Here is a 57671-nt window from a genome sequence, read left to right as displayed (position 1 = left end):
GGCAAAAACCTCGTCAGCGCGTAACCGGCTGCTGGATGCTGCGCGCGGCGCGGGCGATGATCGCCGCCACTTCCTTCGGATGCGACTCGTAGACCGAGTGGCTGGCGCCCGGGATCACGGTGGTCTGGCTCTTGGCACGCTCGTAGTACCAACGCTCCAGATCCGGATTGATGATCTGGTCGCTGCCGGCGACGATGCCCCAGCTCGGCTTGGTCTTCCACGCCGCCGCCGTCAGCGGCGTGCTGAACACCTGCGTCGCGGCCGGGACCTGCGAGCGCGCAACGAATTCGGCGCGCTCACGCGGCAAATCAGGTGCGAACAGCTTTGGGAATTGCACGGGATCGAGATAGGTGAACTTGTCGGGTGTCACCTTGATGACGCCTTCGGTCTTCCCGAGCACGCTCGGCGTCTTCTTGCCCAGCGCAGATTCGTCCTCGCCGACGTCGGGTGCGTGCGCGGCGACGTAGACGAGACCGACGACGTTCGGATGAACGCCGGCCTCGGTGATGATCGAGCCGCCGTAGCTGTGACCAACAAGGAGGGTCGGACCATCCTGGAGATCGAGAATGCGCTTCGCCGCAGTGACGTCGTCGGCGAACGACGTCTCGGGCTCCTGCACCATGGTGACGTGGAAGCCGTCCTTGATCAGGATCTCGTAGACCGGCTTCCAGCCGGAAGCATCCACCCAGGCGCCGTGCACCAGGACGATGTTCTTCGGGGGGTCTGCGCGCGCGGGGGCGGCGGTCGAGAGCAGCGAGAGAGCGGCGGCAAAGGCGAGGCCGGCGTTGAGGTGTTTCATGTCGGGATCACTCCGGGTTGGAATGACGCGACACTAGGTCCAGGGCCCGCCATGCGTATTTCCGCAAACAACTATCCTTGCGACTTCGCACGCCGGGACATTCGACCGGCGACGATCGCCACTCGCGCATCCGCTGGACGCGGCTTAGCTGAGAGACGCATCTCAAACCGAGGGCGCACATCATGCAACTGACATCGGTGACATGATCTCTCGCGAGCGTGAACGGCCGGCGTTCGGACACGAAAGACGATCGATACGCGCTCTGTCATTCACGACAACGTTGCTGACCTCACTCGAAATCCAAGCATAGGATCGAACAATGACATCCATCGCGAAGTGCCGGGTCGCCCTCTTGGTCCTGCTGTCCGCAACGATGCCGGCCCATGCCGGAACCTGCACGGATGACATCGCGCAAACCCAGGCCCAGCTCGATCTGGTCATCGAGAAGGACGCGGGCTCCCACGGCTGGAAGCCGGAGAGCCTCAGCGCGTTGCGCAGCCGTCAACCAACGCCGCGATCGCTTGCGGAAGCGGAAGGCGGTAACGGCGTCGATTTCACTGACGCGCTCGATTCACTCGATCGCGCGCGCACCGCCAATCGCACCGGCGACGTCGCTGCGTGCAGCCGGGAGATTGCACACGCGCGAACTGTCCTGAGATAGCGAAAGGCGACTTCGGGACCGTTGGCGAAGTGATGCGTCGTGCAGCCGGGGAGCAGGACGTGCGTTCTGGAAATACCTGCGCACGCGCACCTTTCTATTGTCGATCTCAGTCAGCCGGAGTCTCCTTCCATGCGAAAGCAGCATCTAGCAAACAACGGTGTGATGCTTGCGGCGGCCATCCTGTGGCTGGCCTCGGCTGCGGCCATCGCTCAAACAACTGTGCCGGGGATGCAGCCTCCCGCCGGCATGCTTGCGACGTCACCGCTTAACCCACAATCGACGCGACCTGTGGGCATTCCGTTGGGATCGACCGAGATCGCAACGCCGGGCATCTCTCCAATTAGTCCCGTGCAGAGCACGATGGGCTGCGCGGCATCAGCTAATTCCGCATCATCGGGAGCATTGTTCGACGGCGGCGGGCTCTCCGGCGACCCATCGACCAATTGCGCCGCCGGCACCGTAGCAGCCTCACCCCTGCCCTCGACATCGACGGTCGGCCGCGTCGGGATTCCGCTGGGAGCCACCGAGATCGGCGGCGCCGGAATCAGTCCGACCCTGCCGGTGCCCGGCCCCACCTCCACGATCGGCACGCCCCCGATCGACGGCTCCGGCAATCCCTGAGATCAAGAAGGACCATCGCCGTGAAACGGAACATCACCATTGCGCTCCTTGCGCTCGCCGCGATCCTGACCGGCTCAGGCCTCTGGTTCTTCGGCACCGACCGGAAGCCCGCGGTGGCAGCCGCACCCGTGCCCGCCGCCGTACCGGTGATCGCTATCACCATCACGGGCAAGGACGTTCCGATCTATCTGCGCGGCATCGGCACGGTGATCGCTTACAACACCGACGTCGTCCGCAGCCAGATTCAGGGACAGATCGTCAAGATCGCCTTCACCGAAGGACAGACCGTGAAGGCCGGCGACCTGCTCGCCCAGATCGATCCACGTCCTTACGAAGCACAGATCGAACAGCTGACGGCCAATCGCGACAGGGACCAGGCGCAACTTGCGAATGCCGAGGCCAATCTCTCCCGCTACAATCAACTCGGCGACAAGGGCTATGCAACTCCGCAACTGATCGAGACGCAGACGGCGCAAGTCGCGCAGCTCAAGGCCGCCGTGAAGGCGGACGAGGCGCAAATCGACGAGGCCAACGTCCAGCTCAGCTATACTCGCCTGACATCGGCCATTCCCGGCATCACCGGCGTTCGCCAGATCGATGTCGGCAACGTGATTCATCCGACCGACGCCAACGGTCTCGTCGTCGTCACCCAGATCGAGCCGATCTCTCTGCTGTTCACCCTGCCGCAGACGGACCTGCCCGTGATCCAGGAGCACGTCGCAAACGGCGCGCTGAAGGTCATCGCCTACAGCCAGGACAACAAGACGAAGCTCGACGAGGGCACGCTGCTGCTGGTCAACAACGAGATCGCGGGCACGACCGGCACCGTCCAGCTCAAGGCGGTGTTCCCGAACCATGAGCACCGGCTGTGGCCGGGCCAGCTGGTCAACGCGCGCCTGCTGATCGAGATTCAGAAGGGCGCGCTCACTGTCGCCGGCTCCGCCGTGCAGCAGGGGCCGAACGGCAGCTACGTCTATGTCGTGGCGAGCGACCAGACGGTCGCGTTGCGGCCGGTTCACGTCGCCCAGATCAGCGATGGCCAGGCTCTGATCGACAAGGGGCTGAAATCAGGCGACGTCGTCGTGACCGACGGCCAGTACCGGCTCACGGAAGGCAGCCGCGTTCACGAGCTGCACGGCAAGGCCGCGCGCGAAGCCGACCTGCAAAGCGCCGTGCAGGACGCGATCCCATGAACCTTTCCGCGCCTTTCATCCTGCGGCCGATCGCAACCGCCCTGCTGATGGCGGGCTTGCTGCTGTGCGGCCTCGCAGCCTATCCGCTGCTGCCGGTCGGCGCACTGCCGAACGTCAATTACCCGACCATCCAGATCTCGGCGCAGCTGCCCGGCGCCGACCCCGGCACGATCGCCTCGTCGCTCGCCACCCCGCTCGAGCAGCAGCTCAGCCAGATTCCCGGCGTCACCCAGCTCACCTCCTCCAGCGCGCTTGGCGTCGCCCAGCTCACGGTGCAATTCGAGCTGTCGCGCACGGTGGACAGCGCAGCAGTGGATGTGCTGGCTGCGATCAATGCCGCGAGCCCCTTCCTGCCGCCGAATATCCCCTACCCGCCGACGATCAGGAAGGTGAACCCGGCGGAGACGCCGATCATGCTGATCGCGCTGACGTCGGACTCGCTGCCGCTGACCACGGTCGATGCCTATGCGGAGAACATCCTGCTGCCGAAGATCTCGCAGGTCCCGGGCGTCGGCCTCGTCGGCATCGGAGGCCAGCAGAAGCCCGCGATCCGCGTTCGCGTCAATCCGCAGGCGCTTGCCGCCCGCGGCATCGGCCTCGAAGACGTTCGCAACGTGATCGCCGGCGCCAATGTCGACCTGCCCAAGGGTACCCTCAACAGCCCGCGCGTCACCTATACGCTGAACACCAACGATCAGCTGCTTAAGCCCTCCGCCTATGAAAACCTCATCATCGCCTATCGCAACGGCTCGCCGGTGCGGATGCGCGACATCGGCACGGCGGTCGACGGGCCCGAGAATGATCTGCTGGCCGGCTGGTTCGGCAAGGAGCCCGCCATTATCCTGGCAGTGCAGCGCGTTCCCGGCGCCAACGTCATCGAGACCGTGGACCGCATCAAGAAGCTGCTGCCACAACTGCAAGCCTCCGTTCCGCCGGCGATCAAGGTGACAATCGCCGCCGACCGCACTGCCACCATCCGCGCCGCGGTCTCCGACGTTCAATTCACACTGATGCTGACGGTCGCACTGGTGGTGATGGTCATATTCGTGTTCCTGCGGAATTTCTGGGCCACCGTCATCCCGGCGATCACGGTTCCGCTGTCGCTGGTCGGCACCTTCGGGGTGCTTTACGTGCTCGGCTACAGCCTGGACAACCTCTCGCTGATGGCGCTGTCGATCGCGGTGGGCTTCGTGGTCGACGATGCCGTCGTCGTCATCGAGAACATCGTGCGCCATCTCGAGCAGGGCATGACGCCGATGGAGGCCGCGCTCAAGGGTTCCAGCGAAATCGGCTTCACGATCGTCTCCATCACCCTGTCGCTGATCGCGGTGTTCATCCCGCTGTTCCTGATGGGGGGTTACGTCGGCAAGCTGTTCCAGGAATTCGCCGTCACGATCACCGCTTCGCTGCTGCTCTCGCTCATCATCTCGCTCACGCTGACACCGATGATGTGCGCGCGGCTCCTGAAGGACGACTCGCACAGGAAGCACGGCCGGCTCTATCTCGTCTTCGAACGCGGTTTCGATGGCCTGCTGGCGCTCTATGCGAGAGGCCTGCGTGTCGTGCTGCGCCATCGCTTCGTGACGCTGCTCGTGATGCTCTCGACCATCGCGCTGACCGGCTATCTCTATGTGATCATTCCCAAGGGTTTCTTCCCGCAGCAGGACACCGGGCAGATCGTCGGCATCACCGAAGCCGCGCAGGACATCTCCTTCCCCGCGATGTCCGAGCGCCAACAGGCGGTCGTCGACATCCTCTCGAAGGATCCGGCGGTGCAGTCGGTGGCGAGCTATATCGGTCCGGGCGGCCCGACCGCGACGCTCAACCAGGGACGCATCTTCATCGTCCTGAAGCCGAAGCCCGAGCGCAAGGCCAGCGCCGATCAGATCATCGAACGGCTGGGCCCCCCGCTCTCCCACATCCAGGGCATCAGACTTTACATGCAGTCCGCGCAGGACATCACCATCGGCGCACGCCTGTCGAAGACGCAATACCAGTACACGCTGACGGACGCCGATTCCAACGAGCTCACCAGCTGGTCGGAGATCTTCCTGGCAAAACTCCGCGCGCTCGACCTCATCACCGACGTCGCGAGCGACCAGGCCAATGCCGGCCCGAGGCTGAATGTCACAGTCAATCGCGAGGTCGCCTCGAGCTTCGGGATCCTGCCCACGACGATCGACAACACCCTCGACGACGCATTCGGCCAGCGCATCGTCTCCACGATGTTCACCTCGCTGAACCAGTACCATGTCGTGATGGAAGTCGATCCGCGTTTCCAGTATGGCCCCGAAGCGCTCAAGGACATCTACCTGAACTCAACCACCGGCCAGCAGGTCCCGCTCAGCACGCTCGTTCATAGCGTCATCGAACCCGCGCCGATCCTGATAAACCATCAGAGCCTGTTTCCCTCCGTCACGATCTCATTCAACCTGCGGCCCGGCGTCGCGTTGGGCGATGCCGTAGCGGCGATCCAGAACATCGAGAAGAGCACCGGCAAGCCCGCCTCGTTGTCGGCCTCGTTCCAGGGCAATGCGCAGGCGTTCCAGTCCTCCCTGTCAGGCACGCCATTGTTGATCGGGGCGGCGCTGATCGTGATCTACATCATCCTCGGCGTGCTCTATGAGAGCCTGATCCACCCGATCACGATCCTGTCGACGCTGCCGTCGGCCGGCATCGGCGCGCTGTTGCTGCTGCTGGCGGTTCACATGGATCTCAGCGTCATCGCCATCATCGGCATTATCCTGCTGATCGGCATCGTCAAGAAGAACGGCATCATGCTGGTCGATTTCGCTCTCGAGGTGGAGCGCCAGCACGGTCTCAGCCCGGAGGAGGCGATCTACCAGGCCTGCACGCTGCGCTTCCGCCCAATCCTGATGACGACCATGGCGGCGCTGCTCGGCGGCGTGCCGCTGATGATCGGCTCCGGCACCGGCGCGGAGCTGCGCCAGCCGCTCGGCTACACCATCGTCGGCGGCCTGATGCTGTCGCAGGTGCTGACGCTCTACACCACGCCCGTCGTCTATCTCTATCTCGATCGGCTCAGCAACTGGCTCACCGGTCGCAAGCCGCGGGCGACCACGACGCCCACGACATCCACGACCGAGGCAGATACGGGATTGAGCCATGAATCCGCTTGAGAAGGTCACCGCCGGCATGACAGCGGAGAAGCTGGTGACCGTCACGCCGGAGATGACGGTCCGCCATGTGGTGCCGGGAATGCCTGTAGTCTACGGCACCCCGATGATGATCCTGCATATGGAGATGGCCGCGGGATCGGCGGTTCAGCCGTTGCTGCCCGCGGGCCATGTCAGCGTCGGCATGATGGTCAATATCCGCCATCTGGCGGCAACCCCTGTCGGCCGCACGGTGCGCGCGATCGCGCGGGTCGTAGCAGTTGAGGCCAGGAGCGTGCTGTTCGAAGTCCAGGCCTGGGACGGCAACCGCAAGATCGGCGACGGCACCCACCGGCGCGGCGTTGTCGATGTCGCCGAATTCGAGCGGCGATTCGGCGTGACGACAGCCGCCGCAGAGATGGCCTAGGCGGCGGGCAACAAGCAACCCGATCGCGGCTTCGTGCGTTTTGACAAAGCGCCTGCGAAAACGCAAAAGACCGCTCTTCGGCGTCGCGGTAGACCCTACCGCATGATGCTCGAACGCCTGGATGGCTCTAATTCCGGACAGCCCCAGCGATGGTGGCGCCGTGTGCTCTCAGACTGGATCATGAAGGTCACGCGACGTGATGAAGGCGCGTCGCGGCAAAGCCAGGCCGCTTATCTCGCCGAAGCGCAGAAGCTCAGCCAGACCGGCAGCTTCGGCTGGAACGTCGTGACCGGCGAGCTGTTCTGGTCGGATGAAACGTTCCGGATTTTCGATCTCGCGCCGACAGCGCGCCCGTCACTCGGCTTCGTCCTGAGGCGCACCCATCCCGACGACGTCAATGGCGTACGCGAGGCCATCGACCAGGCGGTGAACGAGAGGAGCGACTTCTCCCACGAGAGCCGGCTGACGATGGACGACGGCGCGATCCGGACCATCCGTGTGGTCGCGCGCGGAATGACGAACGGCCGGGGCCAGTTCGAGTTCGTCGGCGCGGTCATGGACATCACCGCCCAGAAGAAGGCCCATACCGAGCTGGAGCGAAGCGAACAGCGTTACCGCCATTTGTTCAGCCGCATGCCGATCGCCTTCCGGCAGCTCGACGCCAGCAGGTTGGTCGTGCTGTTCCGAAAATTAAAAGCCGAGGGCGTCAAGGACCTCGGCCCCTATTTCGACAGCCATCCCGGGTTCCTGCGGACCTGCATGGACGCGCTCTCGTTTCAGGAAGCCAACGAACGGGCCATCCAGATGTTCGGAGGCGGCGTCGACGACTATGTCGGACGTTCCATGGCCGATACCTGGAAGGAACGTCCCGATACGTTCCGGCGGGCCATGGAATCCCGTTATCGCGGCGAGACGAATTTCGAAGAAGAGACGAGGATGGTCACGTGGGACGGCCGCGTCGTCGACGTTCTCTTTACGACAGCTCGGGTCGGCCCCATCAATGATCTCGAGATAAGCCTTGTCGGTACCATCGACATTTCGCAGCGTCTTCGCACCCAGCAGAAGCTCCAGCAGGTGCAGGCCGAGTTTGCGCATGCTACACGCGTCTCGATGCTCGGCGAATTGACCGCGTCGATCGCCCACGAGGTCAACCAGCCCCTGGCCGCCATCGCCACCAACGGCGCCGCCGGGCTGCGGTGGCTGAACAGGCCCCGCCCCGATATCATCGAGATCCGCAATGTGATCGAGAACATCGTCATGGATACCCAACGCGCCGCGAACATCGTGGCGCGCGTTCACGGAATGGCGTCCCGCAAGGTGCCGGAGCAGGCACCCCTGTCGTTCGACGAGATCATTCGCGAAGCGCTCCTGTTTCTGCGGCACGAGTTGGAATCCCGCAACGTAACGATCCTGCATCGCCCTGCCGCCACCGCACCGCAGGTGCTCGGTGACCGCACGCAGCTCCAGCAGGTGGTCGTCAATCTCGCCATCAACGCGGTGCAGGCAATGACGCAAGCCGGATATGACGATCGCAAGATCGTCATCAGCACGGCCACACGGGATGCGGCAACGTTGTGCTGCTCGGTCGAGGACAACGGTCCCGGGATCGCCGCCGAACATGTCGATAGGCTTTTTGACAGCTTTTTCACGACCAAGGACAGCGGCATGGGCATGGGACTGCCGATCTGCCGGTCGATCATCGAAGCGCATGGCGGCCGGATCGGCGCCGAAGGCCATTGCGCGAATGGCGGCGCCCGCTTCTGGTTCACGCTGCCGCTATTCCCCGGTAGCAGCCGAGCGCACCAGGCGGATCGGGACGCCCTTGTATGACGGCGTGAAGCTGAGGGGTCACGGGCATAGAGCGGCACCAGCGGATTGGTCTCCGGGTAGTACGCCGCACAACAGCCGGTGGGGAAGGAATAGGCCACGACACGAAAGTTGCGCACGATCCGCTCGGCACCATCGGTCGAGGCGGTTATCAGGTCGACGCGATCGCCGTCGGCAAGTCCCCGCCTCTTCAGCTCGTATTCGTTGAGGAACACCACGTCGCGCTGACCGAACACGCCGCGATAGCGGTCCGACAGCGAGTAGAGCGTGGTGTTGTACTGGTCGTGGCTGCGTATGGTGGTGAGCCACAGGGAACCCGGATCGCTCTCCGGCGGGTCCTCGCCGCAACCCGGAAAGACCAGGAAGTTCGCCTTGCCCGATGGCGTCGCCCAGATGCGTTCGCGTGCCGTCGATGTGAGATGGAAGCCGCCGGGGACGCGGATGCGGGCATTGTAGCCCTGGAAGATCGGCAACACCGCCTCGATCGCATCGCGGATCTGGTCGTAATCCGCAACGAAGCCGTCCCAGTCGACCACCGTGCGCTCGCCCAGCGTCGCCTTGGCGACGCCGGCGACGATCGCGATCTCGCTAAGGAGCTGCTCCGACGCCGGCTTGTTGCGGCCGCCGGACGCATGCACCATCGACATCGAATCCTCCACCGTGATCGACTGCGGCCCCGAGGCCTGCACATCGATCTCGGTGCGTCCGAGGCACGGCAGGATCAGCGCGGCGCGGCCATGGACGAGATGGCTGCGGTTGAGCTTGGTGGCGACATAGGCGGTCAGATCGAGCTTGCGCAGCGCGACCTGCGTCGCCTGCCAGTCCGGAATGGCCGCGGCAAAATTGCCGCCCATCGCGAAGAACGCCTTCACCTCGCCGCGGATCATCGCCTCTAGCGCGGTCACCACGTTGTGTCCCGGCGCGGCCGGAGGCTTGAAGCCGAAGCGCTGCTCCAGGCGTTCGAGGAAGTCTGCCTTAGGGATCTCGGTGATGCCCACGGTCCGATCACCCTGCACGTTGGAATGACCGCGAACCGGGCAGACGCCGGCGCCGTCGCGCCCCACATTGCCGCGCAGCAGCGCGAGGTTGGCGATCTGCTGGACGTTGTTCGCGCCGCGCCAGTGCTGGGTGATACCCATGCCGTAGACGAGGATGGCGCGCTCCGCCTTCATATAGGCGCCGGCCGCATATTCCATGTCCTCGCGCGTCAGGCCGGACTGACGTTCGATGTCCGGCCATTGCGTGCGCTTGAGATCGTCGATCAGCGCTTCAACGCCGGCGGTATGGCCGCGAATGAAATCCCAATCCAGGATCACCGGCTGCTCGGCGGCGCGGGCGGCGGCGTCGGCCTCCACCAGGCTCTTCATGATTCCCTTGAGGACGGCGACGTCGCCGCCGACCCGCACTTGAAGCAGTTTTGAGCTGATCGTCGTCGACGACAGCGTGATCATCTCGAGCGGGCTTTGCGGTGCCTGGAAACGCTCCAGCGCCCGCTCGCGGAACGGATTGAACGAGATAATGGAAGCGCCGCGGCGGGCCGCATTGCGCAGGCTGGTCATCATCCGCGGGCTGTTGGTGCCTGGATTCTGGCCGAAGATGAAGATGCAATCGGCCTTGTCGAAATCCTCCAGCAGCACGGTGCCTTTGCCGACGCCGAGCGAGTACGGCAGGCCGACGCTGGTCGCCTCGTGGCACATGTTGGAGCAGTCGGGGAAATTGTTGGTGCCGTATTCACGCACGAAAAGCTGGTAGAGGAAGGCGGCCTCGTTCGAGGTCCGCCCGGACGTGTAGAATTCCGCCATGTTCGGATCCGGCAACGCCCGAAGCTCGCGACCGATCATGTCGAACGCGTCGCTCCATTCTACCGGAAGATAGCGGTCGGATGTGGCATCATAGGCCATGGGATGGGTGAGCCGTCCCACCATTTCGAGATCATAGTCGTTCCAGCTCGCGAGCTCAGTGACAGTATGCTCGGCGAAGAATTCGGGCGTGCAGCGCTTCGATGTCGTCTCCCAGGCAATCGCCTTGCCGCCGTTCTCGCAAAATTCGAATGAGGAGGTGTGCTTCGGATCGGGCCAGGCACAGCCGGGGCAATCAAAGCCCTCCGGCTGATTCATCCGGCTGAGTGTCGCCGCGCCCTTCCGCGGCACGCGCTGCACCAGAAGCGCCTCGCCGAGCGCCTTGAGTGCGCCCCAACCGCCAGCGGGTTCACGGTAGGGACGAACCGACTTCGTGGTCATCTCGGTATCTCTCGGTATGGCGATTTTCCGAGCCAGTTAAGGATCGCGCGGACAGAGCCGTCTTTTCAAAACGAAGCCGAATTTCGCAATTGCACACGCACGGACCCAGGCGGCGGGCCAGTGCATTCCTGAAAAAGGAAGGCCGTTCCCGGAAGCTGTGCCGGCAACCACCAACTAGGATGGGCGTCCGGAGCCCTGTCGCTACGGTGGGCTTTCGACAATTTTCAGGAGCGATCCAAGATGTTTTCAAGACGAGATTTGCTGGCCATGTCCGCGGCAGGCGCCGCCATGGTCGGTTCCAGTGCGCAGGCCGCAACCTTCGGCAATCCGGACGAGCCGCCGCAAGGCGCCATCAACGCCAAAAGCCCGGGAAGCCTGACCGATCCAGGTCCGCAAAATCCGGAGCTCGCCAAGCAATTCCCTTCCGCGCAGACCCCGCCCGCGACGGATGTTGGCGGCCTGCCGATGGATTGGGCCTCGTTCAACAATGCGCCGAGGCGCATCCAGGATGGCGGTTGGGCCCGTCAAGTCACGGTCGAGGACTTCGCCATCTCCAAGGAGATCTCCGGCGTCAACATGCGGCTGTCCGCCGGCGGCATCCGCGAGCTGCATTGGCATCAGGCTGCCGAATGGGCGATCATGACCTACGGCAGTTGCCGCGTCACCGTGCTCGACACGCAGGGGCGCCCCTATGTCGGCGACCTCAAGGCCGGCGACCTCTGGTACTTCCCGGCGGGCGCGCCGCATTCGCTCCAAGGCCTGGGGCCCGACGGCTGCGAATTCGTGATCTGTTTCGACGACGGCCACGCCAATGAGTTCAACACGCTGCTGGTGACGGATTGGCTCGCCCATACGCCACCCGAGGTGCTGGCAAAGAATTTCGGCGTCCCGGCCGACGCGTTCGCCAAGATTCCGCTGCACAATCGCTGGATCTTCCAGGGCACGGTGCCCGGCGATCTCGCCGCCGATCGTGCCGCCGTCGCAGGGAAGGCCGAGGCACCGTCCTACCCGTTCATCCACTCGCTTGGCAGTTCGACCCCGGTCAAGGAGAGCTCCGCCGGCAGCATCCGCGTCGCCGACAGCAGCAACTTCAAGGTCGCCACCACCGTCGCCGCGGCACTGGTGACGATGCCGCCGGGAGCAGTCCGCGAGATGCATTGGCATCCGAACGCCGACGAGTGGCAGTACTACATCAAGGGCAAGGCGCGGATGACGGTGTTCGACACCGGCCCCAACGCGCTGACGACGGATTTTTCGGCCGGCGACATCGGCTATGTCCGGCGCAATCTCGGCCATTATGTCGAGAATGTCGGCGACACCGAATTGCAGTTCATCGGCGTGTTTCGCGCGCCCCGCTACGAGGAGGTGTCGCTCTCCAACTGGCTGACGCACACGCCGCCAAAGCTGGTGGCCCAACACTTCAACATCGACGAGAAGCTGATCGCGCAATGGCCGGCCAACAGCCCGGGCGTCATGCCCAAATCCTGAACTAAGATTCTTAACGAGAAAGGCGCCCGGCAACGGCGCCTTTCTCTTGCCTGCCTGAGGACCGTCAGTATCGATCGGTCGCGGAGACCGTCTTGCCGCGGAAGACGCGATAACCGACTGCGACATAGAGCAGCATCAGCGGGAACACAAAAAGGCCCGCACCCCAGAACATGAAGGCGAGACTCGCATGAGGCGCCGCGGCCTCGTCGATCGTGACGACGAACGGAATCATGTAGGGCCAGAACGATAAGGCGAGCGTGGCGAAGGCCGCCACGAAGATCAGCGCGACCATATGGAACGGCCAATAATCGTCATGGTCTAGGATGCTCTTGGCCAGAATAGCGGCCGCACCGGCGCCGATCGCGGGAAACACGAGCAGATAGGGCCGGTCGGTCCAGCGCTGCAGAATTGGAAGATGTTCGGCAAGCGCATACGCAAAGACGACGACCAGGAACACCAGGACGCCGATCGCCAGCGGCGGGATACGGCGTCGCGCGTCATCCCGAACGGGACCTTCGCTCTTCCGCACCAGCCAGCAGGCGCCGAGCAGCGCGTAGCCGAAGCAGAGCCCGATCCCGCACAGGGCGGAAAAAGCAGTCAGCCAGCCGAACGTTCCGCCGGTATAATCGCCGTTGGAGACCTGAAGTCCTTCGACGAGAGCGCCGACCATCGCGCCCTGCATGAAGCTGGCGGCAAACGAGCCCGCGACGAAGCTGACGTCCCAGACCCAGCGCGAACGGAGCGCCTTGCCGCGAAACTCAAAGGCTACGCCGCGCAAAATCAATCCGAGCAGCATCACGACGACAGGGATATAGAAGGCCGACATCACCATGGCGTAGACCACGGGAAACGAGCCCCACATGATCACGCCGGTGACGACCAGCCAGGTCTCATTGCCATCCCAGACCGGAGCGATCGTGCGCAGCATCGCGTCACGCTTCGTCTCTCCATCGGCGAGGCCGAACAGCATGCCGACGCCGAGATCGAACCCGTCGAGGAGGAGATAGATCAGAATGCTGATGGCAAGAAGGGCAACCCAGTACATCACCATGGCTATTCTCCCACCTCGAGATAGCTGCGCGCGGCCGGCATCTGATCGGCGAGCGACATCGGCCGATTGGGCACGGGAACGTGAAGCGGCTTGCCGCCGAGTCCCGCCGGGCCGGCGCGCAACAATCGATAGATGTAATAAGTCCCGAAGGAGAAGATGAAGGCGTAGACGGCGACGAACAGGATCAGCGAGGTCATCGCGGCCGACGCGGTCAGGAACGGCGTCACGGCGTCCGCAGTGCGCAACACGCCGTAAATCGTCCATGGCTGGCGGCCTACTTCCGCGGTGTACCAGCCGGTGAGGATGGCGATCCACGGCAGCGGGAAGCTGAGGAAGATGCCCCACAACAGCAGTCGGCTCCGATTGAGCCGATGCTTGAGGCCGAGATAAGTCCCGAACCAGGCCAGCCCTAGCATCACGAAGCCGCAACCGACCATGATGCGGAAGGCGAAGAAGGGAATCGCCACAGGCGGCCGGTCCTGCGGAGCAAAGCTGGTCAGGCCGACCTCCTTCGATGTCAGGCTCATGCTGCCGATGACGCTGCCGAGCACCGGAATCGATATCGCGTATCTGTTCGCCTCGGTGCTCGAATCCGGGATCGCGATCAGCACCTCCGAGGCCGGCTGCTCGTCATGCCAGCGCGCCTCGATCGCGGCGAACTTGGCCGGCTGATAATCGTGGACATAGTCGCCGACGAGATGTCCGATGAGGAGCTGGACCGGCAGCAGCACCGCCGCAAGTGCAAGACCCATCCGCAGCATCACATGGGCCTCTGCGCGATAGATCCGCCGCAGCAGATACCACGCGCCGGTCGCCGCCACGCAGAATGCGCCGGTCAGGTAGGACGCGAGCAGCATATGCGGAAACCGCACCCAGACCACGTGATTGAAGATGATCTGCGCCCAGTCATCCGGCACGAACTGGCCGTTCTGCATGACATAGCCGGTCGGCACCTGCATCCAGCTGTTGTTGATCATGATCCAGAACGCCGAAAGCGTAGTTCCGAGCGCCACCATGGCCGTGGAGAACAGGTAAAACCACGGCGGCACCCGGGGCCTGCCGAAAATGAGGATGCCGAAGAAGCCCGCCTCCAGCATGAAGGCGGTGAAGGTCTCGTAAGCGAGAAGCGGGCCCTGGATCGGTCCCGACATCCTCGATAGCACGCTCCAGTTCGTCCCGAACTGAAACGCCATCACCACGCCCGATACGACACCCATGCCGAAGGCCACGCCGAAGATTTTCAGCCAGAACTCGAACAGGGTCCGGTGGACCGATTTGCCACTGTACTGGTGCATCGCTTCGAGCACGGTAAGCCAGGCGGCAAGCCCGATCGTGAACGCCGGAAAGATGATGTGAAACGAGATGGTGAAGGCGAATTGCAGCCGCGACAGGAGGAGCGCCGTCGGATCCATCGGACAATCTCCCGTTAGCTCAGGCCCGCTTCGCGGCCATGGGCGCGCGTGCGGCAGGCTGCGGAATGTTGTCGACCTTGAGGACCTCCGCCGTCGCGGCGCGAATCTGGCGACTGAAATCCGCGTCATCGATCAGTGACACACCATAGGACGGGATGATCTGCTTCAGCTTCGGCAGCCAGGCGCTCGCCGTCAGCTCGCCGGCGAAGCACTTCTCGAGCACACTGATTGCGATGAACGCCGCGGTGGAGGCACCCGGCGAGGCACCGAGAAGGGCGACCAGCGAATGATCATCCGCGCCGACGAGCTCAGTCCCGAACTCGAGCAGACCGCCGCGCTTGACATCGGGCTTGATGATCTGGACGCGCTGACCGGCGACCTGCAATCTCCAGTCCTTCGGATCAGCCTTCGGGAAATATTCGTCGAGCGCCGCGAGCCGATGTCCCTCGGATTGCAGCACCTGCCCCACCAGATATTCGGTGAGATCGAAATTGTCGCGCGCCACCGAAAGCAGAGGCTTGACGTTGGCGGGACGAATGGACTCGAAGAGATCCAGCAGCGAGCCATGCTTGAGGAATTTGCTCGAGAAGCCTGCATAGGGGCCGAACAGTAACGAGTGCCGGCCGCCGATCACGCGCGTATCGAGATGCGGCACGGACATCGGCGGGGAGCCGACCGCGGCCTTGCCGTAGACCTTGGCGTGGTGACGCTTGTTGATCTCGGGATCGTCGCAGCGCAGCCAGATCCCGCTGACCGGAAAACCGCCATAACCGCGTCCTTGCGGGATGCCCGATTTCTCCAGCAGTGGCAGCGCGCCGCCGCCAGCACCGATGAAGACGAATTTTGCACGAACCGACCGCGTCTCGCCGCTCGCGGCGTCGCGCACCTCGATCCGCCACCGGCCGCCCTGCTCCCGGTCGAGACCGGTGACGCAGCTGTTGTAGTGGACGGCGCAGCCCGGCTGGTTGACGAGATGACTAACAAGCAGATGGGTCAACGCCCCGTAATCGACATCGGTGCCGGTGATGATCCGCGTTGCGGCAACCGGCTCGTCGCCGCTCCGGCCCTCCATCACCAGCGGCGCCCATTCGGCAATCTGCGCCGGGCTCTCGGTATGCTCCATGCCCTCATAGCAATGATGCGCCGACATCGCCTTGAACCGTTTCCGGAGAAACGCGACGTTCTCCGCGCCGTGCACGAAGCTCATATGCGGCACCGGATGGATGAAGGACCTGGGATCGGCGATCGCTCCCAGCCCGACCAGGTAGGACCAGAACTGCCGAGACAGATCGAACTCGACATTGACCTGGAGTGCCTTGGAGATGTCGATGCTGCCGTCGGGCCTTTGCGGCGTGTAGTTCATCTCGCAGTTTGCCGCATGGCCGGTACCGGCATTATTCCAGGCGTCGGAGCTTTCCTGCGCACAATCTCCGAGACTCTCGAGTATCTGGATCGACAGCGACGGCTCGAGCTCCCTGAGAAAGACGCCGAGGGTCGCGCTCATGATGCCGGCGCCAATGAGAACGACGTCCGTTTCGCGGTCGGAAGCTGCTAACATGGATTTTCCCTTCGTTGGGTGTTGCTGTTCTGGATGGCGCGATCAGGCCCGCACCGATTGCCGCGCCTTGGCGCGGTACGGCACCTCTGCTCCCGGCCGCAGGATCACGTAGGCGCGGCGCCAGGACGAATCGTCGGTCAATTTCCAGCTGTGCCCCGAGCCGGCGGTGTCCTCGGCCAGCAGGACGTTACCGGGGTGAATCAGGAAGTGGTGGCCGTCACGCGTCTGGAAATCGAGCGTTCCGCTCAGCGTGATCACGAGTTGCCGGATCGGCGCAGTGTGCCAGGCGAAAGCACCGCCCGATTCCGTCTCCTGGAAGGAGACACTGACGGCATCGATCTTGCCAGTCAGGAAATCGCCACGCTGGCCCGGCTCCAGCTCGATGAAGCCTTCCTCGAAATGCGAGTTGTTATCCTCGCCGGTCCATAGACGCACACAACGAATCATCGTGTCTCTCCTTGCAGTGTGGTTGCGCTGCCTGTGCGGCGTTGTTCGAACCGGAACGGCACCTCGGCGTCCGGCTCGAGAACCGTGTAGAGGCGCCGCCACGGCGCTTCATCCGTCATGGTCCAGTTGTGGCCCGCCCCGCTCGTATCCTCCGTGAACAGGACGTCGCCCGGGCGCAGCGTGAAGCTTCCATCCGCGGTCTCGAACCGCAGGGTGCCACTCAAGAACATGACGAGCTGACGCGCGGCATCCGGATGCCATCCGAGCTTCGGATCGGCGACCGTTTCGTGGAACGAGGCGGCATCGATCGGAAGCTTTGCGCTCAGCGCATCGCCCCTGGCTCCGCGCTCGAGCTCCATGACACCCTCCTGAAAGTGCGACTTGCCGTCCGCACCCGTCCACAGCTTGACGCACCGGATCATTGTCGTTGCTCCCTTCAACCGGCTTTCACGCCGATGGCGAGCGGTACCTTGACCTCGGCAACGTAGGGCTTGACCATCTTGGCGGGATCGACGATGCGATCGAACTCCGGCTCGGTCACGAAGCCGAGCTTGAGCGCGGCCGACTTCAGCGTGAGATCGTTGTCCATGGCGTAATGCGCGATCCGCGATGCCTTGTCGTAGCCTATCACCGGCGCCAGCGCGGTCACGAGCATCAGCGACCTCTCGACATACTCCTGGATTTTCTTGCGGTTCGGCTCGGTTCCCTCGACGAGGAAGGTGCGAAAATTCGTGCAGCCGTCGGTGAGGATGGTGATGGACTGCGCGATGTTGTGGATGATCAGCGGTTTGTAGACATTCATCTCCAGGTAGCCGCCGGCGCCACCGAACCCGACAGCGACGTCGTTCGCCATCACTTGCACGGCGATCATCGTCAACGCCTCCGCCTGTGTCGGATTGACCTTGCCCGGCATGATCGACGAGCCCGGCTCGTTCTCCGGAATCTGCAGCTCGGCGAAGCCCGCGCGCGGACCGCAGGACAACAGGCGGATGTCGTTGGCGATCTTGTAGAGCGAACCGGCGAGCGTGCGCAGCGTGCCGGAGAGTTGCACCAGCGCGTCGTGTGCGCCTTGCACGGCGAACTTGTTCGGCGCACTGACGAAAGGCAGGCCGGTCAACCGCGCGATCTCGACTGCGACGGCATCTGCAAAGCCCGGCGCTGCGTTGATCCCGGTGCCCACGGCCGTGCCGCCCAGCGCAAGGCGGTAGACGCCCTTGAGCGCGTCGTCGATGCGAGCCAGATTGTCGGCGAGCATGACGGCGTAGCCGGACCATTCCTGACCGAGCGTCAGCGGGGTCGCATCCTGCATGTGGGTCCGGCCGATCTTGACGATGTCGTCCCACTGGCTCGACTTTGCCGCGATCGCGTCATGCAGAGCCTCGACTGCGGGAACGAGGCGCTGCGTCACGTTCAGCGCGGCCGCGATGTACATCGCCGAGGGGAAGTTGTCGTTCGACGATTGCGACATGTTGACGTGGTCGTTCGGGTGAACCGGCAGCTTGCTGCCTAGCGCGGTACCCGCGAGCTGGCAGCACCGGTTCGAAATCACTTCGTTCACGTTCATGTTGAACTGCGTTCCGCTGCCCGTCATCCAGACGTGAAGGGGAAACATGTCATGATGCTGGCCGGCGAGGATCTCGTCGCAGACGTGGACGATCAGCTTGTTAATCTTGCCGTCGAGACGGCCGCCGGCGTAATTGGCGTTCGCGGCCGCCTTCTTCAGGATCGCGTAGGATTGGACCATTTCGCGCGGCATCAGGTCCCGGCCGATGCTGAAATGCTCGAGCGAACGCTGCGTCTGCGCACCCCAGAGCTTGTCCGCAGGAACGTTCACTTCACCCAGGCTGTCTGTCTCTTTGCGGAAGTCGTTCATCCTTGCCTCTCGTGGCAGTTGGCGTCGGAAACACCTTAGCGGCACTGGTCGAAAGTGTATGGACTGCACGACGCGCACGCTTCCGCGAACGAACGTCCTTTTGCCGAATGGCATGGTGGGCGCCTCGACCTGCAACGTGGCTTCAGTGCGGATGGCCTGGATGCCGGCACAGCCAGAGAACGCACATCGACGATGCAATCGGCAGAGCGAGGCTCCATGTTCCCAGCCACCTCGTCACGCAACCACCGATGGCGGCCCCGAGCAGGAACATCAGGCAGAGCGTGAGCATAGTTCCGGCACCACGCGCCGCATCACGATCGGACACAGCAACGAGCTGATCGATGGCGCGGAGCATGTTTCCGGTGACGGTGACCGAGAGATACTTCCAGCGACCGACCTGCCTGAAGCTCGCCGACTGCAACGCGACGCCAAAGGAGATGACGAGGATCGTAACCTGATCGGGAACCCGATGGAGCAACAGCATCGCCGCGGCCAGGCAGACGATCTCTCCGACGAGGCAGCGCGGCGCCGCCCTGGTGCGGACCGCCACCACCGCCCCAAGGACAAAGGCCGCGAGCGGAAGCAGATGGTGAAGCGCGCGCTGCCATTGCCCGGACTCGGCATAGATCCCGAGGAAGACGACATTGCCGGTCTGCGAGCTCGCGAAGACGCCGAGCGACAACCACGTAAAGGCGTCGAGGAAGCCTCCGGACATGCTGAGCAGAGAGGCAACCAGCAGCGATCGCTCCGGAGCATCAACCTCGACGCGTACCTCGGCCATAGGCTCCGTTGATGCGGCTTGCATCGCCATGTTCGCCGCTCCGCGAGGTCAGCAGCCAGCGCGCGGCGCGGCCGCTTCAGGCAGCAGAACGCGGCGCGGATGCGTGAAGACGCCGTATCCGTCATCGCGGGCGACGGCGAGAAGCGTGATTCCCGCCTCGTTCGCGGTCTGGATCGCGAGCGCGGTCGGCGCAGAAACGGCGACGATAACAGGCGCGCCGATCATCGCTGCCTTCTGCACCATCTCCACCGAAACGCGGCTCGTCAGCAGCACGGCGCCGTCGCGGGCCGAGTTGCCGTCGCGGACGATTGCACCGGCGAGCTTGTCGAGCGCATTGTGCCGGCCGACATCCTCCCTGATCAGATTAATGCCGGTGCGGGGATGCCAGAAGGCCGCCGCGTGAACGGACCGCGTGTGCTGATTCAAGGTCTGCAGGGGAGACAGCGCCTGCATGGCGTTCGGCAGGTCCCACGCGTGAAAGGCGATACCACGACCATCAACTCGCGATGGCGTGCGACGCGCCTGTTCGAGGCTTTCAATGCCGCATAGCCCGCACCCGACCGGACCGATGATGGCGCGGCGGCGCGCGGCCAGGTTCGTCGCGCGGTCGCCATCGATCCACATCCGCACTTCCATGCCGAGCTCGTTCGAGATCAGCTCGATGCTCCCTATCTCGTTTGCGCGGTCGATGATGGCCTCGGTGAGGCTGAAGCCGATGCCGAAATCCTCCAGATCCGCCGGCGTCCCCATCATCACCGCGTGGGTCGACCCGTTGTAGGTGAGCGCGATGGCGCTCTCCTCGGCGACCAATCGCGACGTCGATGTCATGCGACCGCCGCGCCAGGCGATCTCGCGGTGCCGCGTGTATGTCGAGCGCGTCATCATGGTCACACTGTCGCCGGCTGAGTCGAATGCCGAGAGGCGCGGCCTCGCTTCCCGGCCGCATGGCGCATCTTGTGCCTACGCGTTCGGGCCGCTCCGGCCGGTTTCGTAAAGGAACCAGATCCGCCGCTCCGTCTCGTCGATCCAGTTTTCCAGCAGGCTTGCGGTCGCGACATCACCGTATTCGTCGCAGAGCTCGTGGACCCGGCGCATTTCCCGCGTCAGCTGCTGATTGTCGCTGCGCAGCTCGGCCAGCATGTCCTGCGGATCGACATAGTCGGCGTCGTTGTCGAGAATGCGCTGCTCGCGCGCGATCTGACCGATCGAGCGTAGCGTCGTTCCGCCGATCTTGCGCGCCCGCTCGGCAATGTCGTCGGTCATGGCAAATATCTGCTCGGCCTGCTCGTCGAGCAGGAGGTGATAGTCGCGAAAGTGCCTGCCCGATACGTGCCAGTGGAAGTTCTTGGTCTTCAGGTACAGCGCGAAGACATCAGCCAGCAGCGCCCTCAGGGCAGCTGGAACGTCCCGGTTCGCATTGGCCCCGAGATCCGTCGGGCTTTGGAGGTCTGCTTTGGTCATTGTCATCATCCTTCTTGAAGGGGTGGAAAACTTTTAGCCGCGCGTTTCGCCGGCGCGCGAAGCGCTCATTCCGCCGGCGTCGTCCTGTTCTTGAGTGGAAAGAGTGCGATCGTCCCGAACACGCCGTCACGGCGGACCAGGGCGTGGAACAGCGCTGCCGCCAGATGCAGCAGCACGAGGGCGAAGAACGCGAAGCCCAGATAGACATGGGCATTCCACAGCAGCGTGTGGACGCGGTCGCTCTGCGGCAGCAACGCCGGAATTTGAATCCCGCCATACAGGACGACCGGATAGGCCGCAGCCCACAGCATGCCGAGACCCAGGAGCGGCATGATGATCATGAAGCCATAGAGGAGCAGATGCGACAATCTCGCTCCCAGCTTGATCGTCCGTGGAAGATCGGCCGGCAACGGCGGCGCGCCATAATGGCGCCGCAGCGCCAGCCTGATCACGACGAGGACCAGAAGGATGACGCCGAGCGTCTTGTGGATCAGGATGAGCGGCAGATATGTCGGCGCCACGGTGGAGACCATGCCGACGCCGATGAAGAGCATGGCGATGATGCAGGCTGCCATCAGCCAATGCAGGAGCCGCTGGATCGGGGCGAAACCACGGGAATCGCTCATGGCTTGGCCGTCCCGGTTCGCGGATAGTCGCCGGCCTCGGCCGCACGCAAATCGTAGGACTTGCGGTAGACCGACGAGCGCGCCGCCGGGAAAGGATCATCCGACACCCGGATTCCCCGCGGCAGCACGGCCGGATCAAAGTTGATGTCGCGGCAAGGCCCATCCTGCTCCGGTTCGATCCGCTGCACGACGAGCGTTCCGACCTGCACCGTACGGCGGCCCTCGGGCCAGGCCTTGCTCGGGTCCGCGATCGGATCACCGGGATCGGCGACCGTCGTGACCATGGTCCAGCTCTGCGGGCCGGCGACCCGGAGCTGCTCCGTTATCTCCTGCTCGAGAAAATCCGGGCCGCGGCTTTGCAGCTCGGCTTGCGAAACCGGAGTGCCCTTCGCCGTCGGCAGCAGCGACCATCGCACCGCGTGCTCGCCGCCCTTCGCATCCGTGAAGATGAAGCTGTTGAGGCCGTGGTAAGGCTCCTCCGCGTAGCTGGTGGTCCACGGCGCCGTCTTGGCCCAGGTTGCGAAGGCAGTGAATTCCGGATTGGCCTGGATGAAAATCTTCATCGCCTCCGGGTCTTTCTTGCCGGATGCAATCAGCAATTCGTGAAACGCTTGCGGCGTCGACACTGCAAAGAAGGGCGGATTGATCATCGCCATCCGCCACTCCTCGCCGTCCGCCGCTGCGATCTGCAATCCCAAACCACGCACGCGCACGGTTGCATCCACGGCGTTCGGATCGGCGGTGCCAAGATTGAAACGGCCCAGCGCCGGATACGTACCCCGCTCAAACACCCGGGCCCGGGAGAGTTCCACGCCGTTTCCGTTCGCCTCGAAGACGCCGGTGAAGCAGATTCCCTTGGCATGATTTCGCCGGTGCCCGAGCGGCACGCCGGTCGGAGGCGTCAGCGCCGAGATCATCTGCTCCGGCGTCAGGCGTCCGGGCGAGAGCCACCCTGCGGTATAGGCGAACGCGGCAGCGCCGCCTCCGAGGACGGCCGCGATCAACACGAGCGAGCCGAGTCCGGAGCGCGACGGGTTGCCTGACTGGTTCATCGCTTCTCCTTGCAACGTGCGAACCGGCCACACGGCCCGTTCTGTCGAGCGGCTCACGTTCCTTGTAGCCGGTGGCCACGACCCCGATCTTCTGAAACCCACCGTCATTTTCGCGAAGGCACGCCCAGGCGTGCTCTGGTCCGCGAGGGAGGCTCGACCGAACCCGCTTTCGGGCTTTCTGGAAATATTTCGTGCGATCTGAAAATCGCCCCGCCGGGCTCGAAAGACCCGCCTTGCTCCGGGGCCTATTTCAGATGCTCTTCGCGCAAGGACAGCGGTCAATCGCCGAACGGTGAAGGCGTCGCGAAGGCGCTGGCGTCCTTGCAGAAGCTGGAATGCGATTGAGGATCGAATGAGTAAAGTGATCATCGTCACGGGAGCTGCTAACAGCATCGGACGAAGCACCTGCAGGAAATTGGCGCAGGCCGGCCACACCGTCTACGTTTCAATGCGGGACACGGACGACCACGATAAGCACAGCGTCGAGCAAGCTGGCATGCACGGCATGCAACTTCGAACCATCGCGCTCGACGTCTCCTCGGAAGCCTCCGTGAACGCGGCCATCGATGCCATCGTCGCCGAGAACAACCGCCTCGACGTGATCGTGCACAATGCCCGGCAGGTCGTCTACGGACCCGCGGAGGCCTTTACGCCGGACCAGCTCGCCGAGCTCTACGACACCAACGTGCTGAGCGCGCAACGGCTCAATCGGGCCGCATTGCCGCAGTTGCGCAAGCAGGGCCAGGGCCTGCTGATATGGATCTCGTCGAGCAGCGCGCGTGGCGGCTCGGTTCCTTTCCTGGGGGCGTATGCTTCGTCAAAGGCCGCGCTGGATGCGCTGGCACTCGGCTATGCTGGTGAGCTTGCGCGCTGGGGCGTCGAGACGACCATTGTCGTCCCCAGCGCACTCGGGCCCGGCCACTACATCCGCTCCGGCCGGCCGCTGGACACTGTTCGGGCCGAGGAATACGCGGAAGGTCCGACGGCCGACGTCAGCGAAATCGCGCTATCGGCACTTGCGCAGCTTCCGGTGAAGGATCGGACGCCGCAGGACGTCGCGACTGCCGTAGCAGATGTCGTCGATTTGCCGTTCGGACAGCGTCCGCTGCGCGTTCATTTCGGTCCCGACGACGACGGAGCCGCAGCCGTCGACGCCGTCGCCGACAGCGTCCGCGCGGAACTGCTTCGCCGGATCGGACTGGAAGACATCCTCAAGCCCGCCTTCATCGGATAGCGCGCTGTTCGGAGCCCCAGACGAAAGTGATAGGCGGCAATCCTTTACCCCAATACTGCCGGATGTTACTTCTGAAGGCCACTTCCCACGTCCTGGTGTGCTTCCAAGTCTTGGAATCGAAGTCATGGAACGTGACGAGTCGTGCGCGGGGTCAATATCCCCAAATGGCCCCTCACTGGCAAAGCAACGACATGATGGCCACTGCCGGCCGCTCCACCCAAGACGAGTCCACGCAGGAGATCTTCCTCTTCGGGCCGTTTTACCTCGACGCCTCGCAGCGGCGGATTGAAAGAGACGGGAGCCCGCTCCAACTGTCGGGCCGGGCATTCGACATCCTGCTCGCACTGGTCCGGCAGGCCGGCAACGTCGTCAGCAAGACGGATCTGATTGCCACGACGTGGCCGGGTGCCGATGTCGAGGACAACAGCCTGCGTGTCCATATCGCCGCACTCCGCAAGGCACTCGGAGACGGCAGCGGCGGCGCCAGATATCTGAGCACGGTCTCCGGGCAGGGCTACTGCTTCGTCGCGGCGGTCTCGCGCCCGGACCAGAGGCAATCCGCACCAGCCAATCCGAGCTACGTTCACAACCTGCCGGCGCATCCGCGGCACATGGTGGGGCGTGAGCAAGCTATTCAGGACATCTCGGACAAACTGAGAGCCCAACGTTTCGTGACGATCGTCGGCCCGGGCGGCATCGGCAAGACCACGGTTATCGTATCCGCGGGACATGCCCTGCTCGCGGAATTCGCCGGGCATGTCCACTTTGTCGGTCTCGGCGAGACGGACAACGCCACGCTGGTGCCGGCGATCGTCGCATCTTCACTCGGACTGATGGCGCGATCCAAAGATCCGACGGGCAGCATTGCGACATTCCTGCGCGACAAGCGCATGCTGCTCATTCTGGACTGCTGCGAGCATGTCATCGAAGCCGCGGCGGCGCTGGCTGAACGGCTCTATCAGGCAGCACCAGAGCTGCATATCATGGCCACGAGCCGGGAATTGTTGCGCGTCGAAGGCGAGTTCACATACCGGCTCCCGCCCCTGCCGAGCCCGCCCGAGAAAGCCGCGCTGAAGGCCGCGACCGCCATCGCTTACCCCTCGGTGAAACTCTTCGTGGAGCGTGCGACTGCGGGAGGCGGCGAGTTCGTGCTGACGGATGCGAACGCCTCTGATGTCGGCAACCTCTGCCGTCGTCTCGACGGCATCCCGCTGGCCATCGAGCTCACCGCCGGCCATGTCGGCGCATACGGTGCAAGAGCGATGGTGCAGCTCCTCGACCAGCACCTTAATCTGCTATGGGAGGGACGACGCACCGCATTGCCCCGACACCGGACGCTGCGCGCAACCATCGAATGGAGCTACAATCTTCTATCCGAACCGGAACGCGTGGTTCTCGGCCGGCTATCGGTGTTCGTCGGCAGCATGACCCTGGATGCTGCCCGGTCGATTGCCGCGGCCACGGAGGACGACGACACGATCCTGGCGATCATCGATGGCCTCGTCGCCAAGTCGATGCTTGCACTGAACACCGGCTCGCAACCGCCCCGCTACCGCCTCGCCGACTCGACCCGGGCCTACGCGCAGGAGAAACTTGCCACCAGCGGGGACGCCGGCGCGATCTCGCGACGTCACGCTTGCTACTTTCTCGGTCTCCTTGAAAAGATCGGCGGCGAATCGGACCCGGACCTTTCGGCGCCCGCCGAGGAGTTCGGCAACATACGCGCAGCACTGACATGGTGCTTCTCGGATCAGGGAGACCGCAGCGCCGGCGTGGCCCTCGCTGCAGCAGCGATACCGCTGTTCTTCAAGCTGTCGCTGCTGGCAGAATGCGAGTTCTGGGTCACCCGTGCTATCGAAGCACGCGATGAAAACAATGGAAGCATCCGGCAAGGCCTTGTCCTTCACACTGCGCTCGGGGCCGCCCGCACGCTCACGGGACAGCTGGATGAATTGGGCGCAAATCACCTCAACCGGGCGCTCGAACTGACGGAAAGGATCGGCGACATACAAGGGCAGATCCGTTTGATCGACCAGTTGCATCTGCTACAATTGTTCGCCGGCAAGTATGATGACGCATTCGGTATCGCCAAACGCGGCGAAGCCATTGCCCTCGCCGGCAACGATTCCATTGCGGTGGCGCGCATGCGCTTGTTGCTCGGCATCTCCTGCCAGTATCTCGGCAGGTTCGCCGCCTCCCGCCTATACATCGAAGCGGCGCTGCTGCATCCGGGCCTGGAGGGGGAGGTCCATAGCCGCCTCACCCTCGAATATCCCAAACGCGCTCAAATCAGCCTTGCGCGCGTCCTCTGGCTTCAGGGATATCCTGATCAGGCGATGCAAGTGGTGCGCCGGGCCATCTCGGACGTCATCGCAGCGAACCATCCGGTCATGTTCTGCCGGGCGCTGCCATGGGCATTCGGCGTCTTCTTCTGGAATGGCGACATGGAGGCTTGCGAAGAGCATATCGACAGGTTCGTCGTGGAGGCTCGAAGGCACAACCTCGCCATCCTCCAGATGGTCGGCGAGGCGATGAAGGGGATTACGCTGCTGGCCCGGAGCGAGACCGGTCTCGGGCTCGCGATGCTGAGAGGCGCGATCGAGAAGCTACAGAGCCAGAGTTTCGGTGCGGTGGCAGGACTCCGCATGCCCCTCGCTGAAGCCCTGGCGGCGACGGATCACGGCGACGAAGCCCTGGAGACGATCGACCAGGCGATTGCCCAGGCCCGGCACCGTAACTTCATGATGGACATGCCCGACATGTTGCGCGCGAGGGCGGAAGCGCTGATGCACAAGCGCAGTCCGGATCTGTCGCAAGCGGAGCTGAGCCTCGTGCAGGCGCTCGACGTCGCCCGCCATCAGGGGGCGCTGGGTTATGAGCTTCGCGCGGCCATCGCGCTCGCAAGACTATGGCAGCGAGGCGGTCGCTGCCAGGAGGCACACGATATGCTGGCGCCCGTCTATCAGCAATTTACCGAGGGATTCCAGACACGCAGCCTCAAGACGGCAGGGAGCTTGCTTGCCGAGCTTAACCCTCCACACTCGCGCTCGTTTGCTGCCAAATAACCGCCCTCCGGATCACGTGCGGTCGCCTACGATCCCAGCCTCGCCAGCATTGTGCGCGCCTCACGAAGGTCCGCCGTCTCGAAACCTTCGGTGAACTTGCCGTACACGGACGCGAGAACATGGCGTGCATCGGCCAGATGCCCCTCGCTCATCCTCAATCGTGCCACGCTGATCGCCGTCCTCAGTTCCCAGAACAACGCGCCCTGGTTCCGCGCCATTTGGAACGCCCGGTCGAAGGCCTTCTCAGCAGCGGCCGTCGAGCGGCGCTCGCCGGGAAGCAGCAACAATTCGCCCTTGATGCGCCAGAGCTCGGCGACATACCACCCTTCGTCCCGCGCCTCGCATCGTGCTAGCGCCTCGTCGGCGGTCTCAAGCCCTTGTGAGACCTCGCCGGCCTCTCCGAGACATGCAGCAAGTTCGCCGAGCGGAAGCAGGAATCGAGGCAGGAAGCGCGCCTCGCCCGCGAGCTCGAGTGCCTTGCGCAGCAGGGGCAATCCGGTCGCGAGATCGCCGCGGCGCGCGATCAGCAGGCCCCTGAAGGCGCGCGCCCACAGATTCCATAAACGGATCGGGTGGCGTTCGGTGTGCTCGATCAGCATCGTGCAATAGCCCCCGGCCGCGTCGAGATCGCCAGCCAAAAAGGCAATCGGGCAAGCCCCCTGGCCGAGAACGCTGCAGAATGTGAGAGCGTGGCCACTGGTCCGGCCCTCCTCGACGTTGTGCTCGACGACGCTCAAGGACTGGTCCGCGAGGCCGAGCAGCCACAGGATCCGCGCCTGGAAGTAGCGCGCCGAGGCCCGCAGATCGAACCGGAAGCGGATGACCTGCGGCTTCGCCGCCAGATCCGAGAGGCGAGACAAGGTTCGAGCAATATGATGATACGCCTGCCGCTGGTCGCCAAAATAGTGCAGCGCGGTTGCAAGGAGCCGGTCTGCCATCATCCGGTCGATGGAATTGCCGGAATCGGCAACGACCTCCGCGAAACGATGCGCAAATTCGAGCGCCCTGCGGAATTCGCCATTGTTGAACTGATCGATGCAGAGTCCCCAGAGCGCGCGCAACAGATAATCTCTGTCCTCGAGCTGCTCGGCAAGCTGCAGGGTTGCGGCCCAGGCGGGACCGGCCTCGCGGGCCCTGCCAACGCCGTACATCAGCGACCAGCCGCGTGCGGCCGACAGCTGCATGCGAAGCCGTGGCGCGTCCGCGGCCGCCGGATCGAGGCGTGCCAAAGCGAGTTCGGTCCGCTCGCGGCATTCGCTGAGGAGCGACAATTGCACCCATAGCGGGACCGCAGCCGCCGTCAAGGCCGCACCGACTTGCGGGTCTCCGCCGGACGAGAAGGCCCAATCAAGGCTCGTTCGCACGTTATCGATGTGCCGGCCATAGATGGTGAGCCACTCCGCCTGCGCCCTCACTTCGCTATCGGCCTCGGCGCTGGCGAAGAATCCAATGTAGTACGTCGCCTGGCGGCGGGCGGCGCCGGGATATTCTCCGCCGGCATGCAGCTTTTCCGACGCATAGGCATGCGTGGTATCCAGCAGGCGATAGTGAGGGCTCTCACCGCGAATATCCGCGAGAACGAGCGACTTTGCCACCAGCCTCGCGAGCTGGCCGGTGACGTCGCTGATGCCCTCGCCGGCGACTGCGATCACGGCATCGAGCCGGAATTCGCCGGCGAAGATGCCGAGCTGCCGGAGCAGCCAGGCCTCGTCGTCCGGCAATAGGTCGTAGCTCCAGTCCAGCGTTGCACGCAGCGTTTGCTGCCTCGGCAATGCCGTGCGCCGGCCGGTCGTCAGAAATTTGAACCTGTCATCGAGAAGCGCCGCGATCTTCGGTGGGCTGAGCATGACCGCGCGCGCTGCCGCAAACTCGATCGCGAGCGGAATGCCGTCGAGGCGGCGACAGATCGCCGCGATGGCGCCGATATTTTCCTCGTCGGGCGCGAAGCTAGAACCCAGCGCCTTCGCTCTGCTGGTGAACAATTCCACGGCGCTGTACGCCGACGCGCCGGCGGGCTCGTGCCACGCTTCAGGCGGCACGCCCAGAGGAGGCACGCGGTAGACATGCTCTCCCTCGATGCGTAGCGCCTCCCGGCTTGTCGCAACAATGATCGTCCCGGAACAGTGGCTGACAATTAGCTCGGCCACCTGCGCCACGGCATCGATGACATGTTCGCAATTGTCGAGAATGAGCAACAACGGCCGAGGGCCGATCGCGCGCGCGATGGAATCTGGCGAAATCTCCTCACCCTCGAGCTTGGTGCCAAGCACGCCGGCGATCACCGAGCAGACCAGCCTGGGATCGGACAGCGAGGCCAGCTCGACGAGCAATCGATCCGCCGAGAAACCAGGCGGCGGCGTTCTGGCAGCCTCCAGCGCCAGCGCCGTCTTTCCGATCCCGCCGGGCCCGACCAGGCTCACCACGCGATGGGCCGACAACAGCCGCCACAAATGTGCGATCGCGGTGGTCCGGCCGACGAGATCGAACGACGCGCTGGGAATGTTGATCGACGGCAGCAGCCCGGTCGCGGCAGATTGTAGCGGGGTGTCCATATGCCGGACGCGCCACGCTCCCAGCAAACGATAGCCTCGGCCAACACTGGTCGACAGCATGTCGCGGTCAGGACCAAGGGCCTTTCGGATCGCCGCGATATGCACGCGAAGTGCGCTCTCCTCGACAAAGACGCCCCGCCAGACCCGCTCCGTCAAGTCGCTCTTGGTGACGAGCCGGCCCTCTGCCTGAACCAATTCCGCAAGAATCTCAAAGGCACGTCCCCCCAAAGGAATGAGCTCTCCCGTCGAGCGCAATTCGCGTCCGAAGAGATCGATCTCCCATTCCGCACAAATGTAGATGGGACGCTGGCCTGGCTCAGCCATCATTGGGCAGCCCCAAGCGGTTTCATCATTTTCTATCCAGCTTACCACCAACCCTTTCGAAAGACACAGGTCGCCGGACGGCGCGGCCGCCGACCCCCGTGTCGCAATGCGCGCGGTTCAGCAGCCGCGGCAGATCGATCCTTCCAGCATCTTCTCGAGCCGGGCGTCGTCCTTGTCGATGGTCGGGTCGGAGCCGAGCAACGGCCCCTTCGTCGCGTGACCACCCCCCTCCGACGACGAGAGCGCGGTGCCCAGCGAATTCGTTCCCGGAGCGGCGGCACTCGTTCCGAGCGCACCGCCGCTCGCCATCGACATATGCGATCCCATGCCGCCACGGGCAGACGCAGCCCCCGAGAGTGCAACGCAGGCGACGACACAAACAACAGCAAATGATCTCATTGCTTACACTCCATGTTCAAATTATCTGCCTCCCAGAAACGGACACTGGACGCGTTTGACCACCCACAATCGCGCGAGAATTCTGACAATCGTGACAGACTCTTCCCGCAAGAGTGATGCAGATTCGCCGGGACTTTCCGCTCCGACGACCTACCTGCCTCTCATCAAACAATCTTTGGAAACGCCACCAGCCGAGCAGCGATCATCGCCAAGCGACTTCTCCGCACAGAGCAAGCAATGGAGAATCGCTATGAGTGTATTCAAGATTCTGATCGCCGCGGCGCTGATCTCAACGGCAACGATATCGTCCGCATCCGCAGCCTGGTCCTTCGCCGACCAGGAGCCGGCAGCCTTCGCATCGATGTATCCCGATCGCGACGTGCTGAACGGCGGCGCGCTGACGCCCGCCGGCCGAATGGGCCTCGAGCGGCCCGGCGGCGCCGCGCCCGTATTCCCCACGGGCCATTTTCACAACCATAACTGGCATCGCTGACGAGACACCACAATCGAGCATCATGCGTCCTGCCAAGATGACAGTGTCCGCAATCCGGGAGTGCGACCGCGCCATGCGGCGCACCCTGCGGGCTTCGAAGCAAGGTCGATCACATCGATCTCGATAGCCGGGCTGGCAACTGCGAAACTTAACAGTTCTTCAGCATCCGTAACCGAGCCCACGGCGCCGTCCGCACTATAGTCGCGACGCCGACTGCCGCATGCGCTGGACTGGCGCGCCCGGGCGCACGGCCGAGTGACGCATCGTCACGGTCTGGCATGTGCGAAAACCGGCAACGCCATGGAGGCATCGCTTGATCACGGGCAGAGGTGGCTATTCGATTTCGGGCGACGCGTGGCGCTTGGGAAAGCTCGTCATCTCCTGCGCCGTGCTTGCGGCCGGCGACGCTTCTGCGGAGCCGCGGTACGATCCCGGCGCAACCGACACCGAGATCCGGATCGGCAACATCATGCCCTACAGCGGTCCCGCGTCGGCTTTCGGCATCATCGGCAAGACGATGAGTGCGTATTTCCGCATGATCAACGACAAGGGCGGGATCAACGGCCGGAAAATTAATTTCATCTCATATGACGACGCCTACAGTCCATCCAGAGCGGTCGAGCAAGCGCGACGGCTCGTCGAGGACGACGAGGTGCTCGCGATCTTCGCGCCATTCGGCACGGTCAGCAACGCCGCCATCCAGAAGTACATGAACAACCGGCATGTGCCGCAATTGTTCGCCATCACCGGAGCGTCGCACTCGGCCGATCCCGAGCACTTTCCGTGGACCATCGGCTGGCAACCGAGCTACCGAACCGAGGCACGCATCTATGCGGACTACATCCTGAAGCACCGTCCAGATGCCAGGATCGGCATCCTCCACCAGAACGACGATTTCGGGCGCGACTATCTGCTGGGGTTGAAGGACGTGTTCAAGGACAAGTACGCGCAAATGGTGGTCGCCAGCCTGCCATATGAGGTCAGCGAACCGACGATCGAGTCAAAAATCGTCGCGATCAAGACTGCCGCACCCGACATATTCATCGACGTCGCCACGCCCAAATTCGCAGCTCAGGCGATCAGGAAGCTCGCGGAGCTGGACTGGCATCCCGTCCACATCGTGACGAACATCTCGGTCTCGGTCGGCGCGGTGCTGAAGCCCGCCGGGCTGGACAACGCCAAGGGAATTCTCAGCGCCGGCTATCAGATGGACGTGACCGATCCGCAATGGGACAGCCACCCGGGCATGCTGCACTTTCACACGTTCATGGCGAAATACTATCCGGAAGCGGATCGATCGGAGAGCGGACCGCTGATGGCCTTCAACATGTCGAGTGCGCTCGTGGAGGTGATCAAGCGCTGCGGCGATGATCTGACGCATGAGGGAATCATGCGCGTGGCCACCGATCTCGATCTCGACATCGAAGGCTACATTCCCGGCATCAGAATAAAGACGTCGCCAACGGACTTTTATCCGATCAAGCAGCTCCAGATGATGCGCTTCACCGGCGAGAGATGGGAATGGTTTGGCCCGCTGCTCGATGGACGCGCGGACCAGGCGACGCCCTCACCCGACGAGGACGCGAAACTCTCTGTCAGATGAACCGTCGCGGTTGAAGTCAACGTCACGCGACGGCTTCGTGCAAAGCCGAAAATGTTCGTTCGATCGACACTGCGGATCCGGCATACGCATGCGCATGTCCAGTGAGCGGGCCGAGGCATTCCCGGCATCGCTTTCTCAAGGAGACGTTCGATGACTACACTGAAGCTCTTGTCGGCCGGACTCGCCGTTGCAGCCATGATTGCCTCCCCCGCGATGGCTCGCGAAGGCAGCGCGAAGCGCACCAATGTCGACGCTTATGCGTCGGCTCAGCGCATTCCGGTCACCTCCAAGCGCGGCTGCGCCCGTGCTCCCGACGTCGGTGCATACGCAACCGCTCCCTGGCGTCGGCCGCCCTGCGAGCCCACCTCTGGCTATTGAGCTCGCGAACCGGAGCAAGTCCGGTTGACGCCAAGCGGAAGTTGATCGTCTCAGCGTTCCGAATTTTGGGTCTCACGACGAAAGCAAGGACGGCGGCTCTCGATGGGGCCGCCGTTCTTGCGACCGGCGCACGCGATGCGCGCTTCTTCCGACCATGTCTCCTATTGTGGCATACTCCCGACCGCTGTCACGAATTCGTGTATCGAACACGAGCGCGTCGGGTGCCAGCATCATCAAGGACGGGTCGCGGACCACTGGGAAGCCGTTCTTGACACGCCGACGGCGTCCCCTGTAGGAGACCCGGGCGCATTCAAGCTTTTCAAATTCTTACCAAGGGTCGGTGATTTCAAGGGCAGGCTCGTGATTTCCCTCGGATCACGGCAGCGAGATTGATGCACGGACCCTCTATGTCATCGCCGGTTGATCGCACCTACTCTTTTGGACATTGGCTTGTCGATTGCCAACGCAGAGAGCTGAGGCATGACAACGTCACAGTGCCGATCGGCAGCCGCGCGTTCGAAATTCTTGAGAAGCTGGTCGGCTCCGCTGGTCTCCTCGTCACCAAGGACGATTTGATCGGGAGCGTCTGGTCGGGCCTGACCGTCGAAGACAATACGCTCCAGGTTCATATTTCGGCGGTGCGCAAGGCGCTTGGCGAGGATCGCAATCTCCTCAAGACGGTGTCGGGCCGTGGATATACGCTCGCCGGAGCCTGGCGAAGCGGGCATCTGGATCACCCTTTGACTGCACCGGTAACGATTCCGGCCGATGCACCCTTTTCCAGCAACTTGCCGAGCGTCCGCGTGCCTCTCATCGGTCGCGAGGATTGTCTCAGTCAATTGGCCGATGTGCTGTCCGCATATCGGGCCGTGACTCTCGTCGGTCCCGGCGGCATCGGAAAGACCAAGCTTGCGATCGAGCTCGCGCGCAGCGTCGCGCCCTCGTTCAACGATTCCGTGGCGCTGGTCGAGCTCGCGACCCTGCAGGATGCCGCACTCGCGACATCTGCGACCGCCCGTGCCCTCAAGCTTGCCTCGAATGACAAGGAAGTCTCTCCCGCAAGCATTGCCCAGGCCATTGGGACGCGTCGTCTGCTTCTTGTCCTGGACAATTGCGAGCATGTGATCGAAGCCGCCGCGCAGATCGCCAGCGCCGTGCTTCGCTATTGTCCGAACGTCACCGTTCTCTCGACCAGCCGCGAAGGCCTCCGTATCGACGGCGAATATGTTGCGGCCATTCCGCCGCTGTCGGTTCCTGATCCGGATATGCACGATCCTGATTTGCTGCTCCGGGAAAGTGCCGTGCAGCTCTTCGTCGCGCGAACGCGAGCGTTGCGTGCGAGCTTCGTTGCGGGCGCGGAGGAGCTTCAGAAGGTCGCGGCCATCTGCCGCCGCCTCGACGGCATTCCGCTCGCATTGGAATTTGCCGCGGCCCGGGCTGCCAATCTCGGGGTGGACACCGTATTGCTTCGGCTGGACAAGCGCTTCGAGCTCCTGAGCGGTGGCCGCCGCGACCAGTTGCCGCGCCACCAGACGCTGCGAGCGACACTGGACTGGAGCTATGACCTGTTGCCGCCAGCAGAGCAGAGCCTGCTTTGCCGGCTCGCGATGTTTCCGGCGGGCTTCACGCTCGATGCGGCTATTGCGATGATGGAGGACACTTTATCGCGGTCGGACGTCATCGAAACCCTGTTCAATCTGGTTGGAAAATCGCTTGTGTCGCTGGACCCCTCCTTCGAGGGACGATGGCGCCTCCTGGAGAGCACCCGTGCTTATGCGCTGGAAAAGCTGGCGGACGCGGGCTTCGTCGAACAGGCTGCCAGACGCCGTGCCGGCTTTCTCAGGCAGATCATCGCGCCACTCGGCGATGCCTCCCCTGCTCCCGACGACATCTCCCGTTTCGCCCAGGAGATCGGCAACGTGCATGCGGCGCTCGATTGGGCGTTCTCGCCCGGTGGCGACACCGCGCTTGGCATCGAGCTGACGGCCGGCTTCGTTCCAGTATGGATGCAGTTGCTGTCCTTCGTGGAATGCTCGACGCGGATCGAGTCCGCGCTCGCGCATTTCAGTCCCGAGTTCACCTGCGTTCCGAAGCTCAAGGCGCAGCTCTATGTCGCCCTGGGCTTCGCACTTCTCAACACGACGGGGTCGGCGGATCGCATGAAGGCGGCGCTGAGCATCGGTCTCGTGCTCGCCGAGCAATTGTCCGATCTCGAGCTTCAGCTCAAGGCGGTCTGGACGTTGTGGAGCTATAACCTCAACTCGGGCCAATATGCCGCGGCCAGGGAGGTCGGCGAACGCTACCTCGAGATCGCGCTGCGCACCGGAAGCGCCGCCAACGAGGCGATCGGCCGTCGCCTGATCGGTGCGGCCACCCATTTCTTCGGTGCGCAGGAGGATGCGCGGCGCGAACTGACCTTGTCCCTGGATCATTCGGCTCACAGATTGGACGGCGGCGGGAACCAGATGTGGTTTCTGCTGAACCAGAGCGTTCTGGCCAAGGCGATGTTGGCCCGCGTCCTGCTGTTGCAAGGAAAGATCTCGCAGAGCAGATCGTTGGCTGCCGAGTGCCTCCAGGAGGCCCAGCGCGAGAAGGACAAGCTTGCGATCGCCTACGCACTCCGTAACGCCGTCTGCCCGATCGCGCTGATGACGCATGATCTCGCCGCCGCCGATCAGGCGATATCCTCCCTTCTCGAACTCGTCACGCGCGAGGGGATCGCATTCTGGGCCAGCTGGACGTCCTGCCTGAAGGGGCAATTGCTGGTTCTGCAAGGCAAGCATGACGACGGAATAGCGCTGTTGCGCGGCGGCCTGAAAGCGCGGACCGAGAACGGATGGCTGATGCGCAATCCCGAGTTTCTCGGGTCGCTCGCCGAAGGCCTGCTTGCAAGCGGCGAAGCTGCGCAGGCGCTGAGCGCGGTGGAGGAGGCCTTGTCCATGTCGCGGCAGGGCCGGCAATTGTGGTGCCTTGCTGACCTGTTGAGGATCAAGGCTGAGATCCTCCTGGCCAATGACCCATCCGATCTTTCGCGATCCGAATTGCTGTTTGCCGAGGGACTGTCCGTGGCCAGAGACCAGCAATGCTGCTTTTACGAGCTGAAGGTCGCGGCAGCGTGGGCAAATATCATGGCGGGATCGAACCGCCAGCAGACCGCACTTGATCTCGTCGGTCCGGTCAGCGCTTTGTTCGATCAGGAAATCGATCTTCCCGCACTAGCCTTTGCCCGCGCTCTGGCTGAAATACCGGACATCTCGCTTTCGGCAGGCGGCGGCGACCGGCCTGCCTCTTGCACCTGCCACTAGATTGCATGCCTTTCGGCCGGGACAGGACGTCCTGCGCTGCTTAAGCACCCCCTTACTCATTCTTCCGGACCTTGCCTGATGAACCTCTCTCGACGACAGATTATGGGCGCCATCGGCGCTTCCATGTTTTCGCCCGGGCTCATCCGTGCGCAGGGCACGAGACCGATCAGGATCGGCGAGATCAACTCCTATAGCAGCGCACCTGCGTTCACCTTGCCCTATCGTCGTGGCTGGCAGTTGGCGGTCGAGCAGGTCAATGCGAAAGGCGGCCTGCTCGGGCGCGAGCTGCAAATCATCAGCCGGGACGACGAAGGCAAGCCGAGCGTCGCGATCCGCGCGGCGGAGGAACTCGTGCGCAGGAACGAGGTCGATCTGCTGGCGGGCGCCTATCTGTCGCATGTGGGCCTCGCGATCAGCGACTTCGCCCGGCAGAACCGGACCCTGTTCGTGGCGAGCGAGCCGCTCACCGACGCGCTCGTTTGGGAGAAGGGACATCGATATTGCTACCGGCTCCGCCCCTCGACCTACATGTTGGCAGCGATGCTGGTGGAGGAGGCGGCCCAACTGAAGGCGACGCGATGGGCGACGATCGCCCCGAACTACGAATACGGGCAGTCGGCCGTCAGGTGGTTCATGCAGCTTCTCAGCCAGCGTCGTCCCGATGTCGAGTTCGTTGGCAGTCAGTGGCCGCCCTTGGGATCCATCGATGCCGGTGTAATCGTGAACGCGCTTGCCCAGCAAAATCCCGAAGCGATCCTCAACGTTACCTTCGGGCCCGATCTCACCAAATTCGTTCGGCAAGGCAATGATCGCGGCCTGTTCGAAGGGCGGCACGTCGTGTCGTTTACGACAGGCGAACCCGAATACCTCCATCCGCTTGGAGAGGACGCGCCGAAAGGATGGATCGTGACCGGCTATCCCGTGACCGAGATCCTGGACCAAGCCAACAGCTCCTTCGCGTCGGCCTATTTTACGCGATATGGCGAGGCGCCAACCATGGGTTCGGTCGTCGGTCACGCCATGATCAGCTCCATCGTCGCTCCGATCGAGCGGCTCGGGACCATCGATACCGAAACGATGGCAGACGGCTTTGGCAATGTCGGCTTCGACACGCCGTTTGGACCGGCGACCTGGCGCTCGATCGACCATCAGAGCACGATGGGGACATTCGTCGGCCGCACCGCGGTCAGGGGCAACAAGGCTGTCATGGTCGACTGGAAATACAGGGACGGTGGAAGCATGCTTCCGCCGGATACAGAGGTCCGCAAGCTGCGCCCGGCAACATGACAGCCGAATGCCGTGTGATGCGATGACACGCAAGGTCTGCAAGTTCGCCTCAGCATCCCGGCGGCAGCACCGGCGACACGCCCGGCGTTGGCGCGGCACCTGAGGCGTTGGCCGGCAACACCGTTGCAGGCTGCGCCAGATTCATCGAGACCCCTTCCGCGCAGGCCGAGCTGTTCGGGCTGGGCACGACGGCATTCGGGTCTATGCCCGTGCCGCCGGCGCCACTGGTGTCCGCCAGGATCGTGCCGGGCGCGGGGCTTGCAGCTACTTGCGAAATCGAAAGCGGCAGGGACGCAGCGCTCGTCAGCTGCCCTCCCGGCGTTGAGCTGCATGCGATCGACGCTGCCGTTCCCGCCGGGGCGATCGCCGAGATTGTCCCGATCGAGCTGCTGTTCTGTCCCATGGCCGGCAGGATCGGAGCCGCTATACCCGATGTTGAAAGGCCCGTCGACGAGACGGTCGGCGTCGCCGGCACCGGCGCTGGCGATGACAATGGTGGAGCGCAGACCACCACCGTCCCCGGCGTCGTCGGATCCGAGGCGAGCGGGACGGGCGCCAGCGTCGTATCCGGCGCGCCCGGCACGGTCGTTGCGGAAAACGGCCCAGGACTGTTGAGCGGCGAGATCACGATCGCGCCCGGCACCGTCGGCAGATCCATTGCCGTGCTGCCGGTCGTTGCGACCTGTGCCTGAACAGGAGAGCCGCCGAGCAGCAGAGCCGTCACCGTTGCGAACGCGATCCGTATCATCTTCGTGTTCCTAACTCACTTCGGTCTTGCGAATGGTGACCTTGCTGCCCTCTGCCAGATTGACCGCCGGATTGAGCACGACCTGATCGCCGGGCTGCACCCCGTCGCGCACTTCCACACTGGTGCCGAAATCCCTGGAGATCGAGACCTGCTGAAAATGAGCCGTGCCGTTCCGTACGACCACGACATGAAGCCCGTTCTGATCGAACACAAGCGCGTCGGACGGGACCGTCATCGACGGCGTCTTGCGCGGGATCGATAGTTCAACCGTGCAATAGATGCCTGGACTGAGCAGGCCATCGGGATTGGGCACGTCGATCTCGGTCAGCAGCGTCCGACTCCCCGGCTGTAGCGCGGTCGCGATCCGCGTGACCTTGCCGGCGAACGTCCGCCCCGGAATCTCGGGGACGCGGATATCGGCATCAACGCCCGGGCCAACGCCGAACGCCTCGTCCTGCGGCACGAAGACTTGGGTTCGGATCACGTTGGAATGCATCAGCGTGAACATGAAGGTGGAGCCTGCTGACACCAGGCTGCCATTGTCCACGTTGCGCTGTGTGACCACGCCGTCGAACGGCGCCACCACGCGCTGGTAGGACTTCTCCTGCTGGAGGACACGAATCTGCGCCTCCTGCGCTGTGATGTTCGACTGCGCGACGCCCACCGCGCCCTGCTGCGCGCGCAGGGTGAGACGATCATTATCGCCCTGCTGCGCCGTCAACCAGCCTTGCTTGACGAGATTGCTGTCGCGCGAATTGGTGACGTCGGCCAGCTCCCGGCTCGCTTGCGCCTGCTGAAGCGCGGCCTGGTCCTGGGCGAGCGTCGCCTGCGCCTGCGCGATCTGCTGATCCAGCTCGGGCGCGGTGATTTCCACGAGGAGATCGCCCTTCTTGACCCGATCGCCGATATCGACGTAACGCTTCTCGATGTAGCCGCTGGTCCGCGCGAAGATGTTGGCCGCTTCAAACGCAGTCGTCGTCGCCGGCAAGCTCACCTTCATGATGTCGCCGCTGGGCTTGACTGTCGCCACCCGAACGTCCGGAACGTTGCTCCGAGCCTGCTCTGCCACCGCGGCAACGTCACGCGCGGCCTCATAGTGCCGCCAGCCGCCAATGCCGAGACCGCCCGCAAGCAGCAGCAGCACGCCTCCCCCAAGTAGCGCGCCACCGTAACGCCGTCCGGATCGTGCACCCTTGCCCGGCAGCTCCACGATCCGCAAACTTTCCGCCCCGGGGCGGTCACTCGCCTCGTCGTCATTGGGCCGTATGCGAACGTCACTCATTCCGGTTGCTCCTCGAATACGCCGTGGCGCGGCTTGCCGTCATTGCCCTTGCGCAGCATGGCGAAGAGATAAGGCACGATCAGCAAGGTAGTCGGCGTCGCGAACAGCAGCCCGCCGATGACCGCCCGCGCGAGCGCCGCATTCTGCTCCTCGCCCGGCCCGCCGATCGCCATCGGGATCATGCCCACGATCATCGCGGCCGCGGTCATCAGCACCGGCCGGATCCTGGTCCGGCCCGCGCTTAGCGCCGCCTGGAACGCGGAGTGTCCCTTCAACTGCTCGTCACGCGCGAAGGTCACCAGCAGGATGGAATTTGCGGAGGCGACGCCGACCGCCATGATGGCTCCCATCAGCGAGGGCACGTTCAGCGTCGTCCCCGTGATGAACAGCATCGTCACGATGCCGCAGAACGTTGCCGGCAGCGCCATGATGACGACGAAGGGATCGCCAAAATTCTGGTAGTTCACGACCATCAGCAGGTAGACGAGGATGGCCGCGAACAGCAGCCCGATGCCGAGATCGCGGAACGACTGATGCATGCTCTGGATCTGTCCCAGAACCTGGATTGAATTGCCCGGCTCGAGCTGCTTTTGCAGGGTCGACGTCACCTTTTCGATGTCGGCCGCAACGCTGCCGAGATCGCGCCCCTGGACGCTCGCGTAAACGTCGTACAGCGGCTGGACGTTGGCCTGGTTCGCATTGGTGGGAACGGTGCCCCGCTTGAAGGTCGCGACATTGCTGAGCAGGCCCGGCACCGTCTGCCCGCTTGCGGCAAGCGAGGTCGACACCGGCGTGTTGCCCAGGGCATTCAGCGAGTTGGCTCTGTATTCGGGTGTCTGTACCGCCAGGTAGTAGGGGATACCCGACGTCGGATCCGTCCAGAAATTCGGCGAGACCTGCGCGGACGAACTGAGGCTGACATTGATATTGGTCGCCACCGTGCTCGCATTGAGGCCGAGTTGTGCGGCGCGGGTGCGGTCGATATCGGCGTAGAACGCGGGAGCATCGACTTCCTGCTGCAGATGCGCATCGACCACGCCCGGGATCGCCGCGAGGCTCTTCTGCAGCTCCTTGGCGACGGCCAAATTTTTGCTGCCGTAGCCGACCGTGCGGACATCGATCTGCGCCGGAAGACCGAAGTTCAGGATCTGCGTGACGATATCGGCTGCCTGAAAATAGAACGTATCTTCCGGGAACGCCGCCGGCAGCACCTGTCGCAGCTTCCTGATGTAATCCGCGGTCGGCTTGTGCCCGTCCTTCAGCGACACGAGGATGGTGCCGTCGTTCACCCCGATGGTCGAGCCGTCCGAGAATGCGAGATTGTAGGCCCGCGCCGGCAGGCCGATATTGTCGACGATCAGCGCCCGATCGCGCGCCGGGATGACCTCGCGGATCTTGTCCTCGACCGCCTGGAAAATCGCTTCCGTCCGCTCGATGCGCGTGCCCGCGGGCGCGCGAACATGAAGCTGGATCTGGCCGCCGTCGATCAGAGGATAGAAGTCCCGGCCGACATAGACGAACATGGTGGCTCCGAGCGCCAGCACCAGCACGGCGACGGCGGGGACGACGGCGCGACGTTGCAACAGCTTCAACAGGAGACCGGAATACCCATCGCGCAGGCGCTCGAACCCGCGCTCGAACGCGGCGGAGGCGCGCCCGAATATGCCCGTCGGGCGCTCGCCTTCGCCATGACGGTGCTCGCTCTTCAAGAGCAGACCGATGGTGATCGGCGTGAGCGTCCGCGACAGCCCGTAGGACGCCAGCATCGCGAACACCACGGCGAGGCCGAGCGGCGTGAACAAATATTTGGCCGGGCCCTCCAGGAACACGACCGAGGTGAACACGCAGCTGATCGCGAGCGTCGAGACCAGCGTCGGGATGGCAATTTCAGCGGCGCCATGCAGGGTGGCCTCCGGCAACGGCATGCCTTCCTCGGTCCAGAGCCGGTGCGTGTTCTCGATCGTCACCGTCGAATCGTCGACGAGGATACCGACCGCGAGGGCAAGCCCGCCGAGCGTCATCGTGTTGAGCGTCTCGCCGAGGAAGTACAGGACGATCAGCGAGGACAGCATCGCCAGCGGGATCGAGATCAGGACGACCAGCGTCGATCGCCACGATCCCAAAAACACCAGGATCATCAGCGCCGTGAGGCCGGCCGCGATCGCGCCCTCGCGCAGCACGCCATCGACGGAATGGGTGACGAATATTGACTGGTCGAACAGCTCGTTGATCTTCAGCCCCGCCGGCGCCGCCGCGCGGATCGACGTCAAGGCCGCCTTCACGCCGTTGACGACGGCGAGGGTGGAGGCATTCCCGTTCTTGATGACGCTGAGCAGCACGGCGCGGTGGCCGTCCTCGCGCACGATGTTCTGCTGCACCTGGGCGCCATCGCGGACCTGGGCGACATCCTTCAGGAAGATGGTGGCCCCGTTCGCGAACTTGACCGGGATCATGTTGAGATCCTGGATCGTGGCCGGCGTCGCATTGGTGCGAACGGTATACTGCGTATCGCCGATCTTGGTCGTGCCCGTCGGCAGCGTCAGGTTCTGGGTGTTCACCGCGTTGACGATGTCGAGCGGCGTCAACCCGCGCGACAGCAGCTTGTTCGGATCGATGTCGACCATGATCTGGCGGTATTTGCCGCCGGCAGGCGTAGGCAAGGTCACGCCCGGAACGGGAGCCAGTTGCTGGCGGACGCGGTAGATACCGAAATCGTAGAGTTGCTGCTCGTTCAGGCTGTTCGACTCGAGGCTGAGCTGGAGCACCGGCACGCTCGAGGCGTTAAACTGCACGATGATCGGCGGCTGGATACCCGGCGGCATCAGGGCGCGGATGGCGTTGGTCGCCGAGACGATTTGCGAGATCGCGAGATCGAGATTGACGTCCGGCTGGAAGTAGATTTTCTGGATCGACAGGCCGTTGAGGGTCTGCGCCTCGATGTTCTTGATGCCGCTGACATTGGCACTGATCGAATATTGGCTATAGGTGCTGACGCGCTGCTCCATCTCCGGCGTCGACAGGCCAGTGTAGCTCCAGATCACCGTGACGACGGGGATCCGGATCTCCGGAAAGATGTCGGTCGGCATCGAGCGGATCGCGATGCCGCCGAGGAACAGGATCAGCGCGGCCAGCACATAGAATGTGTGCGGAAGCCGTAGCGCGAAGCGAACAATTCCCATGAGGGTCTGCCTGGAGCAAGTTGCGCGGGATCGCCGGAGAGATGAGGACGGCCGGACTGCCGTTCAAATGAAAACGAATTCAGGCACTCCATGCGGTGCCGCGTACCGCATCCTGTGCTGCGCACATGACGGCCCGCTTGACCTTGGCAAAGGCACGCATCTCGATCTGCCTGACGCGCTCGCTTGAAATCGACAATTCGCGGGCCAACTGATCGAGCGTCACCGGGCATTCCATCAGCCGTCGCGCCTCGAAGACACGACGTTCCCGCGCCGCAAGCCCGTCCAGCGCCACACGCAAGGCCTTGGTGCGCCGCTCCATCTGGTCGTGATCGACGAGCACCGTCTCCGCGTCGACGGCGCCATTGACCAGCAGGGCCTCCAGCTCGGTTCCGCCTTCCTCGTCGCCGACGCGCGCGTTCAGCGACATGTCGCCATTCAGCCGCACGTCCATCTCGATCACATCCCGCGCCGAAACCTCGAGCTTTCCGGCAATCGCCTCGGCGACGTCAGGCGTGAGCGATGCCATCGCCCCACCGGTGGCTCTCCTGATCTCGCTGCGGAGCTTGAAAAAGAGCTTCTTCTGCGCGGCTGTCGTCCCGATCCTGACCAGAGACCAGGACCGCAGGATGTAATCGCGAATGGAGGCCTTGATCCACCAGACCGCGTAGGTCGAGAAGCGCGCACCGCGGCCGGGCTCGAAGCGTGACGCCGCGATCACGAGGCCCAGATTCGCTTCGGCGATCAGATCGACCAGCGGCAGACCATATCCCTTGTAGCCACGCGCCAGCTTGGCGGCGAGGCGGAGATGGCTGGTGACAAGCGTGTCCGCCGCGCTCCGGTCGCGCGTCTGCTGCCAGCGACGTGCGAGCTGCTGCTCCTGATCCGGCTCAAGCAGGTCGAAGCGCCTGATGGTTGCTGAATACGCACTGAGGAACGGCGTCGATACCGATGCGATCGGCACGGCAACAGGATCGCGTCTTGCGACTTCTTGGCTAGTCAGCATTTGTCACTCCTATCGTCCCGGCCGGCTGATTGATCTCGAAAGCATCGCGCGTCATCTGGCTCATCCCATCTGGCACGCGTCTGCATGCAGCAATGTCCTGTTACGGCGCGTGATCGGCATGCCCGCCCTGCCAGTCCAGGCAAGGATCTCGATCCGCCCTCCGGGAGCAGGACCAACGATCAGCCGAAAGCCATGCAGCTTGACGATGGCGGCGACCAGGCTCAGTCCGAGCCCGACGCCCGGCGTGTGGCGCATCTTGTCGGAGCGATAGAACCGCCGCAGCACCGCCTCGCGCTCCTGCTCGCTTATGCCGGGCCCGGTGTCGCGCACGCGCACCAGCGCCGTGTCATCCTCCGCTTCCAACGCGAGCTCGACCCGTCCGCCTGGCGGCGTAAACTTGACAGCATTGTCGACGAGATTGGCGACCGCCTCGAACAACAGGTCCCGGTCGCCCCACACCTGCACATTACGATCGCTGACGACGCCGAGCGCGATGCGCTTGTCCTCGGCGATCGGTTCATAGACGTCGCAGACCTCCCGCAGGATCTCGTCGAGCGCGACGTCGCCAAAGCCTGACATGCGGCGGTTGTTCTCGATCTCGGTCAAACGCAGCAGGGCGGTGACGATCGCAAGCGACTGGTCGATGCCGGCGATGGCTTTGTCCGCGATCTCCTGGAGCTCCTCCAGCGTTGCTGCATGCGTTCGCCCGCGCTCCAGCGCCAGTCGGACGCGCGTCAGCGGCGTCCTGAGATCATGAGCGATGTCGTTGCCGACGCCGGCGAGCGCACCGATCATCGTCTCCATCTCGTCGAGCATGCCGTTGACGATTTTGGCCAGCCGCGCGAAGGAATCGTCCGTCTTGCCTTCCGGAAGCCGCTCGCGCAGCTCGCCGGCGACGATGCGCTGAACCCGCTGGTTCACCTCCTCCACGCGCCTCTGCGCGCGCGCGCTAAGCCAGACGCCCGCCAGCAGGCAGAGGCTGAAGGCCGGCAGCAGGCCAAGCGCCAGCGCCTGACCGACGACGCTCGATATCTCGCGCGTCTCGTCGACGTTGCGTCCCATCACCAGGACATCGCCGCCATCGAGGCGCCTGCCGACCGCCCTGACGACCGGAACGTGGGCCGCCGGTTTGTCGAACAGATCGAGCCGCACGCCCTGCACCGCGCCGTCGAGCCCGAACGCGCGCGGCAAATGGTCGATATTGCCGGCCAAGCGGGTCCCGGCGGCATCGAACAGGCCCGCATACTGCACACCCCTGGAATCCTGATCGAGATGATCGGCAATCGCGCTGATGCGGCGCGCCGGCGACAGGTCTGCGATGAAGTGGATCTGCGTGGTGATCATGCGATCGGATCGCGCGACCAGATAATCGTCGAGCTTCCAGTAGATGAACGCGAACAGCGCGACCACGAACAGCGCGAAGGCGGCCGCCACGGCCAGAGCCCAGAGGAACGTGCCGGAGCGGATAAGCTGAGCACGATGCATCGCCCGCCCCTATTGCCGCGAGCGCAGGACGAAGCCGGAGCCGCGGACGTTGCGGATCAGCTGCGTCTCTCCGGAGCCGTCGACCTTGTGGCGAAGCCGGCCCATATGCACGTCGATCAAATTCGTGGTCGCCGGGACGAATTTGTAGTTCCAGACCTCCTCGAGCAGCATCGCGCGCGTCAGCAGCTGATCGTTCCGGCGCATCATGTATTCGAGCAGGCGGAATTCGCGCGGCAGCAGGTCGAGCTCGCGCTCACCACGGCGCGCGGTCCGCTCGATCAGGTCGATCTCGAGCGGCCCGACATGCAAAATGGTCTCGCAGCTGTCGACCGGACGGCGCAACAGCGCCTCGATCCGCGCGACCAGCTCGACGAGCGCGAACGGTTTTGTCAGATAATCATCGCCGCCGATGCGCAATCCGCGCACACGATCATCCACCGCGCCGAGCGCGCTCAGGACCAGGACGGGTGTGCTGACCTGATCGTTGCGCAGCGCTTCGATGACGGTGAGCCCGTCCATGCCCGGCAGCATGCGATCGACGATCATGGCATCCGGGTTCGACGCGCGCGCCCGGTCGAGACCGTCGACGCCGTCAGCGGCCCATTGCACCTCAAAACCGCGATCGGCGAGCTCGGCGACAATCGCCTCGGCGGTCTCGGCATCGTCCTCGATCAGGAGAATCCGGTTCATGATCTTCGGCCCGTGTTCCGCGCGGCGTCTCGGTGCGCGGCGGGAAAGCACGGGTTCGGCATCGCGCGGCATCATGCTCAATGCCCGCGTGCGTTGAACACGCGGCGCTGACGCCGCCTCATGCCGGCTACCCGCTGCGTTACGAGATAGTGCTGCGGCGCATGGGGTGCCACTAAATTGCAGTTCATGATGTCGGCTGCGCGCCGCGCCAACATTGCAAATGTAACGGCGATGCGCCTTACCAATGTCGTGATCATCTTTCGGGCTCCGCTTTCGGACTGCGCTGGATCGAACATAGGCCCTCAACGCACGCGCTGTAGTTTCAGGGGCCACGGATGTTATGTATTCGCACGATCGTGGTCGCGACGCTGAATCGGTTCACGGGCCATTGAAATGCAGTGAGCATTTCGTGCGTTTGAACCGCGCGCCGTCAATCATACCTTGATGGCGAGCCGGCTTGGTTCGGCCTGATGTCATCAATGGAGAGAGCGAATGACCACATTGAAACTGTTGTCGATGGGATTGATCGCAGCCGCCATGCTCGGCGGCCCCGTCATGGCGCGCGAGCACCATCGCGTCGTGCGGCAGCCGGCGGTCGAGGCGGATACGATCGCAACGAACGCGCCGTTCTATGATTCGGGCGAGCGCGCCTGCATTCCGGCGCCGCGCGTTGGCGCCTTCGCCACCGCGCCGTGGACCGGCAACAACGTGCCGTGCGAGCCGGGCACCGGCAGCTACTGATCGCGCCAACGCGGCCGACGGTGTAACTGCGCTGGCCGCTGCACATGGAATGACAGGGAGTGGACTGTTCCATTCAGCCCGCTCCCTTGCGCGCGTCGCGGCCACGCGCGGCGCGATCACCTTCGCGATCGGCGCGCCTGATTTCTGAAGCCGAATTCAGTTGGATTACCGCGCAGGGCACCTACCTCTCTTGCATCACTCGCCCGGCCATCGCCAGCCTATCGCAAACAGCACGACGCGAGGCGCGCTTCAGGCTTGGCCGGACGGCTCAACACGAGAGGAGTTTTCCATGACACGTGCAATCATGATTCTGGCGACAGCGGCGCTCGCCTCGACGCTCGCCATCGGCGCGGCCAACGCGCATGGCGGTGGTGGCGGCGGCCACGGCGGCGGAGGCTTCGGCGGCGGACATGCGGGCTTTGGCGGCGGCGCGCATTTCGGCGGCATGGGCCATGAGGGAGGCTTTGGCGGCGGCGCCCGGTTCGGCGGCGAGCATCTCGGCTTCGCCGGTCATGCCGGCGGCTTTCGCCAGCACGCGTTTCACCGCTACGGCCGGTCCGGATATGGAGTCTACGGCGCCTATCCGGATTGCTATGACTGGTACGAGTTGCATCCCGGCCGGCAATTGCCGCTGAGCTGCAGCTAGCTCAGCGCGCGCGAAGCAATCCAGCACCCGTAGGATGGGTAGAGCGAAGCGAAACCCATCACGCTTTCGCACCATGAGCATGATGGGTTTTGCAAGTGCTCTCCCCATCCTACAATGGAACGTTCACGCCTTCGCATTCTCGCGACATGTTTCGCCCGAGCTTTGCTTCGTCGCTCCACCCTCAAGCCAAGAGGGCGCAGGGAAGGCCGGGTGCCGGCTGGCACCCGCGGTCCGCCGCAAAAGCTTGACCGTAGCAACGACGGCCAGGACCACACGGTTTTGCCGTACGCACGGTTGATTGGCGCCACAGGGTTCGACGGCGTTGTGCACGTTGCCATCAAAATACTGGCGCGACGAACCTGACGGCGTCGCTCGTCGGCACGAAGTTTTGGGCTCACGGAGAGCAATCCGCCCCGCCCTAGACCACCCGCACCCGACGCTGCCGCGTCCAACGCAAGCCCGGCTCGCGAAAAATGACGACACAAGATCGCTCCTCAAGGATGAGCCGGGATGGGGGGGGAGATTCACGCCATTCCCGAATTTCGGTAAAGTGGAATATTTTTGCAGGGAGGGGTTGACGGGGGTGCGAAACAGGGTGGTGTTTGCTCACGGGGCGCGACAGGGACTCATGCAGGTGCCCGCAACCTGAACTTGCAATGATCGTCACCGGATGCGAGATTCATTGAGGAAAGCGCATCAAACGAGGAAGGGATGGCCTTTCATGCGGCGACGACAGATGCAAGCGCTGTTGCGGATTCATCGATTGCAATCAGCTCCTCCTCAAAGGAGCAGGTGGTCTACCGCCGTATTGGCAAGCGTCGTCACCTTTCTAATCACGGTTTCCAGCTTCGCGATCTCGGCTTTCGGATTCTGGGTGAAACTCAGGCAAACTGACGACTTGCGTGTGCTCATCACGTCTTCAGCGCCCCTCATAGCAATCGGCAAGGACGACATTGCGTTTGCGCAATCGCTTGATCTCACCTACATCAACTCGGGCAATCGGCAGGCGCGCATTAGCAACCTGAATTTGGCCGCGCTCAAATATGTTGACGCCAAGCCTCCGACGGATCGCAGCTGCGACGAAGGCGAGCCCGATACAAAGATCTATCCCCGATTCGACTTCTCGTCGGCGATCATCAAGCCGCAGGAAATGCTCGATTTGCACGACCTTAAATACATACACGGGACGCTCAGCAAGCCGCTGGGAGAATCTGGCACGGTATTTCCCAACATCTTCCGACTGATCGTCGGAGATTCAATGCTCGTGTGCTTGCAACAAAGGATCATCACTCCCGATAGTTATGTCGAGACGACGAGCAAAATGCTGTGGCTCGTGAAGCTTGGAAGTGGCGATCTCAAGACTCTGTACGACCAGGGAAGGCCGATGGTCGTAAAGAAAACTACCAGCTATTTCGACTAGCGCGTAGGATGGGTAGAGCGGAAGCAAAACCCATCGCTCTTTTGGAATTGATGGGTTTCGCAAGTGCTCTACCTGTCCTACGTACCATCCCACGAAGGCTGGCGAACTGCGATCCGCGTGTCGTATAATTCTGCTATGATCTTCTCTCGCGCCCTCAAGGGCGGCGAAGATGTTAGCCTTTGACCAGACTCGATCTGATGAGCCACAGCAAAAATGACCGACAATCTTCCCGCCAGATCGCTTGCCGAGATATCCGATCAAGCCGGGCTTGGCAAAGCCGCCGCTGCAATCCTTTCCTCTGTTGAAAAGCTTCTCGGCGCAGCGTTCCGGCCCTTTCAAATCCGACGGGAAGGACGGGCGACCGCCGACGCCGAGGCATACCGCATCGTGACTTTGGCCGAAGCCAATGTGAGAGCGGGAGCTGTTGCAGCCGAGGGGGATGCCGACCTGGCCGAGCGCGCAAGAGCCCGGGTGGTAAGCGAGATCGTCAGAGAGCAGCGGAACATCGAGTCCATCGTCGGCGAGGCCTTGACGCTGCCGCCGCCGAATGGGGGCGACGACATCGATCGTCCCGAGATAGAAGACGACTGGATGAGTCTTTTCCTCAACACCTGCAAGCGATTTGGCGACCGGGAAATACAGGCTCTTTTCAGCAGGATACTGGCCTTTCAAGCCAATCACGGCGGAATGTCGCCAATGCTGGTCGAGAGCATGAAATACCTCGACCACGAGATGAGCGATTTCCTGCAGCGATACTCCAAAACGATGCTGAAGCTACACCATACCCCGGCATACTTCTTCCCTGGTCAGATGAAGCTATTGCGGAAACTCAAGCAGGCCAATTTTCTCTTTATGGACAATGCTACCGACATCACGATCAATCTCGATCCGTTCATCGTCACCGTTTCGGATGTCGATGGAGACCTGACATTTCTCGAACTGACATATATCGGTGAGGAGTTGTACGACGCGATCGAGGGAAGGGGCAGCGTCTCCTCGGTCATAAGCCGCACTCCTCCGCCCTCGGTTCTGGACGGCGTTGAACGCGATCGGGCGATCGGCGGACTCCGCGAGCTGGTCAATCGACAAGCGAAATTCGGAGGATTGATCACCATCAACGTCATCGGTCGGAACATAGCCGGTGCAGAGCTTTCCAACCTGACGTCCTTCAAATTTCTGGTCCGACAGGGCGAAAGTGAGGGCATAGACACATGCGAGCGCACTGAACAACAAACGGTCGCGTCACTGCGAAAGCATCTCGACAGCCAGGCGATTAAATTGCTCGAAGACGTCTACGGCGCGATCCTAGATGCTGCCAACTCGAATGGGATCCACGTTCTCAAGACGGCCCGAACATCCAAATTTCCGAGAAAGGCCAAGCTGAAACCAAACTAGTCGGATGGGTAGAGCGAAGCGGAACCCGTCAAAGTCTTATCGAGCGACAGCAGCCCTTCAATCAACAGGTGCACCTAGATTGAGCTGGAGGCTTCTCGCACGCTCTGGTAGCATTTGTTTTGGGGTAGGCATCTGCTGTCCCGGATAAGAAGGAAAGCCATGAAGACGTTGGCAATGACCGCTTTTGCTCTTGTCGCCATGTCGATTGCGCCAGTGAGTGCCGCCCCCCTCAAAGTCGCAGCCCAAACCAGCAATGGCCCAGGGGTCGTCGAATGCTCTCTGTCCAATGCTGCGGGTCGCAACTGCAGAAATGTTCTCAACTTCAAGACTTTCTACGAATGTCAAGCGAACCGGATGGAGCGGGGCTGGACCGGCATTGAGAGCTCCAACTACTGCCGGGCCGTCAACCTGAAATAAGGACGCTTGCGTGAGCCGGGGACCGAGGCCTGCTTTGCAACCTTCCCCCGCTTCGACCGCTCAACGAAAAGGCCTCCAGCGGCTTCCCGCTAAGGCCTCGAAATCGATCAGATAGCACTTCGATCGGGCGTTGCTCCAGAACCATCCGACCTGCAGGCCGGGCGCCGTGACCGAGTTCTGGGGAGTTCTCCGAGGACAGGCCGACGACGCCTCGCGCGATGCACAGGTCAAACATAATCTCGGTCGGCAGGGCCGAAAAGCCTCCCCCAATCCAAAGCACATCGGCTCGAAGCGATTGTAATTTACCGCGGCATACGCCTGTGGTAGAATAGGGCTGCAATCGGGAAGGCCATATGAAAACTGCGCGGTCGCCATCTCCACCGCTTGGCCGGCCGCCTGGTTCCAGGCTGCAAGCCTCATCGCGCCGGCCCTCTGCGGCGGACCAGCGACACCCCGACCCACAACATTCCTATGGATGCTCGATGAACTACCGCTGCACATGCGGCACGGACTATGTCGTGGTCCCGAAAGAGATCCCCCTCGCCAACGACGAGCAGGTCATCTGCGACTGCGGATGTCCGTTGAAGCTCCGCTGGAGTTCACGAAACTTCGACTACCAGCCTGTCTACCGCACGCCGGCGAAGGAGGCCCGAAAACCCTAACGTTCCAGCTGTAGGGGGCATCCGGCTCCTTTCCCATGTCAGAAGGCGTACAGGCGATCGCGTGTAATGGATACTTCCGTCCCACAGAACGAGATCTCGCAACGTTTGCTTCCAAAACACCTCAAGTCCCTGGAAGCGGAATCCATCGAGATCATGCGCGAGGTCTTTGCCGAGTTCAAAGCGCCCGTGATGCTGTATTCGATCGGCAAGGATTCAGCCGTCATGCTGCATCTGGCGATCAAGGCATTCCATCCGGCTAGACTCCCCTTCCCCCTTCTCCACGTCGATACCACCTGGAAATTTCGGGAGATGATCGCGTTTCGCGACGAGACCGTGGGTCGTCTCGGGATTAATCTGATCGTGCATGTCAACGAGGACGGATTGGCGCGCGGCATCGGCCCGATCGCCTCTGGATCCTCTGTACATACCCAGATCATGAAGACGGAAGCCCTCAAGCAGGCGCTCGACCTCCATGGCTTCGACGCAGCGTTTGGCGGAGCGAGGCGAGACGAGGAGAAGAGCCGGGCCAAGGAACGCATTTTCTCCTTCCGCTCGCAGGGGCATGCCTGGGACCCGCGCAATCAGCGCCCCGAATTGTGGAACCTGTTCAACACGCGGATTCGGCCAGGCGAGACCATCCGCGTCTTCCCGCTGTCGAACTGGACCGAATTGGACATCTGGCACTACATAACGCTGGAAGACATTCCGGTGGTGCCGCTCTATTTCGCCAAGCGGCGTCCCGTGGTGCGGCGCGACGGTGCATGGATCATGGTCGACGACGATCGCCTGCCTCTGGCGCCCGGCGAGCAGGTGGAAATGCGGCGTGTTCGATTTCGAACGCTCGGATGCTATCCGCTAACAGGGGCGATCGAATCCGACGCCATCACGCTCGAAGACATCGTCTCCGAGATGCGGTCGACGCGTCTGTCCGAACGCCAGGGCCGCCTCATCGACAGCGATGAGACCGCATCGATGGAAAAGAAGAAGCGCGAAGGTTATTTTTGATGGACGGCGTCGACGTTCCCGCCGGGCAGGCGGGCAAGGAGCTCCTGCGATTCCTGACTTGCGGATCGGTCGACGACGGCAAATCCACCCTGATCGGGCGCCTCCTTCACGATTCAAAGCAGATCTTCCAGGATCAATTGTCGGCGCTTGCCAGGGATTCGGCGCGCTACGGCACGACGGGCGGTCATGTCGACCTCGCCCTTCTCGTCGATGGCCTCGAGGCCGAGCGCGAGCAGGGCATCACGATCGACGTCGCGTATCGTTTCTTCAGCACGTCGAAGCGGTCCTTCATCGTCGCCGACACGCCTGGTCATGAGCAGTACACGCGGAACATGGCAACCGGGGCATCGAAGGCCGACCTTGCCGTCCTGCTGATCGACGCGCGCAAGGGCGTTCTGGTGCAAACGCGCCGGCATTCGCTGATCTGCTCCCTGCTCGGTCTGCGCCACGTCGTCCTCGCGGTGAACAAGATCGATCTGGTGTCGTACGATTCAGACATTTTCGAGCGTATTGTCTCCCAGTATCGCGCCTTCGCATCCGAGCTCGGCTTCTCCTCCATCGCGGCCATTCCGATCTCGGCCCGCAACGGCGACAACGTCATGCGCCGGTCGGACCAGACGTCCTGGTATCGCGGCCCAACGCTGCTCGACTATCTCGAGACTGTCGATGTGACGCAGGAAATGACCGGAAAGCCGTTCCGCTTTCCGGTGCAGTGGGTCAATCGTCCGGGACCTGATTTCAGGGGATATGCCGGAACGGTCGCCTCCGGCACCATCGGTGTCGGCGACCCCATCACCGCCGCCGGCTCCGGTCAGACGTCACGCGTGAAGGAACTCATCACCTATGATGGGCCGCAATCATCGGCACAAGCAGGTGACGCCATCACGCTGACGCTGACCAGCGAGATCGACATCTCGCGCGGCGATCTCCTGGTCAGCCCGGCGTCCGACACCGAAATCTCGGATCAATTTGCCGCCCATATCATCTGGATGAGCGATCAGGCGCTGATGCCGGGCCGCTCGTATCTGGCGCGCATCGGCACCAGGACCACGCCGATCACGGTCACCGGGATCAAATACAGGATCGACGTCAATACGCGCGAGCATCTCGCGACCCATACTTTGGGCCTCAACGACATCGGTTTCTGCAACCTGTCGACGGGGACGCCTGTTGCGTTCGATCCATACGAGCAAAACCGCAAGACCGGCTCGTTCATCATGATCGACCGGTTGACCAATCATACTCTCGGAGCGGGCATGATTGCCTTCGGCCTGCGGCGTGGCACCAACATCCACTGGCAAGCGACCCTGATCGGGAAGGCGGAGCGGGCCGCGCACAAGCACCAGAGGCCGGCGATTATCTGGCTCACCGGCCTGTCAGGCGCCGGCAAATCGACCATCGCCAACATGGTAGAACGGCAGCTTCACGCCGCCGGTCATCACACCATGATGCTTGACGGCGACAACGTCCGGCACGGGCTCAACCGTGACCTCGGATTCACGGAGCCAGACCGGGTCGAAAACATCCGGCGCGCCGGCGAGGTGGCGAAACTGATGGTGGATGCGGGGCTGATCGTGCTGTGTTCCTTCATCTCCCCCTACCGCGCCGAACGCGAAGCGGTCCGGCGTCTGGTCGCCGACGGCGAATTCGTCGAAGTCTTTGTCGACACACCGATCGACGAATGTGCGAAACGGGATCCCAAGGGGCTATACGCGAAAGCGAAGGCCGGCGAGATCAAGAATTTCACCGGCTTCGATGCGCCCTATGAGGCCCCCGAAAATCCCGAGATACATCTACAGACGATCGGCCAGCAGCCCGAACAACTGGCCCAACGTCTCGTCAGGACGCTGACCGAGCTCGGGATCGTGGGATAAGCGCCGCGGCACGACCTGCTATCACGGCTCAGATGCATTGATTTCACGCGCAGCCTGAAGGCTTCCGCGCACCTCGGTCCGAGCCCGACCAAATCGAATTGTCGCCTCGACGGCCGCGTCGATGTCGTGAATTTCGGTGCGATGGTTGACGATCGCTGCGCGAATGGCGAGCTGACCATCAAGTACCGTGGTCGAGGGCGCAACGATCCCGGATTCGTGCAGGTCGGCGGCGATCGCGGCGTTGACCGGATCGGGATCAGCGCAGCGATAGCGGAAGCAGACGATGTTGAGCTGCACCGGTGCCAGAAGCTCGAGCTCGGGATGGGCCTCCACCTGACGCTTCATGTACTGCGCCAGCTCGCATGTCCCGGAGATCACCGCCCCCATCCGGGCAGCACCGTGAACCTTGATGGTGAACCAGGTCTTCAGAGCCCTGAAGCCACGTGATAAGTCTGGACCGAAGTCGCAAAACCAGGGCGATCCGGCAGCCAGTCCACGCTTCTCTCGCCGGAGGTAGGCGGCCGGATTGGTGAAAGTCGCGAGGTGCTGCTCGCCGTCCCGCACCATGATGAAGCCGGCGTCGTAGGGAACCTGGCCCCATTTGTGGAAGTCAAATGCGAGGGAATCCGCCTTCTCCATGCCAGCCAGGCGTGGCGCAATCTCCGGCGCGAGCATTCCGAGCGCGCCGAACGCTCCATCGACATGAAACCAGATATCCTCGCGCTTCGCGATCGCGGCGAGTGCCTGCAGATCGTCGATCGCCCCGATATCGACGCTTCCCGCCGTGCCGACAATCAGGAACGGACGAAGGCCCCGCGCGCGGTCATCGGCGATGGCCCGCTCGAGCAAGGCCACGTCGATGGCATGATTTGCGTCTGTCGGAATCTGCCGCAGAGAATCCGTACCGATGCCGGCGAGATCCATGGCTTGCGAGATACAGCCGTGCGCGGCTGCCGACGTATAGGCAACGAGGCCTCCAAAGGCGCCGATCCCCGCACGGCGCACCTCATCACCGACCATGGCATGTCGGGCCACCAGCAACGCGATCATGTTTGCCATCGACGTACCCGTGACAAACAGGCCCGTGGCCCCCTCCGGAAAGCCGAACAACTCGCGTGCCCAGTGGCCGATCTGCTTCTCGACCTCCATCGGCACGTGGTCTCGCCCGCCGAGATTCGCATTGAGCCCCGCCGCAAGCATCTCCGCGAGCATGCCGTCCGGATTGCCGCCGCCATGGACCCATCCCATGAAGCCCGGATGCGCATTTCCGGTGGCGAATGGAAGGATATTTTCCATGAATTCCTCATGCACGACGGCAAGGTCGGTCGGCCCGGCCGGGAGAGGCTCACGGAAGCGCGCGCGGACGCCGTCGGGAATGGGTTGCCAGACAGGGCGCTCGCGAATGCCTTCGAGATAGTCGAGCATATCGTCCAGCATTCTGTGGCCCTGCACTCGGAAGCTGCCCCAGTCCGACGGATCGAGCGAGGTGGGCGCGCCCATCACGATTGGCGTTGAACCACTCCCATCCATGCGATCTCCGGAATTCCGCACCGCGATGTCGGAGTCGAGGTCGCCGATGATCTGCAGCAGGACCGATCTGAACTCGGTGAGCATGGCATCGATGGTCGACGGATCGAACAGGTCCGTGGCATATTCCAACGTCCCAAACAGTCCGTCGGCCGTCTCATACATGAAGAAGGAGACGTCACGTCGCGACGTATCGTTGTCGACGTTGACCGGAAACGCCTCCAGACCAGCGAAATGGGCTGCCTGGGCGGACACCTTCTGCAGCCCGAACAGGACGCGAAATAGCGGCTGTTGCGCGAGATCCCGCACCGCGCCGATCTCTGTCTCTATTCTGGCGAGCGGCACATCCTGATGGGCAAACGCGCCCAGAGCAGCGTCTTTGACGCGCTTGAGACATTGCCGGAAGGTCGGCTCGCCGGAAAGGTCCGTGCGCAAGGCGAGCATGTTGATGAAGAAGCCGATCACGTTCTCGACGTCGAGCGATCCACGACCCGCGACCGGCGTGCCGATGACGACATCCTGTTGTCCGCTCAAGCGCGCGGCAACGATGTTGAAGGCCGCGAACAACACCAGGAAAAGCGATGCGCCTTCCCGCTGCGCGAGGCTACGCAGCGCGGCGACATCATGCTCGGGAAAATTGAACAGAGCGGTCGCGCCCCGATAGCTCGGTACCGACGGGCGCGGCCGGTCGGTCGGCAGACTCAGGACCGGCGCGTCGGCCAAACGATCCACCCAATAGCTGATCTGCCGATCCAGAAGCCGCGCCTCCACCTGCTGTCTTTGCCTGATGGCGTGATCGGCATACTGGACCGCCAGCTCGGGCAGCGGCGATCGAAGCTCTCGCGAGAACGCCGAGTACAGCGCGCTGACCTCGCGGATGAGGACCTCCATGGACCAACCGTCCGAAATGATATGGTGGGCAACCATGACCAGCAGATGTTCGGCTGGTCGAACCCGTATCAGGCCGACACGAAAGAGCGGCGCGGCCTCGAGATCGAACGGCCGCCGCACGATCTCATGGGCCGCGCGCCACACTTCGTCGCGCCGTTCGGCGTCGTGCAAATGCCCGAGGTCGACGACGGACAATTCGACGGCAACCGAAGGCTCGATCACCTGGACGACGAAACCGTCCACGGATGTAAACCGAGTCCGAAGACTTTCGTGGCGTCCGACGACCTCGGCAACGCTTGCCTGCAGGACGTCCATATCCAGGGATCCAACAAGCCGAAAGGCCATCGGGACATTGTAGGCGGAGCCGACATTCGCGTTCTGATGCGTCAGCAGCAGGCGTTCCTGCGCATAAGACGGCGACAACGGAGCCGTGCGCGGCCTGGCGATGGCAATCGGTGTCGCGCCTTGCTCGTTCGCCGACGCCTGCGGCAGGCTCAAGCTCTGCGTCGATCCGTTGACGAAATGCGCTTTTGACCCATTCATCATCGCGCCTCGCTCCGATCGAACAGGCAGCTCGATCATCGACGATTTTGGCTGTTCGATGTGTGGCGCCGGTTCCTCAAGACGTTCGGTTGCGGCAAGTCCGCGGTTGGAATACCCGTGTCTCGCCGTGACGGCCGCGCCGTGCTCGTCGACCAGATGTCGCGCGAAGCCCGATAAAGTGGGTTGCTCATAGAAGATCGTCAGAGACAGCTCGAGACCGTAAGCTTGGTTGATTCGATTGACCAACTGGATCGAGCTGATCGAGTCGAGGCCGTACTGGGTCAGTTCGATCTCGCTCTCGATATCCTGGACGGCGACATTGAGTAACTGGCTGATCCACTGAGTCACCGTGGCCTGTACTTCGTCCGCCAAGTCAGCACCCGGCACCATAGGAATAGCGTCGGAGAAGCCCGACATGTCCTGACGTAATGGCGCGTGCATGACGTCGCGCGACGTGGCGGCGCTGACGGTGCGCGCAGCAGATTCGATTCCATACCGCTCTTTCACAAACGGATAGGTGGGAAGACTGATCCGCCGCGGCTTGAAGCCGGGATGGAGCGATTTCCAGTCGACCGATTTACCTTTGGCCCATGCCCTCGCCAGCTTCAGTAGCTCTCGGTTCTCCAGCCACCTTGCGATAAGCTCCTGCCCTTCTTCGGCATCGAGCCATCCGTCCGTATCGCTGCTCTTTCCGACGCGGCCACTATAGCAATTCTCGACCATGTCCTTGCCGCGGCAATATTCATCCAGAGTCTTACGCAGGTCGCGGGCGTCGTTGACGACACAGACAAGTCTGCTCTCCATCGCCTCGCGTCCGACCTGCATTGTGAAGGCGAGATCGGCGAGGTCGGGGCTGTTGCCGGTTTCCAGAGCGCTGCTGACGAAGGCGA

At 63.1% G+C, this 57671-nt stretch carries 43 protein-coding genes and 1 pseudogene; 23 read left to right on the top strand and 21 right to left on the bottom strand.

Features of this window, described 5'->3' with window-relative positions; translation table 11 throughout:
• Positions 1–13: 13 nt before the first annotated feature.
• Positions 14–799, bottom strand: coding sequence for an alpha/beta hydrolase (locus BMW89_RS30040; RefSeq protein WP_092032558.1), 786 nt, complete (start codon positions 797–799; stop codon positions 14–16).
• 319 nt (positions 800–1118) lie between these two features.
• Between BMW89_RS30040 and BMW89_RS30030 the strand changes: the two genes are divergently transcribed.
• The 6 genes from BMW89_RS30030 to BMW89_RS30005 all read left to right on the top strand — a co-directional run bounded on the left by BMW89_RS30030 (position 1119) and on the right by BMW89_RS30005 (position 8647).
• Positions 1119–1460: a hypothetical protein gene (locus tag BMW89_RS30030; protein WP_092032556.1), complete on the top strand. Its 342-nt coding sequence runs from the start codon at positions 1119–1121 to the stop codon at positions 1458–1460.
• Positions 1461–1589: 129 nt separating this feature from the next.
• Positions 1590–2081: a hypothetical protein gene (locus BMW89_RS38165; protein ID WP_177196422.1), complete on the top strand. Its 492-nt coding sequence runs from the start codon at positions 1590–1592 to the stop codon at positions 2079–2081.
• Between the two features lie 20 nt (positions 2082–2101).
• Positions 2102–3274: an efflux RND transporter periplasmic adaptor subunit gene (locus tag BMW89_RS30020; protein ID WP_092032549.1), complete on the top strand. Its 1173-nt coding sequence runs from the start codon at positions 2102–2104 to the stop codon at positions 3272–3274.
• The gene (locus BMW89_RS30015; RefSeq protein WP_092032546.1) at positions 3271–6414 is read left to right on the top strand and encodes an efflux RND transporter permease subunit; all 3144 of its coding nucleotides are present in this window, start codon (positions 3271–3273) and stop codon (positions 6412–6414) included. The genes BMW89_RS30020 and BMW89_RS30015 overlap by 4 nt, the downstream gene beginning before the upstream one ends.
• The gene (locus tag BMW89_RS30010) at positions 6401–6817 is read left to right on the top strand and encodes a thioesterase family protein (protein ID WP_092032541.1); all 417 of its coding nucleotides are present in this window, start codon (positions 6401–6403) and stop codon (positions 6815–6817) included. Before BMW89_RS30015 ends, BMW89_RS30010 begins: the two co-directional genes overlap by 14 nt.
• 102 nt (positions 6818–6919) lie before the next feature.
• Positions 6920–8647, top strand: coding sequence for a PAS domain-containing sensor histidine kinase (locus tag BMW89_RS30005; protein WP_143062860.1), 1728 nt, complete (start codon positions 6920–6922; stop codon positions 8645–8647).
• Here BMW89_RS30005 and BMW89_RS30000 read toward each other — a convergent pair.
• Positions 8594–10884 (bottom strand): annotated as a pseudogene (locus BMW89_RS30000) (FdhF/YdeP family oxidoreductase). The gene BMW89_RS30005 and the pseudogene BMW89_RS30000 overlap by 54 nt on opposite strands.
• Positions 10885–11124: 240 nt before the next feature.
• Between BMW89_RS30000 and BMW89_RS29995 the strand changes: the two are divergent.
• Positions 11125–12372 (top strand): oxalate decarboxylase family bicupin, encoded by a 1248-nt coding sequence (locus BMW89_RS29995; protein WP_092032535.1) that lies wholly within the window; start codon positions 11125–11127, stop codon positions 12370–12372.
• 64 nt (positions 12373–12436) lie between these two features.
• On the opposite strand, the gene cydB is transcribed toward BMW89_RS29995, so the two are convergent.
• From cydB to BMW89_RS29940, 11 genes are all read right to left on the bottom strand, one after another.
• On the bottom strand, positions 12437–13423 hold the full coding sequence (cydB, locus tag BMW89_RS29990; protein WP_092032532.1) for a cytochrome d ubiquinol oxidase subunit II: 987 nt from the start codon (positions 13421–13423) through the stop codon (positions 12437–12439).
• Positions 13424–13425: 2 nt separating this feature from the next.
• A complete protein-coding gene (locus BMW89_RS29985) occupies positions 13426–14835 on the bottom strand; it encodes a cytochrome ubiquinol oxidase subunit I (RefSeq protein ID WP_092032528.1) in 1410 nt (469 codons plus the stop codon).
• Positions 14836–14854: 19 nt separating this feature from the next.
• Positions 14855–16393, bottom strand: a complete 1539-nt coding sequence (gene mqo / locus BMW89_RS29980) for a malate dehydrogenase (quinone) (RefSeq protein WP_092032523.1) — start codon at positions 16391–16393, stop codon at positions 14855–14857.
• Positions 16394–16435: 42 nt separating this feature from the next.
• A complete protein-coding gene (locus BMW89_RS29975) occupies positions 16436–16840 on the bottom strand; it encodes a cupin domain-containing protein (protein ID WP_092032519.1) in 405 nt (134 codons plus the stop codon).
• Positions 16837–17262 (bottom strand): cupin domain-containing protein, encoded by a 426-nt coding sequence (locus BMW89_RS29970; protein ID WP_092032515.1) that lies wholly within the window; start codon positions 17260–17262, stop codon positions 16837–16839. The genes BMW89_RS29975 and BMW89_RS29970 overlap by 4 nt, the downstream gene beginning before the upstream one ends.
• 14 nt (positions 17263–17276) lie before the next feature.
• Positions 17277–18713: a class II fumarate hydratase gene (gene fumC / locus BMW89_RS29965; protein ID WP_092032512.1), complete on the bottom strand. Its 1437-nt coding sequence runs from the start codon at positions 18711–18713 to the stop codon at positions 17277–17279.
• A gap of 142 nt (positions 18714–18855) precedes the next feature.
• Positions 18856–19524: a YoaK family protein gene (locus BMW89_RS29960; protein ID WP_092032509.1), complete on the bottom strand. Its 669-nt coding sequence runs from the start codon at positions 19522–19524 to the stop codon at positions 18856–18858.
• Between the two features lie 18 nt (positions 19525–19542).
• Complete coding sequence (gene fdhD / locus BMW89_RS29955; RefSeq protein WP_092032506.1) at positions 19543–20379, bottom strand: formate dehydrogenase accessory sulfurtransferase FdhD; 837 nt, start codon at positions 20377–20379, stop codon at positions 19543–19545.
• 75 nt (positions 20380–20454) lie between these two features.
• Positions 20455–20955, bottom strand: coding sequence for a Dps family protein (locus tag BMW89_RS29950; RefSeq protein WP_177196421.1), 501 nt, complete (start codon positions 20953–20955; stop codon positions 20455–20457).
• Between the two features lie 65 nt (positions 20956–21020).
• Positions 21021–21581 carry a cytochrome b gene (locus BMW89_RS29945; protein WP_092032499.1) on the bottom strand — a complete coding sequence of 187 codons (561 nt, stop codon included), beginning with the start codon at positions 21579–21581 and terminating at the stop codon, positions 21021–21023.
• Positions 21578–22633, bottom strand: coding sequence for a catalase family peroxidase (locus BMW89_RS29940; RefSeq protein WP_092032495.1), 1056 nt, complete (start codon positions 22631–22633; stop codon positions 21578–21580). The genes BMW89_RS29945 and BMW89_RS29940 overlap by 4 nt, the downstream gene beginning before the upstream one ends.
• A 352-nt stretch (positions 22634–22985) precedes the next feature.
• On the opposite strand from BMW89_RS29940, the gene BMW89_RS29935 reads away from it, so the two are divergent.
• Together BMW89_RS29935 and BMW89_RS29930 are read left to right on the top strand one after the other, a co-directional pair.
• Positions 22986–23867, top strand: a complete 882-nt coding sequence (locus tag BMW89_RS29935) for an SDR family oxidoreductase (RefSeq protein WP_177196420.1) — start codon at positions 22986–22988, stop codon at positions 23865–23867.
• Positions 23868–24058: 191 nt separating this feature from the next.
• A complete protein-coding gene (locus BMW89_RS29930) occupies positions 24059–26932 on the top strand; it encodes an ATP-binding protein (RefSeq protein WP_244547724.1) in 2874 nt (957 codons plus the stop codon).
• Positions 26933–26958: 26 nt separating this feature from the next.
• On the opposite strand, the gene BMW89_RS29925 is transcribed toward BMW89_RS29930, so the two are convergent.
• Complete coding sequence (locus BMW89_RS29925; RefSeq protein ID WP_092033077.1) at positions 26959–29856, bottom strand: ATP-binding protein; 2898 nt, start codon at positions 29854–29856, stop codon at positions 26959–26961.
• 69 nt (positions 29857–29925) lie between these two features.
• On the bottom strand, positions 29926–30207 hold the full coding sequence (locus BMW89_RS29920) for a hypothetical protein (RefSeq protein WP_092032485.1): 282 nt from the start codon (positions 30205–30207) through the stop codon (positions 29926–29928).
• A 250-nt stretch (positions 30208–30457) separates the two neighbouring features.
• Here BMW89_RS29920 and BMW89_RS29915 point away from each other — a divergent pair, with 250 nt between their 5' ends.
• From BMW89_RS29915 to BMW89_RS29890, 6 genes are all read left to right on the top strand, one after another.
• Positions 30458–30700: a hypothetical protein gene (locus BMW89_RS29915; RefSeq protein ID WP_092032482.1), complete on the top strand. Its 243-nt coding sequence runs from the start codon at positions 30458–30460 to the stop codon at positions 30698–30700.
• A 313-nt stretch (positions 30701–31013) separates the two neighbouring features.
• Positions 31014–32303, top strand: a complete 1290-nt coding sequence (locus BMW89_RS29910) for an ABC transporter substrate-binding protein (RefSeq protein WP_177196419.1) — start codon at positions 31014–31016, stop codon at positions 32301–32303.
• Positions 32304–32453: 150 nt separating this feature from the next.
• Positions 32454–32681 (top strand): hypothetical protein, encoded by a 228-nt coding sequence (locus BMW89_RS38160; RefSeq protein ID WP_177196418.1) that lies wholly within the window; start codon positions 32454–32456, stop codon positions 32679–32681.
• A gap of 494 nt (positions 32682–33175) precedes the next feature.
• Positions 33176–35986 carry an ATP-binding protein gene (locus BMW89_RS29900; protein WP_244547723.1) on the top strand — a complete coding sequence of 937 codons (2811 nt, stop codon included), beginning with the start codon at positions 33176–33178 and terminating at the stop codon, positions 35984–35986.
• Positions 35987–36109: 123 nt separating this feature from the next.
• Positions 36110–37273, top strand: a complete 1164-nt coding sequence (locus tag BMW89_RS29895) for an ABC transporter substrate-binding protein (protein ID WP_244547722.1) — start codon at positions 36110–36112, stop codon at positions 37271–37273.
• 107 nt (positions 37274–37380) lie between these two features.
• On the top strand, positions 37381–37965 hold the full coding sequence (locus tag BMW89_RS29890) for a hypothetical protein (RefSeq protein WP_092032465.1): 585 nt from the start codon (positions 37381–37383) through the stop codon (positions 37963–37965).
• A 66-nt stretch (positions 37966–38031) separates the two neighbouring features.
• Here the strand turns inward: BMW89_RS29890 and BMW89_RS29885 are convergent, their stop codons facing one another.
• The 5 genes from BMW89_RS29885 to BMW89_RS29865 form a co-directional block, all read right to left on the bottom strand.
• Complete coding sequence (locus tag BMW89_RS29885) at positions 38032–39303, bottom strand: efflux RND transporter periplasmic adaptor subunit (RefSeq protein ID WP_092032462.1); 1272 nt, start codon at positions 39301–39303, stop codon at positions 38032–38034.
• Positions 39300–42482, bottom strand: a complete 3183-nt coding sequence (locus tag BMW89_RS29880; RefSeq protein WP_092032459.1) for an efflux RND transporter permease subunit — start codon at positions 42480–42482, stop codon at positions 39300–39302. Before BMW89_RS29880 ends, BMW89_RS29885 begins: the two co-directional genes overlap by 4 nt.
• A gap of 79 nt (positions 42483–42561) precedes the next feature.
• Positions 42562–43485 (bottom strand): RNA polymerase sigma factor RpoH, encoded by a 924-nt coding sequence (gene rpoH / locus BMW89_RS29875; RefSeq protein WP_092032455.1) that lies wholly within the window; start codon positions 43483–43485, stop codon positions 42562–42564.
• 60 nt (positions 43486–43545) lie between these two features.
• Positions 43546–44970 (bottom strand): sensor histidine kinase, encoded by a 1425-nt coding sequence (locus BMW89_RS29870; protein ID WP_092032446.1) that lies wholly within the window; start codon positions 44968–44970, stop codon positions 43546–43548.
• Between the two features lie 9 nt (positions 44971–44979).
• Positions 44980–45660, bottom strand: a complete 681-nt coding sequence (locus tag BMW89_RS29865) for a response regulator transcription factor (protein ID WP_177196417.1) — start codon at positions 45658–45660, stop codon at positions 44980–44982.
• Positions 45661–46152: 492 nt separating this feature from the next.
• Here BMW89_RS29865 and BMW89_RS38155 point away from each other — a divergent pair, with 492 nt between their 5' ends.
• The 8 genes from BMW89_RS38155 to cysN all read left to right on the top strand — a co-directional run bounded on the left by BMW89_RS38155 (position 46153) and on the right by cysN (position 53820).
• Complete coding sequence (locus BMW89_RS38155) at positions 46153–46401, top strand: hypothetical protein (protein WP_177196416.1); 249 nt, start codon at positions 46153–46155, stop codon at positions 46399–46401.
• Between the two features lie 289 nt (positions 46402–46690).
• Complete coding sequence (locus tag BMW89_RS29855) at positions 46691–47047, top strand: hypothetical protein (RefSeq protein ID WP_092032440.1); 357 nt, start codon at positions 46691–46693, stop codon at positions 47045–47047.
• A gap of 736 nt (positions 47048–47783) precedes the next feature.
• The gene (locus BMW89_RS29850; protein WP_092032436.1) at positions 47784–48467 is read left to right on the top strand and encodes a hypothetical protein; all 684 of its coding nucleotides are present in this window, start codon (positions 47784–47786) and stop codon (positions 48465–48467) included.
• Between the two features lie 213 nt (positions 48468–48680).
• The gene (locus BMW89_RS29845) at positions 48681–49862 is read left to right on the top strand and encodes a DUF2806 domain-containing protein (RefSeq protein ID WP_092032432.1); all 1182 of its coding nucleotides are present in this window, start codon (positions 48681–48683) and stop codon (positions 49860–49862) included.
• A 159-nt stretch (positions 49863–50021) separates the two neighbouring features.
• Positions 50022–50279: a hypothetical protein gene (locus tag BMW89_RS29840; RefSeq protein WP_092032427.1), complete on the top strand. Its 258-nt coding sequence runs from the start codon at positions 50022–50024 to the stop codon at positions 50277–50279.
• 482 nt (positions 50280–50761) lie between these two features.
• The gene (locus BMW89_RS29835) at positions 50762–50941 is read left to right on the top strand and encodes a hypothetical protein (protein WP_092032424.1); all 180 of its coding nucleotides are present in this window, start codon (positions 50762–50764) and stop codon (positions 50939–50941) included.
• Between the two features lie 66 nt (positions 50942–51007).
• The gene (cysD, locus tag BMW89_RS29830; protein WP_092032419.1) at positions 51008–51946 is read left to right on the top strand and encodes a sulfate adenylyltransferase subunit CysD; all 939 of its coding nucleotides are present in this window, start codon (positions 51008–51010) and stop codon (positions 51944–51946) included.
• Positions 51946–53820, top strand: a complete 1875-nt coding sequence (cysN, locus tag BMW89_RS29825) for a sulfate adenylyltransferase subunit CysN (RefSeq protein ID WP_092032415.1) — start codon at positions 51946–51948, stop codon at positions 53818–53820. Before cysD ends, cysN begins: the two co-directional genes overlap by 1 nt.
• A gap of 21 nt (positions 53821–53841) precedes the next feature.
• Here the strand turns inward: cysN and BMW89_RS38715 are convergent.
• A partial coding sequence (locus BMW89_RS38715; protein ID WP_092032411.1) for a condensation domain-containing protein occupies positions 53842–57671 on the bottom strand: 3830 nt, incomplete at its 5' end.

The organism is Bradyrhizobium sp. OK095, assembly GCF_900109945.1.
Lineage (GTDB): Bacteria > Pseudomonadota > Alphaproteobacteria > Rhizobiales > Xanthobacteraceae > Bradyrhizobium.
This window is presented reverse-complemented; position numbering and strand designations above follow the sequence as displayed.

Bases quoted from the DNA above. Each gene is read 5' to 3' on its own strand.
- BMW89_RS30005 (WP_143062860.1), top strand. From the start codon at position 6,920: ATGATGCTCGAACGCCTGGATGGCTCTAATTCCGGACAGCCCCAGCGA.
- rpoH (WP_092032455.1), bottom strand. From the start codon at position 43,485: ATGCTGACTAGCCAAGAAGTCGCAAGACGCGATCCTGTTGCCGTGCCG.
- BMW89_RS29845 (WP_092032432.1), top strand. From the start codon at position 48,681: ATGACCGACAATCTTCCCGCCAGATCGCTTGCCGAGATATCCGATCAA.
- BMW89_RS29930 (WP_244547724.1), top strand. From the start codon at position 24,059: ATGATGGCCACTGCCGGCCGCTCCACCCAAGACGAGTCCACGCAGGAG.
- BMW89_RS29835 (WP_092032424.1), top strand. From the start codon at position 50,762: ATGAACTACCGCTGCACATGCGGCACGGACTATGTCGTGGTCCCGAAA.
- BMW89_RS29855 (WP_092032440.1), top strand. From the start codon at position 46,691: ATGACACGTGCAATCATGATTCTGGCGACAGCGGCGCTCGCCTCGACG.
- BMW89_RS29840 (WP_092032427.1), top strand. From the start codon at position 50,022: ATGAAGACGTTGGCAATGACCGCTTTTGCTCTTGTCGCCATGTCGATT.
- BMW89_RS30010 (WP_092032541.1), top strand. From the start codon at position 6,401: ATGAATCCGCTTGAGAAGGTCACCGCCGGCATGACAGCGGAGAAGCTG.
- BMW89_RS29985 (WP_092032528.1), bottom strand. From the start codon at position 14,835: ATGGATCCGACGGCGCTCCTCCTGTCGCGGCTGCAATTCGCCTTCACC.
- BMW89_RS29870 (WP_092032446.1), bottom strand. From the start codon at position 44,970: ATGCATCGTGCTCAGCTTATCCGCTCCGGCACGTTCCTCTGGGCTCTG.
- BMW89_RS29935 (WP_177196420.1), top strand. From the start codon at position 22,986: ATGAGTAAAGTGATCATCGTCACGGGAGCTGCTAACAGCATCGGACGA.
- BMW89_RS29960 (WP_092032509.1), bottom strand. From the start codon at position 19,524: ATGGCGATGCAAGCCGCATCAACGGAGCCTATGGCCGAGGTACGCGTC.
- cydB (WP_092032532.1), bottom strand. From the start codon at position 13,423: ATGGTGATGTACTGGGTTGCCCTTCTTGCCATCAGCATTCTGATCTAT.
- BMW89_RS38165 (WP_177196422.1), top strand. From the start codon at position 1,590: ATGCGAAAGCAGCATCTAGCAAACAACGGTGTGATGCTTGCGGCGGCC.
- BMW89_RS30030 (WP_092032556.1), top strand. From the start codon at position 1,119: ATGACATCCATCGCGAAGTGCCGGGTCGCCCTCTTGGTCCTGCTGTCC.
- BMW89_RS29920 (WP_092032485.1), bottom strand. From the start codon at position 30,207: ATGAGATCATTTGCTGTTGTTTGTGTCGTCGCCTGCGTTGCACTCTCG.
- BMW89_RS29995 (WP_092032535.1), top strand. From the start codon at position 11,125: ATGTTTTCAAGACGAGATTTGCTGGCCATGTCCGCGGCAGGCGCCGCC.
- BMW89_RS38155 (WP_177196416.1), top strand. From the start codon at position 46,153: ATGACCACATTGAAACTGTTGTCGATGGGATTGATCGCAGCCGCCATG.
- BMW89_RS29895 (WP_244547722.1), top strand. From the start codon at position 36,110: ATGTTTTCGCCCGGGCTCATCCGTGCGCAGGGCACGAGACCGATCAGG.
- BMW89_RS29940 (WP_092032495.1), bottom strand. From the start codon at position 22,633: ATGAACCAGTCAGGCAACCCGTCGCGCTCCGGACTCGGCTCGCTCGTG.
- fumC (WP_092032512.1), bottom strand. From the start codon at position 18,713: ATGAACGACTTCCGCAAAGAGACAGACAGCCTGGGTGAAGTGAACGTT.
- fdhD (WP_092032506.1), bottom strand. From the start codon at position 20,379: ATGATGACGCGCTCGACATACACGCGGCACCGCGAGATCGCCTGGCGC.
- BMW89_RS29950 (WP_177196421.1), bottom strand. From the start codon at position 20,955: ATGACCAAAGCAGACCTCCAAAGCCCGACGGATCTCGGGGCCAATGCG.
- BMW89_RS29970 (WP_092032515.1), bottom strand. From the start codon at position 17,262: ATGATCCGGTGCGTCAAGCTGTGGACGGGTGCGGACGGCAAGTCGCAC.
- BMW89_RS29915 (WP_092032482.1), top strand. From the start codon at position 30,458: ATGAGTGTATTCAAGATTCTGATCGCCGCGGCGCTGATCTCAACGGCA.
- cysN (WP_092032415.1), top strand. From the start codon at position 51,946: ATGGACGGCGTCGACGTTCCCGCCGGGCAGGCGGGCAAGGAGCTCCTG.
- BMW89_RS29975 (WP_092032519.1), bottom strand. From the start codon at position 16,840: ATGATTCGTTGTGTGCGTCTATGGACCGGCGAGGATAACAACTCGCAT.
- BMW89_RS29885 (WP_092032462.1), bottom strand. From the start codon at position 39,303: ATGAGTGACGTTCGCATACGGCCCAATGACGACGAGGCGAGTGACCGC.
- BMW89_RS30040 (WP_092032558.1), bottom strand. From the start codon at position 799: ATGAAACACCTCAACGCCGGCCTCGCCTTTGCCGCCGCTCTCTCGCTG.
- BMW89_RS29880 (WP_092032459.1), bottom strand. From the start codon at position 42,482: ATGGGAATTGTTCGCTTCGCGCTACGGCTTCCGCACACATTCTATGTG.
- mqo (WP_092032523.1), bottom strand. From the start codon at position 16,393: ATGTTAGCAGCTTCCGACCGCGAAACGGACGTCGTTCTCATTGGCGCC.
- BMW89_RS38160 (WP_177196418.1), top strand. From the start codon at position 32,454: ATGACTACACTGAAGCTCTTGTCGGCCGGACTCGCCGTTGCAGCCATG.
- cysD (WP_092032419.1), top strand. From the start codon at position 51,008: ATGGATACTTCCGTCCCACAGAACGAGATCTCGCAACGTTTGCTTCCA.
- BMW89_RS29945 (WP_092032499.1), bottom strand. From the start codon at position 21,581: ATGAGCGATTCCCGTGGTTTCGCCCCGATCCAGCGGCTCCTGCATTGG.
- BMW89_RS30015 (WP_092032546.1), top strand. From the start codon at position 3,271: ATGAACCTTTCCGCGCCTTTCATCCTGCGGCCGATCGCAACCGCCCTG.
- BMW89_RS29850 (WP_092032436.1), top strand. From the start codon at position 47,784: ATGCAAGCGCTGTTGCGGATTCATCGATTGCAATCAGCTCCTCCTCAA.
- BMW89_RS29865 (WP_177196417.1), bottom strand. From the start codon at position 45,660: ATGAACCGGATTCTCCTGATCGAGGACGATGCCGAGACCGCCGAGGCG.